Source organism: Enterobacter sp. PL_is514, assembly GCF_055816715.1.
The window spans coordinates 517,749-572,449 of record NZ_JBVPGN010000036.1 but is presented as its reverse complement, the minus strand read 5'-3'; the positions used below and the strand labels follow the sequence as shown (position 1 = coordinate 572,449).

Annotated in this window: 59 protein-coding genes, 1 pseudogene and 1 riboswitch (2 of these 61 cut by a window edge); of the genes and pseudogenes, 27 read left to right on the top strand and 33 right to left on the bottom strand. The window is 59.7% G+C overall.

Annotation, left to right across the window (positions count from 1 at the left end):
• Together putA and AC0TNG_RS23045 are read left to right on the top strand one after the other, a co-directional pair.
• Positions 1–72, top strand: the end of a protein-coding gene (gene putA, locus AC0TNG_RS23050) for a trifunctional transcriptional regulator/proline dehydrogenase/L-glutamate gamma-semialdehyde dehydrogenase (protein ID WP_473713137.1). It extends 3,891 nt beyond the left edge of the window; only the last 72 of its 3,963 coding nucleotides appear in the window; its start codon lies beyond the left edge, outside the window; its stop codon occupies positions 70–72.
• Positions 73–173: 101 nt separating this feature from the next.
• Positions 174–569, top strand: coding sequence for a lysozyme inhibitor LprI family protein (locus AC0TNG_RS23045; RefSeq protein ID WP_267216721.1), 396 nt, complete (start codon positions 174–176; stop codon positions 567–569).
• On the opposite strand, the gene rutR is transcribed toward AC0TNG_RS23045, so the two are convergent.
• A complete protein-coding gene (rutR, locus tag AC0TNG_RS23040; RefSeq protein WP_025912986.1) occupies positions 566–1,204 on the bottom strand; it encodes an HTH-type transcriptional regulator RutR in 639 nt (212 codons plus the stop codon). The two genes, AC0TNG_RS23045 and rutR, sit on opposite strands and share 4 nt — an antisense overlap.
• A gap of 245 nt (positions 1,205–1,449) precedes the next feature.
• On the opposite strand from rutR, the gene rutA reads away from it, so the two are divergent.
• Genes rutA through rutG form a run of 7 tightly spaced genes read left to right on the top strand, consistent with a single transcriptional unit; the run spans position 1,450 to position 6,884 of the window.
• Entirely contained in the window at positions 1,450–2,541 is a 1,092-nt protein-coding gene (gene rutA, locus AC0TNG_RS23035; protein ID WP_023617762.1) for a pyrimidine utilization protein A, read from the top strand.
• Positions 2,541–3,230, top strand: a complete 690-nt coding sequence (gene rutB, locus AC0TNG_RS23030) for a pyrimidine utilization protein B (RefSeq protein ID WP_048989847.1) — start codon at positions 2,541–2,543, stop codon at positions 3,228–3,230. The genes rutA and rutB overlap by 1 nt, the downstream gene beginning before the upstream one ends.
• A gap of 11 nt (positions 3,231–3,241) precedes the next feature.
• Complete coding sequence (gene rutC, locus AC0TNG_RS23025) at positions 3,242–3,628, top strand: pyrimidine utilization protein C (protein ID WP_008499822.1); 387 nt, start codon at positions 3,242–3,244, stop codon at positions 3,626–3,628.
• A 7-nt stretch (positions 3,629–3,635) separates the two neighbouring features.
• Positions 3,636–4,436, top strand: coding sequence for a pyrimidine utilization protein D (rutD, locus tag AC0TNG_RS23020; protein WP_473713136.1), 801 nt, complete (start codon positions 3,636–3,638; stop codon positions 4,434–4,436).
• A 9-nt stretch (positions 4,437–4,445) separates the two neighbouring features.
• Positions 4,446–5,036: a malonic semialdehyde reductase gene (locus tag AC0TNG_RS23015; protein ID WP_048989850.1), complete on the top strand. Its 591-nt coding sequence runs from the start codon at positions 4,446–4,448 to the stop codon at positions 5,034–5,036.
• Between the two features lie 9 nt (positions 5,037–5,045).
• The gene (gene rutF / locus AC0TNG_RS23010) at positions 5,046–5,540 is read left to right on the top strand and encodes an NADH-dependent FMN reductase RutF (protein ID WP_023327078.1); all 495 of its coding nucleotides are present in this window, start codon (positions 5,046–5,048) and stop codon (positions 5,538–5,540) included.
• A gap of 21 nt (positions 5,541–5,561) precedes the next feature.
• Positions 5,562–6,884, top strand: coding sequence for a pyrimidine utilization transport protein G (gene rutG / locus AC0TNG_RS23005; RefSeq protein WP_473713135.1), 1,323 nt, complete (start codon positions 5,562–5,564; stop codon positions 6,882–6,884).
• A gap of 73 nt (positions 6,885–6,957) precedes the next feature.
• Here the strand turns inward: rutG and AC0TNG_RS23000 are convergent, their stop codons facing one another.
• The 4 genes from AC0TNG_RS23000 to AC0TNG_RS22985 all read right to left on the bottom strand — a co-directional run bounded on the left by AC0TNG_RS23000 (position 6,958) and on the right by AC0TNG_RS22985 (position 9,025).
• Positions 6,958–7,479, bottom strand: coding sequence for a GNAT family N-acetyltransferase (locus AC0TNG_RS23000; RefSeq protein ID WP_024909632.1), 522 nt, complete (start codon positions 7,477–7,479; stop codon positions 6,958–6,960).
• Positions 7,480–7,485: 6 nt separating this feature from the next.
• A complete protein-coding gene (locus AC0TNG_RS22995; protein WP_008499829.1) occupies positions 7,486–7,755 on the bottom strand; it encodes a type II toxin-antitoxin system TacA family antitoxin in 270 nt (89 codons plus the stop codon).
• A gap of 61 nt (positions 7,756–7,816) precedes the next feature.
• Positions 7,817–8,734 (bottom strand): DMT family transporter, encoded by a 918-nt coding sequence (locus AC0TNG_RS22990; RefSeq protein WP_024909631.1) that lies wholly within the window; start codon positions 8,732–8,734, stop codon positions 7,817–7,819.
• A 117-nt stretch (positions 8,735–8,851) separates the two neighbouring features.
• Positions 8,852–9,025, bottom strand: coding sequence for a con-10 family general stress protein (locus AC0TNG_RS22985; RefSeq protein ID WP_024909630.1), 174 nt, complete (start codon positions 9,023–9,025; stop codon positions 8,852–8,854).
• 391 nt (positions 9,026–9,416) lie between these two features.
• On the opposite strand from AC0TNG_RS22985, the gene wrbA reads away from it, so the two are divergent.
• Together wrbA and AC0TNG_RS22975 are read left to right on the top strand one after the other, a co-directional pair.
• A complete protein-coding gene (gene wrbA / locus AC0TNG_RS22980) occupies positions 9,417–10,013 on the top strand; it encodes an NAD(P)H:quinone oxidoreductase (RefSeq protein WP_024909629.1) in 597 nt (198 codons plus the stop codon).
• 20 nt (positions 10,014–10,033) lie between these two features.
• Positions 10,034–10,261 (top strand): YccJ family protein, encoded by a 228-nt coding sequence (locus tag AC0TNG_RS22975; protein ID WP_008499832.1) that lies wholly within the window; start codon positions 10,034–10,036, stop codon positions 10,259–10,261.
• 35 nt (positions 10,262–10,296) lie between these two features.
• Here AC0TNG_RS22975 and agp read toward each other — a convergent pair whose 3' ends face one another.
• Entirely contained in the window at positions 10,297–11,538 is a 1,242-nt protein-coding gene (gene agp / locus AC0TNG_RS22970; protein ID WP_473713134.1) for a bifunctional glucose-1-phosphatase/inositol phosphatase, read from the bottom strand.
• Between the two features lie 152 nt (positions 11,539–11,690).
• Here agp and AC0TNG_RS22965 point away from each other — a divergent pair, with 152 nt between their 5' ends.
• Together AC0TNG_RS22965 and AC0TNG_RS22960 are read left to right on the top strand one after the other, a co-directional pair.
• Entirely contained in the window at positions 11,691–12,134 is a 444-nt protein-coding gene (locus AC0TNG_RS22965; RefSeq protein ID WP_047650821.1) for a winged helix-turn-helix transcriptional regulator, read from the top strand.
• 124 nt (positions 12,135–12,258) lie between these two features.
• Positions 12,259–13,053 (top strand): SDR family NAD(P)-dependent oxidoreductase, encoded by a 795-nt coding sequence (locus AC0TNG_RS22960; protein ID WP_473713133.1) that lies wholly within the window; start codon positions 12,259–12,261, stop codon positions 13,051–13,053.
• Position 13,054: 1 nt separating this feature from the next.
• Here AC0TNG_RS22960 and AC0TNG_RS22955 read toward each other — a convergent pair whose 3' ends face one another.
• A complete protein-coding gene (locus tag AC0TNG_RS22955; RefSeq protein WP_024909625.1) occupies positions 13,055–13,414 on the bottom strand; it encodes a winged helix-turn-helix transcriptional regulator in 360 nt (119 codons plus the stop codon).
• A gap of 100 nt (positions 13,415–13,514) precedes the next feature.
• On the opposite strand from AC0TNG_RS22955, the gene AC0TNG_RS22950 reads away from it, so the two are divergent.
• Entirely contained in the window at positions 13,515–14,264 is a 750-nt protein-coding gene (locus AC0TNG_RS22950; RefSeq protein ID WP_264439121.1) for an SDR family oxidoreductase, read from the top strand.
• 1 nt (position 14,265) lies between these two features.
• Here AC0TNG_RS22950 and AC0TNG_RS22945 read toward each other — a convergent pair whose 3' ends face one another.
• Entirely contained in the window at positions 14,266–14,769 is a 504-nt protein-coding gene (locus AC0TNG_RS22945) for a DedA family protein (RefSeq protein ID WP_048989864.1), read from the bottom strand.
• Between the two features lie 160 nt (positions 14,770–14,929).
• A riboswitch (M-box (ykoK) riboswitch) is annotated at positions 14,930–15,099 on the top strand.
• A gap of 60 nt (positions 15,100–15,159) precedes the next feature.
• Here AC0TNG_RS22945 and AC0TNG_RS22940 point away from each other — a divergent pair.
• Positions 15,160–16,161: a magnesium transporter gene (locus AC0TNG_RS22940; RefSeq protein ID WP_029741838.1), complete on the top strand. Its 1,002-nt coding sequence runs from the start codon at positions 15,160–15,162 to the stop codon at positions 16,159–16,161.
• Between the two features lie 46 nt (positions 16,162–16,207).
• On the opposite strand, the gene AC0TNG_RS22935 is transcribed toward AC0TNG_RS22940, so the two are convergent.
• Positions 16,208–17,284: a LacI family DNA-binding transcriptional regulator gene (locus AC0TNG_RS22935; RefSeq protein ID WP_473713132.1), complete on the bottom strand. Its 1,077-nt coding sequence runs from the start codon at positions 17,282–17,284 to the stop codon at positions 16,208–16,210.
• Between the two features lie 269 nt (positions 17,285–17,553).
• Here AC0TNG_RS22935 and AC0TNG_RS22930 point away from each other — a divergent pair, with 269 nt between their 5' ends.
• Positions 17,554–18,819 (top strand): maltoporin, encoded by a 1,266-nt coding sequence (locus tag AC0TNG_RS22930; RefSeq protein ID WP_061715573.1) that lies wholly within the window; start codon positions 17,554–17,556, stop codon positions 18,817–18,819.
• A gap of 104 nt (positions 18,820–18,923) precedes the next feature.
• Here the strand turns inward: AC0TNG_RS22930 and AC0TNG_RS22925 are convergent, their stop codons facing one another.
• The 6 genes from AC0TNG_RS22925 to AC0TNG_RS22900 form a co-directional block, all read right to left on the bottom strand.
• Positions 18,924–19,166, bottom strand: coding sequence for a PTS sugar transporter subunit IIB (locus AC0TNG_RS22925; RefSeq protein ID WP_073961589.1), 243 nt, complete (start codon positions 19,164–19,166; stop codon positions 18,924–18,926).
• A gap of 138 nt (positions 19,167–19,304) precedes the next feature.
• The gene (locus tag AC0TNG_RS22920; RefSeq protein ID WP_061715574.1) at positions 19,305–21,362 is read right to left on the bottom strand and encodes a beta-galactosidase; all 2,058 of its coding nucleotides are present in this window, start codon (positions 21,360–21,362) and stop codon (positions 19,305–19,307) included.
• A gap of 29 nt (positions 21,363–21,391) precedes the next feature.
• The gene (locus AC0TNG_RS22915; protein ID WP_024909617.1) at positions 21,392–22,594 is read right to left on the bottom strand and encodes a glycoside hydrolase family 53 protein; all 1,203 of its coding nucleotides are present in this window, start codon (positions 22,592–22,594) and stop codon (positions 21,392–21,394) included.
• Positions 22,595–22,596: 2 nt separating this feature from the next.
• Entirely contained in the window at positions 22,597–23,448 is an 852-nt protein-coding gene (locus AC0TNG_RS22910) for a sugar ABC transporter permease (RefSeq protein WP_042715482.1), read from the bottom strand.
• An 11-nt stretch (positions 23,449–23,459) separates the two neighbouring features.
• Positions 23,460–24,764 carry a carbohydrate ABC transporter permease gene (locus AC0TNG_RS22905; protein ID WP_061715575.1) on the bottom strand — a complete coding sequence of 435 codons (1,305 nt, stop codon included), beginning with the start codon at positions 24,762–24,764 and terminating at the stop codon, positions 23,460–23,462.
• Between the two features lie 57 nt (positions 24,765–24,821).
• Complete coding sequence (locus tag AC0TNG_RS22900; protein WP_024909614.1) at positions 24,822–26,036, bottom strand: extracellular solute-binding protein; 1,215 nt, start codon at positions 26,034–26,036, stop codon at positions 24,822–24,824.
• A gap of 321 nt (positions 26,037–26,357) precedes the next feature.
• On the opposite strand from AC0TNG_RS22900, the gene AC0TNG_RS22895 reads away from it, so the two are divergent.
• Positions 26,358–27,473 carry an ABC transporter ATP-binding protein gene (locus tag AC0TNG_RS22895; protein WP_024909613.1) on the top strand — a complete coding sequence of 372 codons (1,116 nt, stop codon included), beginning with the start codon at positions 26,358–26,360 and terminating at the stop codon, positions 27,471–27,473.
• On the opposite strand, the gene hpxK is transcribed toward AC0TNG_RS22895, so the two are convergent.
• The 7 genes from hpxK to hpxU form a co-directional block, all read right to left on the bottom strand.
• Positions 27,470–28,708: an allantoate amidohydrolase gene (gene hpxK, locus AC0TNG_RS22890; protein WP_473713131.1), complete on the bottom strand. Its 1,239-nt coding sequence runs from the start codon at positions 28,706–28,708 to the stop codon at positions 27,470–27,472. The genes AC0TNG_RS22895 and hpxK overlap by 4 nt on opposite strands.
• A complete protein-coding gene (locus tag AC0TNG_RS22885) occupies positions 28,705–29,946 on the bottom strand; it encodes a pyridoxal-phosphate-dependent aminotransferase family protein (RefSeq protein ID WP_267216729.1) in 1,242 nt (413 codons plus the stop codon). The genes hpxK and AC0TNG_RS22885 overlap by 4 nt, the downstream gene beginning before the upstream one ends.
• Positions 29,947–29,959: 13 nt before the next feature.
• Positions 29,960–30,697, bottom strand: coding sequence for an amino acid ABC transporter ATP-binding protein (locus AC0TNG_RS22880; protein WP_023327069.1), 738 nt, complete (start codon positions 30,695–30,697; stop codon positions 29,960–29,962).
• Complete coding sequence (locus AC0TNG_RS22875; protein ID WP_213328423.1) at positions 30,678–31,334, bottom strand: amino acid ABC transporter permease; 657 nt, start codon at positions 31,332–31,334, stop codon at positions 30,678–30,680. The genes AC0TNG_RS22880 and AC0TNG_RS22875 overlap by 20 nt, the downstream gene beginning before the upstream one ends.
• The gene (locus AC0TNG_RS22870) at positions 31,334–31,999 is read right to left on the bottom strand and encodes an amino acid ABC transporter permease (RefSeq protein ID WP_061715578.1); all 666 of its coding nucleotides are present in this window, start codon (positions 31,997–31,999) and stop codon (positions 31,334–31,336) included. Before AC0TNG_RS22870 ends, AC0TNG_RS22875 begins: the two co-directional genes overlap by 1 nt.
• A gap of 4 nt (positions 32,000–32,003) precedes the next feature.
• Positions 32,004–32,786 carry a transporter substrate-binding domain-containing protein gene (locus AC0TNG_RS22865; RefSeq protein ID WP_417927200.1) on the bottom strand — a complete coding sequence of 261 codons (783 nt, stop codon included), beginning with the start codon at positions 32,784–32,786 and terminating at the stop codon, positions 32,004–32,006.
• A gap of 191 nt (positions 32,787–32,977) precedes the next feature.
• The gene (gene hpxU, locus AC0TNG_RS22860) at positions 32,978–33,817 is read right to left on the bottom strand and encodes a MurR/RpiR family transcriptional regulator HpxU (protein ID WP_417927199.1); all 840 of its coding nucleotides are present in this window, start codon (positions 33,815–33,817) and stop codon (positions 32,978–32,980) included.
• A gap of 142 nt (positions 33,818–33,959) precedes the next feature.
• On the opposite strand from hpxU, the gene hpxW reads away from it, so the two are divergent.
• The 4 genes from hpxW to hpxZ are packed head-to-tail and all read left to right on the top strand — an operon-like array spanning position 33,960 to position 37,519.
• Positions 33,960–35,543 carry an oxamate amidohydrolase gene (hpxW, locus tag AC0TNG_RS22855; RefSeq protein WP_417927198.1) on the top strand — a complete coding sequence of 528 codons (1,584 nt, stop codon included), beginning with the start codon at positions 33,960–33,962 and terminating at the stop codon, positions 35,541–35,543.
• Positions 35,544–35,553: 10 nt separating this feature from the next.
• Positions 35,554–35,742 (top strand): oxalurate catabolism protein HpxX, encoded by a 189-nt coding sequence (gene hpxX / locus AC0TNG_RS22850; protein WP_024909607.1) that lies wholly within the window; start codon positions 35,554–35,556, stop codon positions 35,740–35,742.
• Positions 35,739–37,136, top strand: a complete 1,398-nt coding sequence (locus tag AC0TNG_RS22845; protein WP_417927197.1) for an AtzE family amidohydrolase — start codon at positions 35,739–35,741, stop codon at positions 37,134–37,136. Before hpxX ends, AC0TNG_RS22845 begins: the two co-directional genes overlap by 4 nt.
• Complete coding sequence (gene hpxZ, locus AC0TNG_RS22840) at positions 37,133–37,519, top strand: oxalurate catabolism protein HpxZ (protein WP_023311059.1); 387 nt, start codon at positions 37,133–37,135, stop codon at positions 37,517–37,519. Before AC0TNG_RS22845 ends, hpxZ begins: the two co-directional genes overlap by 4 nt.
• Positions 37,520–37,634: 115 nt before the next feature.
• Here the strand turns inward: hpxZ and puuE are convergent, their stop codons facing one another.
• The 3 genes and pseudogenes from puuE to AC0TNG_RS22825 all read right to left on the bottom strand — a co-directional run bounded on the left by puuE (position 37,635) and on the right by AC0TNG_RS22825 (position 40,039).
• Complete coding sequence (puuE, locus tag AC0TNG_RS22835) at positions 37,635–38,567, bottom strand: allantoinase PuuE (protein ID WP_417927196.1); 933 nt, start codon at positions 38,565–38,567, stop codon at positions 37,635–37,637.
• Positions 38,455–39,323 (bottom strand): annotated as a pseudogene (locus tag AC0TNG_RS22830) (aspartate/glutamate racemase family protein); the annotation flags it as partial. The gene puuE and the pseudogene AC0TNG_RS22830, both read right to left, overlap by 113 nt.
• Positions 39,323–40,039 (bottom strand): GntR family transcriptional regulator, encoded by a 717-nt coding sequence (locus tag AC0TNG_RS22825; RefSeq protein ID WP_417927195.1) that lies wholly within the window; start codon positions 40,037–40,039, stop codon positions 39,323–39,325. The gene AC0TNG_RS22825 and the pseudogene AC0TNG_RS22830, both read right to left, overlap by 1 nt.
• Before the next feature lie 144 nt (positions 40,040–40,183).
• Here AC0TNG_RS22825 and AC0TNG_RS22820 point away from each other — a divergent pair, with 144 nt between their 5' ends.
• Positions 40,184–41,680, top strand: a complete 1,497-nt coding sequence (locus AC0TNG_RS22820; RefSeq protein WP_008499855.1) for an NCS1 family nucleobase:cation symporter-1 — start codon at positions 40,184–40,186, stop codon at positions 41,678–41,680.
• Between the two features lie 99 nt (positions 41,681–41,779).
• On the top strand, positions 41,780–43,099 hold the full coding sequence (gene guaD, locus AC0TNG_RS22815) for a guanine deaminase (RefSeq protein ID WP_417927194.1): 1,320 nt from the start codon (positions 41,780–41,782) through the stop codon (positions 43,097–43,099).
• Here guaD and uraH read toward each other — a convergent pair.
• Positions 43,079–43,402, bottom strand: a complete 324-nt coding sequence (gene uraH, locus AC0TNG_RS22810; protein ID WP_048989885.1) for a hydroxyisourate hydrolase — start codon at positions 43,400–43,402, stop codon at positions 43,079–43,081. The genes guaD and uraH overlap by 21 nt on opposite strands.
• Positions 43,399–43,893, bottom strand: coding sequence for a 2-oxo-4-hydroxy-4-carboxy-5-ureidoimidazoline decarboxylase (gene uraD, locus AC0TNG_RS22805; protein ID WP_473702354.1), 495 nt, complete (start codon positions 43,891–43,893; stop codon positions 43,399–43,401). The genes uraH and uraD overlap by 4 nt, the downstream gene beginning before the upstream one ends.
• Before the next feature lie 239 nt (positions 43,894–44,132).
• Here uraD and hpxO point away from each other — a divergent pair, with 239 nt between their 5' ends.
• The 3 genes from hpxO to AC0TNG_RS22790 are packed head-to-tail and all read left to right on the top strand — an operon-like array spanning position 44,133 to position 47,286.
• Positions 44,133–45,287 (top strand): FAD-dependent urate hydroxylase HpxO, encoded by a 1,155-nt coding sequence (gene hpxO / locus AC0TNG_RS22800; RefSeq protein WP_420278030.1) that lies wholly within the window; start codon positions 44,133–44,135, stop codon positions 45,285–45,287.
• 14 nt (positions 45,288–45,301) lie between these two features.
• Positions 45,302–46,339, top strand: coding sequence for a molybdenum cofactor-independent xanthine hydroxylase subunit HpxD (gene hpxD / locus AC0TNG_RS22795; RefSeq protein WP_473713130.1), 1,038 nt, complete (start codon positions 45,302–45,304; stop codon positions 46,337–46,339).
• Positions 46,340–46,350: 11 nt separating this feature from the next.
• Positions 46,351–47,286 carry a PDR/VanB family oxidoreductase gene (locus AC0TNG_RS22790; protein WP_473713129.1) on the top strand — a complete coding sequence of 312 codons (936 nt, stop codon included), beginning with the start codon at positions 46,351–46,353 and terminating at the stop codon, positions 47,284–47,286.
• Between the two features lie 140 nt (positions 47,287–47,426).
• Here the strand turns inward: AC0TNG_RS22790 and AC0TNG_RS22785 are convergent, their stop codons facing one another.
• The 3 genes from AC0TNG_RS22785 to AC0TNG_RS22775 are packed head-to-tail and all read right to left on the bottom strand — an operon-like array spanning position 47,427 to position 51,746.
• A complete protein-coding gene (locus tag AC0TNG_RS22785; RefSeq protein ID WP_024908237.1) occupies positions 47,427–48,617 on the bottom strand; it encodes a glycoside hydrolase family 88 protein in 1,191 nt (396 codons plus the stop codon).
• 13 nt (positions 48,618–48,630) lie between these two features.
• Entirely contained in the window at positions 48,631–49,911 is a 1,281-nt protein-coding gene (locus tag AC0TNG_RS22780) for an oligosaccharide MFS transporter (RefSeq protein WP_417927190.1), read from the bottom strand.
• Positions 49,908–51,746, bottom strand: coding sequence for a DUF2264 domain-containing protein (locus tag AC0TNG_RS22775; protein WP_417927189.1), 1,839 nt, complete (start codon positions 51,744–51,746; stop codon positions 49,908–49,910). Before AC0TNG_RS22775 ends, AC0TNG_RS22780 begins: the two co-directional genes overlap by 4 nt.
• A gap of 228 nt (positions 51,747–51,974) precedes the next feature.
• On the opposite strand from AC0TNG_RS22775, the gene AC0TNG_RS22770 reads away from it, so the two are divergent.
• Positions 51,975–52,832: a helix-turn-helix domain-containing protein gene (locus tag AC0TNG_RS22770; RefSeq protein WP_473713128.1), complete on the top strand. Its 858-nt coding sequence runs from the start codon at positions 51,975–51,977 to the stop codon at positions 52,830–52,832.
• Positions 52,833–52,904: 72 nt separating this feature from the next.
• Here the strand turns inward: AC0TNG_RS22770 and cobT are convergent, their stop codons facing one another.
• The 3 genes in view from cobT to cobS are tightly spaced (at most 11 nt apart) and all read right to left on the bottom strand, a layout consistent with a single transcriptional unit that may run on beyond the window.
• Positions 52,905–53,960 (bottom strand): nicotinate-nucleotide--dimethylbenzimidazole phosphoribosyltransferase, encoded by a 1,056-nt coding sequence (cobT, locus tag AC0TNG_RS22765; RefSeq protein ID WP_090417441.1) that lies wholly within the window; start codon positions 53,958–53,960, stop codon positions 52,905–52,907.
• 11 nt (positions 53,961–53,971) lie between these two features.
• Positions 53,972–54,580: an alpha-ribazole phosphatase gene (cobC, locus tag AC0TNG_RS22760; protein WP_061715597.1), complete on the bottom strand. Its 609-nt coding sequence runs from the start codon at positions 54,578–54,580 to the stop codon at positions 53,972–53,974.
• 3 nt (positions 54,581–54,583) lie between these two features.
• Positions 54,584–54,701, bottom strand: partial view of an adenosylcobinamide-GDP ribazoletransferase gene (gene cobS / locus AC0TNG_RS22755; protein WP_473713127.1) — the final stretch only. 641 nt of this gene lie beyond the right edge of the window; only the last 118 of its 759 coding nucleotides appear in the window; its start codon lies off the right edge, out of view; the stop codon is at positions 54,584–54,586.

The following is a 54,701-nucleotide window of genomic DNA, read 5'->3' as shown; positions in this document are numbered from 1 at the left end:
TATGTAGAACGCTCTCTCAGCGTCAATACCGCGGCGGCAGGCGGTAACGCCAGCCTGATGACCATCGGTTAATCGTGTAAACTTTCCCCGGTGACGCTACGCTTACCGGGGCTACAAAACAACCGTAGGCCGGATAAGCGCAGCGCATCCGGCTTTTTTACACGGAGGGGATGATGAAAAGAGTATTTCTCGCAGGCGCAGCGCTGCTGCTGAGCGCCAGCGCGCTGGCCGACGAGTGCGACAAAGCGACCACCCAGCTTGAGCTGAATACCTGTAGCGCGCAGCAGTACCAGGCTGCCGATAAAAAGCTCAACCAGACCTATCAGGCCGCCATCAAGCGTGCGGCTGCCCCCCAGCGCGATCTGCTGAAAAAAGCGCAGCAGGCGTGGATTGCCCTGCGCGACGCGGACTGTGCGTTTATCGGTTCGGGGACGGAAGGCGGGAGCGTCCAGCCAATGATTGTTAACCAGTGCCTGGCGGAAAAAACCGTGGAGCGCGAAGCGTTTCTGGCCTCGCTGATGCAGTGCGAAGAGGGCGACTTAAGCTGCCCTCTCCCACCGGGGAACTAACGCAGGCGGATCCCTTCGATAATCATCCGCTGCACGTTTTCCAGGGTGCTGTGGAAAAACGCTTCGTCCTGGAGCGTTTTTCCAGTCACCGCCTCGACCTGGGCCGCAAAGTCAGCGTAATGCTGGGTGGAGGCCCAAATCATAAAGATCAGATGATGCGGATCGACCGGAGCCAGTTTTCCGCTGGCCACCCATCCGGCGATAATGGCCGACTTATCGTCCACCAGCTGTTTTAAATCTCCGGTTAATTCCGCCTGCAACAGCGGCGCCCCCTGCAGCATCTCAAGACAAAACAGCCGTGAAGCCTGCGGGTAATCGCGTGACACCTCCAGCTTCAGGCGAATGTACTCCCTGATCGCCACCAGCGGGGCCAGCTCTTCGCGGAACGCTTTCAGCGGCGCCAGCCAGATATCGAGGATCTGCTGCATCACCGCGACATAGAGCGCCTCTTTCGACGGGTAGTAGTAGAGCAGATTGGTTTTGGATACCCCGGACTGCTCCGCCACCTGCTCCAGGCGCGTGCCGTGAATACCAAACTGCGAAAAGGTCTCCAGCGCCGCGCTGAGGATCGCCTGTTTCTTAGCGCTCACCGCCTGCGAACGTTTACCTGGTGTTTTCACTGCGCCTTGTGTCATTCCCGCTCTCCTTATTCTGCGTTGCCCTCAGCATAGCAAAACCCCCGTCTCGCCACGACATCCTGCACTCCGATCGCGCATGAATGCCTGTTTTCTGTGCAATGTTTTTGACCAGTTAGTCCACATTTAATCGAATCAAACCACCAACTTCTGATTAACACATTAATAACAAAGCCATTTTCAAAACTGGCACTGCCTTTGCAAAAACACCGTTACACCTGCGACGTAATGAAGAGAGGTTCGTGATGAAAATTGGCGTATTTGTACCCATCGGCAACAACGGCTGGCTTATCTCGACCACTGCACCGCAATACATGCCGACCTTTGAGCTGAATAAAGCCATCGTGCAGAAAGCGGAGCACTACCATTTCGACTTTGCGCTTTCGATGATCAAGCTGCGCGGCTTCGGCGGCAAAACCGAATTCTGGGACCACAACCTGGAGTCCTTCACCCTGATGGCCGGGCTGGCCGCGGTCACCTCGCGGATCCAGATCTACGCCACCGCTGCCACCCTCACCCTGCCCCCGGCGATCGTGGCGCGCATGGCCTCCACCATCGACTCCATCTCCGGCGGGCGCTTTGGCGTCAACCTGGTCACGGGCTGGCAAAAACCGGAGTACGAGCAGATGGGGCTCTGGCCGGGGGACGATTACTTCTCGCGTCGCTACGACTACCTGACCGAGTACGTGCAGGTCCTGCGCGATCTGTGGGGTACCGGCAAAAGCGATTTCAAGGGTGACTTCTTCACCATGAACGACTGCCGCGTCAGCCCGCAGCCGTCGGTGCCGATGAAGGTGATTTGCGCAGGGCAGAGCGACGCGGGAATGGAATTCTCGGCGAAATACGCCGACTTTAACTTCTGCTTCGGTAAAGGTGTGAACACGCCTGCCGCCTTCGCCCCGACCGCCGCGCGCATGAAAGAAGCCGCCGACAAAACCGGGCGCGACGTGGGCTCCTACGTGCTGTTTATGGTGATTGCCGACGAAACCGACGACGCGGCGCGCGCGAAATGGGAGCGCTATAAGGACGGCGCCGACGAGGAAGCCCTGAGCTGGCTCACCGAGCAGAGCCAGAAGGATACCCGCTCCGGCGCGGACACCAACGTTCGTCAGATGGCCGACCCGACCTCCGCCGTCAATATCAACATGGGCACCCTGGTCGGCTCGTACGCCAGCGTTGCCAGAATGCTCGATGAAGTGGCGGCCGTTCCCGGGGCGGAAGGCGTCCTGCTGACCTTCGATGACTTCCTCACCGGCGTGGAAACCTTCGGCGAGCGCATCCAGCCGCTGATGCAGTGCCGAGCCCACATCCCTGCCGTCACGAAGGAGGTGGCGTAATGACAACCCTTAACGCACGTCCGGAAGCCATCACCTTTGCGCCGCAGCAGAGCGCGCTGATCGTGGTGGATATGCAAAACGCCTACGCCAGCCAGGGCGGTTATCTGGATCTGGCGGGGTTCGACGTCTCCGCCACCCGGCCGGTGATTGAGAACATTAAAACCGCCGTCGCCGCCGCGCGCGCCGCGGGGATGCTCATTATCTGGTTCCAGAACGGCTGGGACGACCAGTACGTTGAGGCCGGCGGCCCCGGCTCGCCCAACTTCCACAAGTCGAACGCCCTGAAAACCATGCGTAAACGGCCCGAGCTGCAGGGCAAACTGCTGGCGAAGGGCGGCTGGGATTATCAGCTGGTGGATGAGCTGGTCCCGCAGGCGGGTGATATCGTCCTGCCGAAACCGCGCTACAGCGGCTTTTTCAACACGCCGCTCGACAGTCTGCTGCGCAGCCGGGGCATTCGCCACCTGGTCTTCACCGGCATTGCCACCAACGTCTGCGTGGAGTCGACCCTGCGCGACGGCTTTTTCCTCGAGTATTTCGGCGTGGTGCTGGAAGACGCGACCCATCAGGCCGGGCCGGAATTTGCCCAGAAGGCGGCCCTGTTCAATATCGAAACCTTTTTTGGCTGGGTCAGCAGCGTCGCCGAGTTTTGCGATGCCCTGAATCCCCCGCTCGCCCGTATCGCCTGAGGAGACACACGATGCCGAAATCCGTAATCATCCCGCCGGGCACCAGCACGCCCATCGCCCCGTTTGTCCCCGGCACCCTTGCCGACGGCGTGGTGTATGTCTCCGGCACGCTGCCGTTTGATAAAGACAACAACGTGGTGTTTATCAACGACCCAAAGGCGCAAACCCGCCACGTGCTGGAGACGATCAAAACCGTGATCGAAACGGCGGGTGGCACGATGGAGGATGTGACCTTCAACAGCATCTTTATCACCGACTGGAAAAACTACGCCGCGATTAATGAAATCTACGCGGAGTTCTTCCCCGGCGATAAGCCGGCCCGGTTCTGCATTCAGTGCGGGCTGGTGAAGCCGGACGCGCTGGTTGAAATCGCCACCGTTGCGCACATCGCGAAGTGAGGCAGCCATGAAACTCTCCGTCTCACCGCCCCCGTATGAGGGGGCGCCCGTGGTGGTCCTTATAGCCGGTCTCGGCGGCAGCGGCAGCTACTGGCTGCCCCAGCTGGCCGCGCTGGAACCGGAGTATCAGGTGGTGTGCTATGACCAGCGCGGAACGGGCAATAACCCCGACGCCCTGCCGGAAGGCTACAGCCTGGCACAGATGGCGGACGAACTGGCCCAGGCGCTGTCTGAGGCCGGGATCGCGCGCTACAGCATCGTCGGCCACGCGCTGGGGGCGCTGGTCGGCCTGCAGCTGGCCCTCGACAGGCCCGACGCCCTCACCGCGCTGGTGTGCGTCAACGGCTGGCTGACCCTCAACGCCCACACCAGTCGCTGCTTTCAGATCCGCGAGCGCCTGCTGCATTACGGTGGCCCGCAGGCGTGGGTTGAGGCGCAGCCGCTGTTTCTCTACCCGGCAGACTGGATGGCCGCTCGCGCCCCCCGTCTCGAGGCCGAAGAGGCACTGGCGCTGGCCCACTTTCAGGGAAAAACCAACCTGCTGCACCGGCTTAGCGCCCTGAAAAAGGCCGACTTTAGCCGCCACGCCGCACGCATCCGCTGCCCGGTACAGATCATCTGTTCCGCCGACGACATGCTGGTGCCCTCTGTCTGCTCGTCTGAGCTGCAGGCAGCGATCCCGCACAGCCACAGCGCGGTGATGCGCCAGGGCGGACATGCCTGCAACGTCACCGAGCCGGACACCTTTAACACCCTGCTGCTGAACGGGCTGGCCAGCCTGCTGCACAGTCATGAACACGCTTTATAAGGAGCTGTAATGAGCGAAGCCATTAATCCCACCGCGCTGGAAACGCTGTTCACCGGCGCCCGCACCCATAACGGCTGGCAGGATATTGCCGTCAGCGACGAGACGCTGCGCGAAATCTACGACCTGATGAAATGGGGGCCAACCTCCGCCAACTGCTCCCCGGCGCGCATTGTGTTTGTGCGAAGCGCGGAGGGAAAAGAGAAGCTGCGCCCGGCGCTCTCCAGCGGCAACCTGGAGAAAACGCTCACCGCCCCGGTCACGGCGATTGTGGCCTGGGACAGTGAATTCTACGAGCGCCTGCCTGAACTGTTCCCGCACGGCGATGCCAGAAGCTGGTTTACCGCAAGCCCCGCGCTGGCGGAAGAGACGGCTTTTCGCAACAGCTCGCTGCAGGCCGGCTACCTGATTTTCGCCTGTCGCGCGCTGGGGCTGGACACCGGCCCGATGTCGGGCTTTGACCGACAAAAGGTCGACGAGGCCTTTTTCACCGGCACGACGCTTAAAAGCAATCTGCTGATCAACATTGGCTACGGCGACCCGGGCAAACTTTACGGCCGCCTGCCGCGCCTGACCTTCGACGATGCCTGCGGGCTGGCGTAAGGAGCGATGATGACGACACCGGATAAACAAACCTTTCGCGACGCCATGGCCTGCGTCGGCGCGGCGGTGAATATCATCACCACCGACGGTCCCGCGGGGATGGCAGGCTTCACCGCCAGCGCGGTGTGCAGCGTCACGGATTCCCCGCCCACCCTGCTGGTGTGCCTGAACCGCGGCGCGTCCGTCTGGCCGACGTTCAGCGAAAACCGCACGCTGTGCGTGAATACCCTGAGCGCCGGGCAGGAGCCGCTCTCAAACCTGTTTGGCGGCAAAACGCCGATGGAAGAACGCTTCGCCGCCGCCCGCTGGCAGACGGGCGACACCGGCTGCCCGCGCCTGGAGGATGCGCTGGCCTCGTTTGACTGCCGCATCAGCCAGGTGGTGAGCGTCGGTACCCATGACATTCTGTTTTGCGACATTGTTTCGATTATTCGCCACCCCGCGCCGCAAGGGCTGGTGTGGTTTGACCGCGGCTACCACGCGCTTATGCGCCCCGCCTGTTAACCCGCTCTAAGGAGACAGACCATGTTCGGATTTCCCCACTGGCAGTTGAAATCGACCTCCACAGAAGCAGGCGTGGTCGCGCCGGATGAACGCCTCCCGCTCGGGCAGACGATCGTGATGGGCGTCCAGCACGCGGTTGCGATGTTTGGCGCTACGGTGCTGATGCCGATGCTGATGGGGCTCGATCCCAACCTCTCTATTCTGATGTCGGGTATCGGCACCCTGCTGTTCTTTTTTGTCACCGGCGGGCGCGTGCCCAGCTATCTGGGATCCAGCGCCGCCTTTGTCGGCGTGGTTATTGCCACCACCGGGTTTAACGGCCAGGGGATCAACCCCAACCTGAGCGTGGCCCTCGGCGGCATCATCGCCTGCGGTCTGGTGTATACCCTGATTGGTCTGGTGGTGATGAAGATCGGCACGCGCTGGATCGAGCGCATGATGCCCCCGGTCGTAACGGGCGCCGTGGTGATGGCGATTGGCCTGAACCTCGCCCCGATTGCGGTCAGGAGCGTCTCCGCCTCACCGTTTGAAAGCTGGATGGCGGTGATCACCGTGCTGTGTATCGGCCTGGTGGCGGTGTTCACGCGAGGCATGATCCAGCGGCTGCTGATTCTGGTCGGGCTGATTGTTGCCTGTCTGGTGTATGCCCTGCTGGCGAACGTTTTTGGTCTCGGCAAGCCGGTTGATTTTACCCTGCTGCATCAGGCCGCCTGGTTCGGCCTGCCGAAAGTGACCTCGCCCACCTTTAACGCTCAGGCGATGATGCTTATCGCCCCGGTGGCGGTGATCCTGGTGGCAGAGAACTTAGGTCACCTGAAGGCGGTCGCGGGAATGACCGGGCGCAGCATGGATCCATACATGGGCCGCGCGTTCGTCGGCGACGGGCTGGCAACCATGCTCTCCGGTTCCGTGGGCGGCAGCGGCGTCACCACCTATGCCGAAAACATCGGGGTAATGGCGGTGACCAAAGTCTACTCGACGCTGGTCTTCGTGGCGGCGGCGGTGATGGCGATGCTGCTCGGCTTCTCACCGAAGTTCGGCGCGCTGATCCACACCATTCCGTCACCGGTTATCGGCGGGGCCTCAATCGTGGTGTTTGGGCTGATCGCCGTGGCCGGGGCGCGCATCTGGGTGCAGCATCGGGTCGATCTCAGCCAGAACGGCAACCTGATTATGGTGGCCGTTACGCTGGTGCTGGGCGCGGGCGATTTTGCCCTGACGCTGGGCGGGTTTACGATCGGCGGGATTGGTACGGCGACCTTCGGCGCGATCCTGCTTAACGCCCTGCTGAGCCGCCGGATGGCTGCTGCGCCGCAGGGCGAGGTGGTGCGTCAGGATTCGTGAAATCTCAATGTCGGGTGACGGCTATGCCTTACCCGACCTTTACGTTCCGTAAGAACACCCTAATGTCAGGAAATCACGCCTGCTCAAACAGTCGTTCGATAGATTTTGTAGGAAAGAAAAGAGAATGGCTGTTTTCACCCGTCAGCGGAATAAAACCCTGCTTCAGATAAAATCGTTTTGCCCGGTCATTGAGTGCATCAACAAATATTCCGTGTACGCCCACCGCCTGCGATGCCAGATAGACAACCCGCATGGCATGCGTGACGAGCGTCGTTCCCCACTCCTGTCCCTGCAGGTCTTTATGTATCGCCAGACGTCCCAGCGTTACGCTCGGTACGTTGCTATAAGGGATCCGACGCTGCTGAGTCTTAGAAGGCAGCATCGCTTTTTCAAAACAGCTCCCAGACAACGTGTAATAGCCCAGGACTCGCGGACGATCGCGCTCTTTAAGCAGATAGCCTCGTAAAATACGCCCATTGTGCTGACGCACCAGATGTTCTGTGAGGAAGACATTTAGCGAGGGTTCACCACAATCGAAATCCCTGAAATCATAATCTTTTCCCTCTGAAAACATTTCGACCGTGAGATTGTCCACGACGCTTCACTCCATGTTTCGAAGACGTTTTGCCGCTCGCTTCAGGCGTTCATTTGGCTCTGGCGGATTGTCGATGGCATCCATCACCGCATTCCATGATGCTTCGTTTAAGACGAGACGCCGATGCTGTTCGATGACCTCCGCAGCGCGCTCTGACGCACTGTTCACCATAAACTGGGTGATCGTTTGGTTCGTCATCGCCGCCGCTTCTTCAATCATTGTTTTGTCTTCGTCCGTTAAGCGAAGATCGATACGCTGTTTTTTAAGTGCTGGCATGATTTACTTCATCGTGTACGGTAATTATCCGTACACATCGTAGATAAACCCGTCTATTTTTTCAATCTAAACCTTCTTCAGCTGTCATATCGCTCACCTGGCTCCGACGTTTTCTGAGCTTCAACTCGCTCACCAACACCCCGGCGACAATAAATGCCGCCCCCACCAGGGCCAGCAGCGGCAGACGTTCCCCGGCCAGTCGCCCGAAAATGCCCGCCCAGACCGGTTCACCGGTATAAATCACCGTCGCGCGGGTTGGCGATACGCTGCGCTGCGCCCAGTTCATGGTGACCTGGATAATGGCGCTGAAGATACCCAGCCCCAGTGCGACCACCACCAGACCGGTGGACATCGGCGGTATGGACTCGCCTGCCGGAACCATCGTCGCAAACGCCACCAGCGAGGCCGTGGCGAGCTGCACCACCGTCACCCGCTTGACGTCCACCTTGCCCGCCCAGGCGCTGATCAGGATAATTTCCGCCGCAATCGCAACCGCCCCGACGAGGGTGATGATCTCGCCCGGCCCCAGCGCCAGGAGGTTGTTTTCCGGCCCGGCCAGCAAAATCAGACCGATAAACGCCAGCACGATGCCAATACAGGACATCAGACCGGGCAGCCGCCCCAGGCACAGCCACTGCAATAGCGGCACCAGCGGCACATACATCGCGGTGATAAACGCGGATTTGCTGCTGGAGATGGTCTGCAATCCCCACGTCTGCAGGCTGTAGCCCATCGCTATCGCGACACCAATGGCCACGCCGGCCTTCAGCTCTTTGAGCGTCAGACCCCGCAGCGTGTTAAGCGAAATCAGCCCTACGGCAAGCGCCGCCGTCGCAAAGCGCAGGCCAACGAAGAAGAACGGATCGCTGAGGGTCACCGCGTACTGAACGGCCAGAAACGTCCCGCCCCAGAACATGGTGATGAGAATGAGGATGGCTTCCTGCGGTTTTACGGAGAATTTAAAGCGTGAAACAGACATGCGGCACCAGCAAGTGAGAACAATTCTGTAGTGTGCGTTGCCTTTGGTTACAGTTCAATGTTGCAGAAATAAAAAAACCGCCGGGAGATCCCGGCGGCAGGGGTTCAACCCGGCGTGTTACTTACTGCTGCTGCCGTGGCTGTTTTTACCCCCTTTCTTGCCAGCTTCAGATGCGCGTTGCGGGTCATTCTTGAAGTTACCCCCGCTATGCTGGCCACCTTTACGGCCTGCTTCTGATGCTCTTTCACGGTCTTCTGCGAAATTACCTGAACCACCACGATGGTTTGCCATCTCTAACCTCCAGAATGTGAAACATTAGACATCATATTGCATTCAGTAAAAGAGGATTCTTTCACCTCGCAACACAAGGGCAGAGCCTTTATCTGTGCCGCGTGAAACTAAGCTTAGTGGAATGCCGCTATCCGGCAAGCCGCAGGTAATATTCTGCAACATGAACTCAGCCTTTCGGGTGAGATGACGCGACGGGGATGCATAAACCTTTCTTATCATTTTAAAAATCCGCACCGGGAAAGTTGTATCATTTTGCTACAAAGTCATTTTTCTACGCATGTTGTTATAAATCAAATAAATGGCGTTCATTTTTGCAGTCTGGCTGTGATGGCATATCTTTAAAAGAACGCAGCGATCCGCTGTCAGAAAAACCAACGAGGAGTGATGCAAAATGGCGAAAGTTCTGGTGCTCTATTATTCCATGTATGGACACATTGAAACCATGGCTCACGCGGTAGCAGAAGGTGCAAACAGGGTTGATGGCGTTGAGGTTGTGGTCAAACGCGTACCGGAAACCATGCAGGCGGAAGCCTTCCTGAAAGCCGGGGGTAAAACACAAAACGCCCCGGTCGCCACCCCGCAGGAGCTGGCGGATTATGATGCCATTATCTTCGGCACCCCGACCCGCTTCGGCAATATGTCGGGCCAGATGCGCACCTTCCTCGATCAAACCGGCGGACTTTGGGCATCCGGGGCGCTTTACGGCAAACTCGCGAGTGTATTCAGCTCTACCGGGACCGGCGGCGGCCAGGAGCAGACGATTACCTCAACCTGGACTACCCTTGCTCATCACGGGATGGTGATTGTGCCGATTGGCTACGGCGCACAGGAGCTGTTTGACGTTTCCCAGGTGCGCGGCGGTACGCCGTACGGCGCAACCACCATTGCCGGTGGGGATGGCTCACGTCAGCCAAGCAATGAAGAACTGTCTATCGCCCGCTATCAGGGTGAATATGTCGCGGGTCTGGCCAAAAAACTGAACGGCTAACACCCAACAGGAGGACAAGCATGCCAACTCAAGAATCCAAAGCTCACCACGTGGGCGAATGGGCAAGTTTACGCAACACCTCTCCGGAGATTGCCGAAGCTATCTTTGAAGTCGCGAAGTACGATGAAAAGCTGGCCGAGCAAATTTGGGAGGAAGGTAACGATGAGGTGCTGGTGCGCGCCTTCGAAAAAACGGACAAAGACTCGCTCTTCTGGGGCGAGCAAACCATCGAACGTAAAAACGTCTAAGCGTTTCCCCCCGCCATCACGCGGGGGGTTCTCCTTTACTTCGCCGCGTTATTCATCACCGCATTGAATTTATCGACAGGACAGAAGCCGTTCGCATCCACCGGGCAGCCCTTCAGCTCCAGCGTCACGCGCTGCGCCGGAGACTGCAGCGACAGCACGCTGGCGTTACGCAGCTGCTCTGAGCTCTGGTAGACATACTCAATTTTCATCAGCTCCTGGTTGGCATTTTGGTCGTGCCAGCGCTGGAAGACAATTTTGCCGCCAATCGGGGTGCGCTCCTGCTGGTCGTGCAGCTGATAGGGTTTGAAATCCAGGGCGGTGAGCAGGGAAGCAATGTTCGAATCATGCCCCACCAGCAGGGTGATTTTCGGCGCTTTCGCCTGGTCGGTGACCAGGGTTTTATCGATATATTTCACCAGCGGCTTCGCCACGTTTTGTGCCACCTCGGTGGAGGTAAACAGCGAATCCTGATAGCCGTTCTTCAGCTTCGACAGCACGCGCCACTGTTGGTCGGTCTTGATTTCGCCCCAGGCCACCTGGTCGGCCGGGAAGCCTTCGTAATACTGCAGCGTGAACGCATCCACCAGCGAGTTGCCCACCTTCAGCGGCCCGGATACGCCAGGCTCTTTTTCATAGTCGGCGCTGAAGGTATCTTTCGCATCCGCCAGCGAGCAGACTTTTTTCTCCTTACACGACGGCGAATCGGCGTAGTTTGTCATCTGCTCCAGCAGCTTGTAGCTGTCTGCGAGCTGCATTTTCTGCCGCTCGGCCTCCATCGCCTTCAGCGCTTTTTCGCGGAATTCAGGTGAGTTGTCGGTAATCACCGGATTGAAGGTCGGATCCATGGTGCCCATTTTTTCCTGATGGTGCACAGGAACGTCGCAGCCCGGGAACGCGCCGGTAATGAAGAACTGTGCGGTCGCGACGGTACGCTGCAGGCTGTTGGCATAAGCGTAAACGCTATCCGCCGCTGGACATTCTCCCGTCTTCACCATCCCCTGCTGCGCCAGCCACTCGCGCATGTAGTGGCCCATATACACTTCCAGCACGCCGCCTTTAGTGGTGAGCTGGCCGCCCGGCACCTCCCACTCCGGCCACTGCTTCGGCGTGGACTGCTCCAGCACGCTGCCGTTGTTGGCGAGCGGCGCGCGCAGGTTATGGCGACTCATGATTAAAACTTGCTCCAGCTGATACCCTTCCGGCGTCTCTTGCGCCTGCACGCCAAACGTTGCTGAAATGGAACCGGCGACTGCCAGCGCGAGTAGTGCTTTTCTCATCCCTAATTCCTCACTCGTTTTAAAATGTCGCGTTCAGTGTGACAGGTTCGTCACAATTTTCCGGGAAGCATTTCTCAAACTGATGATTAACGTGCTTACGGTGTGTGCCAATTAGTTTTATAATAAAACCATACCCTACCGGAGAATTGATCGTGAAACGTACCCGCCTTGAAGAGAGCACCTGCCCCGTCGCCCGTTCGCTGGATATCATCGGCGACTGGTGGTCGCTGCTGATTGTTCGCGACGCGCTGCGCGGGATTAAACGCTTCGGCGAGTTTCAGAAAAGCCTCGGTATCGCGAAAAACATGCTGACCACGCGGCTGAAGCTGCTGGTTGATGAAGGCATCCTCCGGCTTCAACCCGCATCCGACGGCAGCGCCTGGCAGGAATACGTCCTGACCGAAAAGGGGCGCGCCCTGCAAACCGTGCTGGTTGCCCTGTCCCAGTGGGGGAATGAATTTTTGTTTGCTGAAAACGAATGCGGCACCGTGCTGGTCGATGCCGAACAGCGCAAACCCCTGCGCAAACTGGCGCTTATCGCCGACGACGGACGCGAACTGACGCCTGAAGAGATCGTGGCTAAACTCCCCTCCTGACCGTCCCAACGGCAAAAGCACAAAATGATCGCTAATATGGTTGCATTATAAAACCAAATAGCAGAAAGTTAATTCAGTTTCATCTTGAAACCAAATAACCCACTTTGCTTTGAGGTAACACACGATGACTACGCAAATCACCACCGCCCTGATCACGGGCGCCTCTTCCGGGATTGGCGCCGTTTATGCCGATCGTCTTGCCGCGCGCGGTGCCAACCTTGTGCTGGTCGCTCGCCGCGAAGATCGCCTGAAAACCCTCGCCGCCGACCTGCGCGCACGCTATGGCGTGGCCGTCGATATTCTGGTGGCCGATCTTACCGATGAAGCCGGGATCCGCGCCGTGGAAGAGGAACTGCGCAGCAATACCGCCATTGATACGCTCATCAACAACGCGGGCACCGCGCAAATGGCACCGTTCCTCGCGGGCGAGATAGCGCAGCATCAGGCCATTAACACCCTGAACACCACGGCGCTGATGCGTCTGACCTACGCCATCCTACCCCGTCTGGCGCAGAACAATCGCGGCACGCTGATCAATATCGCGTCCGTGCTGGCCCTGCACGTCCGGGCGGGCAGCGCCCTCTACAGCGCCACCAAGGCGTGGGTACTGAGCTTTACCCGTGGGTTACAGGAAGAATTTGCCGACAGCAGCGTGCGCATTCAGGCCGTGCTGCCCGCCGCCACGGCGACGGAAATCTGGAGCCATTCAGGCGTCACGGTGGACGATCTGCCGGAAGGTTCGGTAATGACCACCGACGATATGGTGGATGCGTCGCTGGCGGGTCTGGATCAGGGTGAACCGATCACCATCCCGCCGATGCATGATGCAGGCCTGTGGGAGCGCTACGAAGCGGCGCGCCTTGAGCTGTTTAGCAGCGCACGCACCAGCATCCCGGCACCGCGCTACGTAAAACAGTAGCCTAACGCTGAAGCTGGTCGCCGTACTCGCTCATCCAGGCGGCCAGCGGCGAGAGTGCGTCCTGCAGGGTTAACCCCAGCCCGGTGATCTGATACTCCACGCGCGGCGGGATCTCCGGGTAGACCGTCCGCGTCACCAGCCCGCGCTGTTCAAACAGGCGCAGCTGCTTCGTCAGCTCTTTCTGGGTGATGGGTGCAGCGGCACGCAGCAGGTCGCCAAAGCGTACGGGCGTGTTGAAGACAATCAGGCGATAGAGAATGGGGATCGCCCATTTGCCGGAAATCAGATTCACAAACTGCGTCATCGGGCAGGTATACGCCTCAGATTTTTTTTCACAGCACTCCTCCAGCATTTCTGCCATATCACACCTCTTGCCTCTTTAGTATCCATTTGGTACCTGGTTTCCTTTCGATACTAACGTTTCTATAGTGCTTTCTCCAGAGACATTTCAGGAGAAGAACATGGGTCGTTTAACCGATAAGTATACGTTGATTACTGGCGGCACCAGCGGCATCGGTCTTGCCACCGCGCAGGCGTTTATCGCCGAAGGGGCGCGCGTCGCCGTGACCGGACGCAACCCGGACACCCTCGCCGAAGCAGAGCGCATTCTGGGCGATAAGGCCTGGGTGATCCCAACCGATGCGGGCGATATCGCGTCGCAGAAAGCGCTGGCGGAAACCCTCGCCGCCCGCTGGCCGCGCCTCGACGCGGTGTTTCTCAACGCCGGCGACGTAACGCACGCGCCGCTGGAAGCCTGGCAGGAGGATGCGTGGGATCGCCTGATGGGCATCAACCTGAAGGGACCGTTCTTTTTAATTCAGGCGCTGCTGCCGCTGCTGAATAACCCGTCGTCGGTGATCCTCTGCGGCTCCGTGAGCGCGCGCATCGGCCTGCCCACCAGCAGCGTGTATGCCGCGAGCAAGGCCGCCCTGCTGTCGCTGGCGCGCACGCTGTCGGCGGAGCTGCTGCCGCGCGGGATCCGCGTCAACGGCCTGAGCCCCGGCCCGGTGGAAACCCCAGCCTTTACCAAAACGGGCTTAAGCGACGAGGCGCTTAACGCGATGATGGCGGACATCATCAAGCTGGTGCCGCTCGGCAGAATGGGCTCGACGACGGAGCTGGCAAAAGCCGCGCTCTATCTGGCGTCCGACGAGTCGAGCTACACGGTAGGAACGGAGCTGCTGGTGGACGGCGGCATGGGGAGCCTGTAACTCAAAAGGCGCTGATGCCGGTGACGATGCCGACATACAGCGCCGCCCATACGCAGGCGGAAATCAGGCTGACGGCGTAGACCTTTGCTGCATTCAGCCTGAGCATCCCCGCCGCCAGCGGGACGATGTAACGCAACACCGCCAGAAATCGCGACGTAAAGAGCACGATGACACCGTTCTTTTGCAGCTGATGCTGTACCCGCAAGAACTTGTCGGCATGCTTTGAGGTAAAACGTGTGACCAGCCGGGTGTGCCCCATCAGCTGGCCGATATGGTAGTTCAGCACCGAGCCCGCCGTTGCCCCCAACACCACGGCCAGCCACGCCAGCGCAGGATGCATGCTCGCCTGGCTGACGGTCATGCCCGCCAGCAGCATCACCGAGGCGGGCGGCAGCACGGAGGAGATCAGCACCGTCGACTTGCTCAGCGCCATCATAAATAACAGCGCGAACAGATGTGCCGGATACAGCGCAAAATGATTCAGCAGATTATCAAACCACGCCATTTGCTTCTCCTCCGTTGATTATATAATCCTCCATTAGAAATGAATGACCTTAAATAAACCATCAACGCTTTATTAAATAAGATTCTCCTAAACCGTTCTTAAACATTATTTAATTTCCCGAGCTGCAATATCAAATAAGCGTATTATTTCCCTCGTTTTACAACGATCTCGTTATGGCGAGGCTCCTGTACAAATACACGTTATCGCTCTGGTAGGTTCGAGAGAATCGACACAGGGTAAAACAGGCACTGTCGAATCAAGGCTTTGTCAGTATAACTTCCCTCACGGGATACGGTGTACAGTGCTGAACCCAGGACGTGGGGATCTCCTCTTCGACATGCCCTGTCTTGCTCGCCCCTGAGAGATTTTATTATTCAAAGGGAATTCACTATGTCTTACGCTATTCACAACCAAAACCTGGCATTCAATGACAGCGCGATCGCGCAATATATGAATACCGATTTTATTGTCCTCGATATTTCATTATGCGTGGCGCTGGCGCGCGAGCAATTCTTCGAAAAATTAAAAGACGACGATATTCCGTCTCATATTTTTATTGAAGACAATGGCCGCCTGGCGGGCATGATTGCCGTGCGTAAATTGCTGCAGACCGCCGATACGGTACAGCCGGTGAAATCGCTGATGATTTCGCAGTTTTTGCAGGTCAAACCGGAGGATGAACGTGCCGACGTTGCCGGGCTGCTGGCGCACGGCGGCGCGGACGTGGTGCCCGTGGTCACCCACGGCAAGCTCGTCGGCTGTCTGACCGAGCGCGAAATCGCCCATCTGCTGGAAGATGACGTCACCGAGGATGCTCAGCTTCAGGGGGCGACGCTACCGCTGGAGAAGCCCTATCTGGACACCAGCCCGTATAGCCTGTGGAAAAAGCGCTCCGTCTGGCTGCTGCTGCTGTTTGTCGCGGAGGCCTACACCAGCTCGGTGATCCAGCATTTTGAAGAGGCGCTGGAGTCCGCCATCGCGCTGGCGTTCTTTATTCCGCTCCTGATCGGCACGGGCGGCAACAGCGGGACGCAGATCACCTCCACCCTGGTGCGCGCCATGGCGCTGGGGGAAGTGCGTCTGCGCGACGTTGGCCGCGTGCTGCGTAAAGAGATGACCACCTCGCTGATGATTGCCGCCACGCTCGGTATTGCCGGGTGCATTCGCGCCTGGATGATGGGGATTGGGCTGGAAATCACGCTTATCGTCAGCCTGACGCTGGTGTGCATTACGCTGTGGAGTGCGATTGTGTCGTCCGTCATTCCAATGGTGCTCAAGCGCTGCGGCATTGACCCGGCGGTCGTCTCCGCGCCGTTTATCGCGACGCTTATCGACGGTACCGGGCTGATTATCTACTTCAAAATTGCCCAGTACACGCTGGGGCTGGAGTAAGCTTGCGAGCACCTCATTCACGCACGTGATTGAGGTGCTCACTTCGCTACGCATCGCCGAGCTGATGCGCGATCTTACGCAGCTGCTGGGCAAGCGCCTGCAGGTTTTTCCCTTTCTCCCCTTTCGGCCCGGTGGACTGACGCACCACCAGACGGGCAGGTAAAATTGAGGACATGCGCTGGGCATTCTCTTCACCGCTGTCGAGAATGCGGCGCACCGCCTCTTTACCCTGCAGATCTAAATCCAGCGATACCGTCGTCAGCGCCGGGTAGAAGAATGAGCTTTCATAGGTGTCATCGTAGCCAATCACCGACTTCTCGCCCGGAATTGAAATCTGCTGCTGATGGAACGCGCTCAGCACGCCGAGCGCCATCTGGTCGTTCGCCACCAGCACGGCGGTAAACTGCGCCGTTTCCCGCAGCATTTGCAACGCTCCCGAATAACCGCTTTGCGCATCCCAGTTGCCGCGAATGACCGATGCTGGCTCCAGACCGTAGCCCTTCAGGGTCTCGATCCAGCTTTTCAGCCTCAGCTGCGCCGACACGGAAGACGCCGGCCCCGCCAGCAGGGCAATGTCGCGATGCCCCAGCTCGTAAAGATATTTGACGCTGGCGCGGGTGCCGTCCGCCGGATTAAACGAAACGTTAAACACGGAACTGTACGGGTCAACGTCGAGGAACAGGCAGACAATGTCGTCGTTGTCGGCGGCGATTTTCTGCGCCGCTTCAGCCTCCAGCGGCACGTTGATGATCACTTTGCTCACCAGCTGGGATTTCAGCTCGTTGATGGAGTCCTGGATGCTGTGGTTGACGTTCTCATCAATCATTGAGATCAGTACCTGGTAGCCTTCCACATTGGCATAGCGTTTCACCGCCGCCGCAACCTGCGAAGGCGCGTGCAGCGCCAGCGAAATGGTCACCAGCCCAACGGTCTGGCTCTGCTTGCCCACCAGCTGCTGAGCCAGTCGGTTGGGTACATACCGCAATAACTCTATGGATTTCTCCACCTTGATGCGCGTGGCGTCGGATACATTGGCAGATTTATTCAGTACCCTGGACACGGTCTGATAGGAGACGCCCGCATGGCGTGCCACGTCCTCTAACGTTGCGCTTTTCGACTTCATGGTCCGGTTCCTTATGTTGTTATGCGCTGATTGTAACAGGGGTGCTGAAAAAAAACGCTTACCACCCTCTCGCTGTGGGCATAACACCATCAAAAAGTATGACGCTCACAATGCCATAATTTGTGTCCGATCTCATTACTCGTAACAAAATTGTCTATTTTATTTGCAGTTAATCACACATTTCGGATCGTGCAATTGCCAGTTAACGGGTTTAGGCATTTTATGACAGCGGATTTGTGAACGTATTACAAAACAATAAGAGGGTTACAATGAACACGACGATCCGCTCTGTATCTGTTGCGTTGGCTGCCGCGCTGGCATCGCCTTCGCTGTTTGCAGCGTCTTCAGTACCGATTGATTTTCATGGATATCTTCGCTCCGGCGTGGGCGTCTCACGGGATGGTGGGATGGAGGAGTGGCAAAAAAACAAAATTGGCCGTCTCGGGAACGAGGCCGACACCTACGGCGAGCTGGAGCTGGGCTCCGAGGTATACAAAAAGAACGACGTCAGTTTCTATCTCGACAGCATGGTGAGCATGGTCTCAGACGGCTCCAACGACAATGAAACCACCTTAGATGACGATGCCCAGTTCGGCCTGCGCCAGCTTAACCTGCAGATCAAGGGGCTGATCCCCGGGGATCCCAATGCGGTGATTTGGGGCGGTAAGCGCTACTACCAGCGCCATGACCTGCACATCATTGATACCAAATACTGGAATATTTCCGGCTCCGGTGCGGGTATCGAGAACTACACGCTTGGCCCGGGCGCAGTCTCCGTTGCGTGGATCCGCGGCGATGCCAACGACGTGGACTACCGCGTGGATGGCGACAGCGACGTTAACATCAACTACATCGACCTTCGCTATGCGGGCTGGAAGCCGTGGGCGGGCGCGTGGACGGAAGTGGGTATTGATTACGCCATGCCAAACCCGACCAACAAGCAGAAAGAGTACGGCGGACTGTACGAGGCCGATAACGGCGTAATGGTCACCGGTGAGATCAGCCAGGATATGTTTGGCGGCTATAACAAGCTGGTGCTGCAGTACGCCAATAAAGGTCTGGCCCAGAACATGGTGTCACAGGGTGGGGGCTGGTACGACATGTGGAACTACGTGAACGACGCCACCGGCTACCGCGTGATTAACACCGGCTTAATTCCGATTACCGACAAGTTCTCCTTTAACCACGTTCTGACATGGGGCTCGGCAGACGACACCACGCAGTACACGGACAAATCACGCCTGGTATCGCTGGTGGGGCGCGCGCAGTATCAGTTCACCGAGTACGTGCGTCTGATTGGCGAAGTGGGCGGATTCTACCAGGAAGATACTTATACCGACGGCACTAAGTACAAGCAGAGCGGCGAGAAGTACACCCTCGCGCTGGGGCTGGCAGACGGACCTGATTTTATGTCGCGTCCTGAGCTGCGCGTCTTTGCCTCTTACCTGAATGACTCCGAAAAAGGGCAATCCTTCGAAGATGGCACCGCGAATAATACCTGGAACTTCGGTGTGCAGGTCGAGGCCTGGTGGTAAGTCGTAATTTATAATTTGCGTTAATCGTTATCGTATCTCCAGCAACCTGCAGTCTATTTTACTGCTTTGGGATAGCCATTACTTTGGCTATCCCTTTTTTATATTTACTGATTAAAATGTTCGTCTAATAATTTCCGTAATGTATCAGACTGCCTGCCGAATATAGCGTGCACCTGCTGGCCGATAATAATCACCCCCAGCGCCCCCTCATTCTGTATCGCCTGGGAATCGACCTTATTTAAATCTTTTACCGTCACGCGCAGGCGGGTAATACAGGCTTCGACGTGCTCGATATTATCGTCGCCGCCAAATGCCGGAATTAAACGCTGAGTAATTTGACTGTCCATAATACGCCTCTCTGTATGCAGATAAAAAAATGCCTGCTCGGGGAGCAGGCGTTTTGTGCCTTGTTGCCGGGTGGCGCTGCGCTTACCCGGCCTACGGGTTTTGTAGGCCCGTGCAAGCGCAGCGCCGCCGGGCGGTTCTTACGCTTTACGCCTGAGCACCCGACAGTCCCAGGGAAGCAGCACGATATCGCCCGCAGCGGCGGCATCGGTCATGCAGTCGGTATACCCCTGCGGCAGCGTGATGAGCTGCTGCTGGGCCGTGTAGTTCTGCACAAACACCCAGGCGGTTTCGCCATCCGTGCGCGCCGTCGCGACCACGCCCGGCGGGAAATCCCCCTCGACCGCGCGCGGCAGCGCCAGCTCGTCGATAATCCCGGCAAAGAAATCGCGCTGGAACGGCAGATCGTTACGCGACGCCACGTGCCACGCCTTGCCTTTGCCAAAGCGGTTGACCGTCACCGCAGGGCGACCGGCGTAGAAATCATCCCGGTAGGTCGCCAGCGCCTGCGCGGATTCAGTATGGATCAGCTCGCACAGATGCCTGACCTGATACGGCCCCTGCAGGCCCGCCGCATTGCCCACCAGCCCCTGAACCAGGTTTCGCTCCCCCTCGCCCAGGCAGTCAATCTCTTCCGCCCAGATGCCGAGGAGCTTGCGCAGCGGGCCCGGGAAACCGCCGAGGTGGCAGAGATCGGTCTCATCCACTACCCCGCTCCAGTAGGTCGTCACCAGATGCCCGCCCGCGGCCACAAAGGCTTCCGCCCGCTCGGCGAAACCTTCGCGCACCATGTAGAGCATGGGGGCAATCACCAGCGCGTAGCGGCTCAGATCGCCGTCAGCGTCGATGACGTCGACCGCGATGCCCTTTTCCCAGAACGGACGATAGTGTTCGTTGACGGTTTTTTCGTACTCCAGCCCCATGTTGCGCGGGCCTTCGGCATCGTCCAGCGCCCAGCGGTTTTGCTGGTCAAAGATAATGGCCACGCGCGCGTCGGTGCGGCACCCCACCACCTCAGGCAGACGGGCCAGCATCTCCCCCAGACGCGTCACTTCGCGCCCGACGCGGGTATCAAGATGCCCCACGTGATCGATAATCGCACCGTGGAATTTCTCCACCGACCCGCGGCTCTTACGCCACTGGAAGTACTGCACCGAATCCGCCCCGTGCGCCACCGCCTGAACAGAGGAGAGAATATGCATCCCCGGCTTTTTCAGCTTGCTGGTCGGCTGCCAGTTGGTGGTGCTCGGCGTGGACTCCATCAGCACAAAGGGTTTACCGCCCTTCAGGCTGCGCATCATGTCGTGGTACATGGCGGTATAGCAGGCCAGCTGCGTTTCGTCTTTCTCCTTGTGCCACATCGGGTAGCTGTCCCAGGAGATGAAGTCGATCGCTTTCGCCAGCTGCCAGTAGTCATAATCGTAGAAATACTCCATAAAGTTGGTCGTTACCGGCAGGTCGGCATTGGCGGCCTTCAGCGGCGCCACTTCATGCTGGCAAAAATCGGTGACCTGCGCGGTATTGAAGCGGCGCCAGTCGAGATTCAGGCCGTGAATCGACACTTCCCCCTGCGGCGCGGGGGACTCAATTTGCGACCAGTCGGTGTAGGTATGGCTCCAGAAGGTGCTCCACCACGCATGGTTCAGCGCGTCGAGGGTTTTGTAGCGCGCCTTTAGCCAGTCGCGGAAGCGTTCCTGGCACAGGCTACAGTGGCATTCGCCGCCGTACTCATTGGAGATATGCCAGCCCAGCACCGCCGGATGATGCGAATAACGCGCCGCCAGCAGGCTGTTAATTTTCATCGTCTTTTCGCGGTAAACCGGAGACGACATGCAGTGGTTGTGACGCCCGCCGTGCAGCGCGGGGACGCGGTTGCGTCCGACGCGCAGCACTTCAGGATATTTTTGCGACATCCATGCCGGACGCGCGCCGCTCGGCGTAGCGAGAAATATATGAATGCCCGCCGCATAGAGTTTTTCAATAATGCTGTCCAGCCAGGCAAAATCATATTCCCCTTCCTGAGGCTCCAGTTTCGCCCAGCTAAATATCCCCACCGACATGACATTACATTTCGCCTGCTGCATCATGGCGATATCTTTTTCAATAATACCGGGGTAATTCTCCCATTGCTCCGGGTTATAGTCGGCGCCATGCAATAACGCCGCGACCTTTGGACTTAAAGGCGCAAATTTATTCATATTTAAAACGTCCTGAATGAAGATAAAAACTAGTTAAATACCGTGATTGACGGCAGCACTTTGCCCTGGCAATCAAATAACGCCTGATTCTCACGGGCATTACCCTCTTTCCACTCGTCATGGATATATTTCATGCCGGTTTTGGTGGCCCACGTGGTGCCCGGAACGGCAATCCAGGTCGGTTCCCAGTAAAAGATGCCCTTGCCGCGACGGTCAGGCACATCAATCACGGACTGCATTAAATCGTGAATATAGTCGTACTGACCCTGAACGGTGCCGGGATAGCCGCCGTCCTTTTCCTCTTTAGCCTGGAAGCTGTTCTCGGCGTTATCGCAGTTCTCCAGCGTATAGCCATAGGCCGCTTCCACCACAATCACGTCTTTGTTATAGCGCCTGCTGATGTCATCCATGTTGGTCTTCAGCGCGCTAATCGGGCCGTTCCAGTAGGTGTACATCGACAGGCCGATGATATCGAACGGCACGCCGCGCTTCGTGATTTCATCAAACCACCAGCGGAAGGTGTCATTTTTGGTGCCTTCAGCCAGATGCAGCATGATTTTCACCTGCTCGCCGTCGGTCAGGTTCTCCTTCAGTCCACCAATCGCGGCGTTGAGCAGCCCGGCCAGGCGGTCGAATTCGCCGCCGCCCTGCCCCCAGCTTTTCCCTTCCGGCCACAGCATGCCGCCGTTAATTTCGTTTCCTATCTGCACCATGTCCGGCAATACGCCCTCTTTCTTAAAGCGGGCAATCGTGTCGCGGGTGTAGTCATGAATTGCCGTTTTCAGCTGCGGGTAGCCCATCTTCTCCCAGGCTTTTGGCTTAAACTGTTTGCCCGGATCGGTCCAGAAGTCGCTGTAGTGGAAATCGAGCAGCAGCTTGAGGCCCTGCGCCTTTACGCGCTTCGCCAGCGCGAGGGTGTTTTCGAGATTATTACTGCCGCCGCCGTAGGTGTTGCCGTCGGCATCCTGCGGGTCAACCCACAGGCGCAGGCGCACGGTGTTCACCCCGTTAGCCTTCAGGATCGCAATCGCGTCCTGCTGCTGGCCGCTGTTGTTATAAAATTTGGCGCCGTGCTGTTCCGCTTCCAGCAGCGTCGAAATATCCGCGCCCTTGATAAAGTCCGCGGGCATGGCGTTAAAAGGACGCGTTTTCACCCCGTCCGCCGCAAACGCGCTCGCGGCAAGGCCGCAGGAGAGGCAAACGGCAAGTAAAGCAGGTTTGAGTCTTTTCATGATTATCCTTTGGTACTCCCGGAGGTCAGGCCGGAGACGAAGTATTTTTGTAATGCCAGATAGAGGATCGCTACCGGCACCGCAATCAACACCGCGCCTGCCGCGTAGGTGGTGTAGCTGGCACCCATTTTTTGCGCCACCAGGTTATAGAGCCCGATGGGTAAGGTGTATTTGTCCGGGGTGCGCAGAATCGTGCTGGAGAGGATGAAATCCCCCAGCGGCCCGGTGAAGGAGAACAGCGCCACCACCGCCACAATCGGCTTCGAAAGCGGCATGATAATTTCGATGAAAATCCGGAAATTACTGGCCCCGTCCATGCGCGCGGATTCATCCAGATCTTTCGGGATGGCGTCGAGGTAACCTTTCATCAGGTAGGTATTCATCGGGATCATGCCGCCCACGTAGATCAGCACCAGCGCCAGATGGCTGTTGATGAGGCCCAAAAGCTGCGACAGCACGAAAATGGCAATCAGCGCCGAGAACTGGGGGATCATCTGCAGGAGCAGGAACAGCATCAGCCCGTTCTGGCGTCCCTTAAAGCGAAAGCGCGAAAAGGCATAGGCGGTAAAGCTGACGCTGATGAGGGTCAGTACCATGGTCAGGAAGCTGATTTTCATCGAGTTCCAGTACCAGGTCATGTAGTTCACCTGGCCGTTAAACAGGTCGGCATAGTGCTGCACCGAAAAGTTCTCAGGAATAATTGAGGAGCTGAGCAGGCTATTACCCGCGTTAAACGACGCGCCGACCGTCCACACCAGCGGGTAGATGATAATCGTCGACACCAGCACGATAACCAGCCAGGAGAGCGAGAGGCGTACCCACTTCTCACGTTTAATACTTTGTGATTGAGCCATTGTTACGTCCCTTACGCCATGTCGTCGTTTTTGAAAGATTTGGTGGCGCGGAACTGCCACAGCGCCAGACCGACGACAAAGATCGACAGCAGGATAGTGATGGTCGCCGCAATCGCGTACTGCGACGACGACATGGTGAGCTTGTAGATCCACGACACCAGGATATCTGTCCCACCCGCATTGGACCCCACCACCGCTGGTCCGCCGTTATTGAACAGGTAGATGATGTTGAAGTTATTGAAGTTGAAGGTGTATTGGGTAATCAGTATTGGCGCAATGGAATAAAGCACCAGCGGCAGCGTGATGGTGCGCAGCTTGGTCGCACTGCTGGCCCCGTCCATGGTGGCGGCTTCGTACAGATCGTCAGGGATCGCCTGCAGCACGCCGGTGGTCATAGCAAAAACAAACGGGAAGCCGAGCCAGGTCTGCATCAGGATCAGCGCCGTTTTGGTCCAGAACGGATCGGTCATCCAGGCTTTCGGCGCAATGCCGAAGAAGGCCAGAATGGCGTTGTTTATCACACCGAAAGAGTCATTGAACATTCCGGCAAACACCAGAATGGTGACAAAACCCGGCACCGCCCACGGCAGAATGAAAATGGTGCGGATAAGCGGCTTAAAGCGCAGGTCTTTCTGGTTCACCAGGATAGCCAGCAGCACGCCCACGGTACATTGCAGCGTGGTGGCGAGCAGCGTCCAAACCACCGTCCACTGCAGGACGTCGAAGAAGGTTGAGCGCCAGATGGAGAGCGTGAAAATATTGACGAAGTTCTTAAACCCAACCCAATCCACCAGCTTAGCCGGCGGCGTGTGGTAAAGATTGTAGTTAGTAAAGGCGATGGCAAAACCGAACAGGATCGGGAAAACCACCACAAACACCAGCAGAATAAAGCCCGGCGTGATCATCAGATACGGAAAGCCGTCGCTTAGCAGCATCTGATACTGCTTACGCACGCTGTTTAGCCCCAGCCCTTCATCACGTTTTCGACCGTTAACCCAGGCATCGCGCATCGACAGGTAATACACCATCACGCCAAAGGCGGCGATCAGTACGCTAATGATCCCTTCTGCCAGCAGGAAGATGGAGTTATCCCGCGGCACTTCCTCCCCCAGCGTCACCAGCCCCCAAAGCCCTTCGCGCAGGAAATCGGCAAAAACGCCGATAAAACTGGCCAGCAGCACCAGGAAGATAACGCCCTTCAGCCACTGGCGGTGATAGAACTGGCCGAAGCCGGGGATGACCGCCAGCAGCAGGCCGGTCCAGGCGTGACGCCCGGCCCCGTGCGGTCTGGCAAAATTTTCCGGGATGATACTCACAGACAACTCCTTTCAATAAAACGGGAGAGTGGCCTCCCGTTCTGCGACGTCAGAAAATTACTGGTTGCTGGCCTGCATGGCTTCGATTTGCATCTGGACCTGTTTCTCTGCGCCGTCCAGCGCGGCTTTGGGATCCTGTTTGCCGGTCAGGCTCAGCTCCAGCGCGGCGTTGGCCGGCCCCCAGACTTCGCCCATTTCAGGGATACCCGGCATGGCGGTGGCTCGCGCGGCCTGCACCGCAACGGCGCTCGCCTTCTCGTCGTTCTTGATTACCGGATCGTCGATCATTGCGGTCAGCGGCGGGATCTCCCGCGTGGCCACGTAGCGGGTTTTCACGTACTGCGGCTTGTTGATGAATTCGATAAATTTCTGCGCCAGCGCTTTGTCCTTGCTCCAGGTGGAAACGACGTAGCCTTTCACGCCGAGGAAGGAGCTCATTGGCTTGCCGTCCGGCAGCGTGGGCAGCGGCGCCACGCCGTAGTTGATGCCTGCCGCTTCATAAGGCTGGAACGCCCACGGGCCGTTGATGACGGCTGCCGCTTTCTTTTCGGTAAACAGGGAGTCGATTGCGTTCAGGCCGTTGTCGCCGACTATCCCGGCAGGGAAAATCTCGTCAGCGTAGAATTTTTTCAGGTACGTCACGGCTTCTACCGCGCCCGGCTTGTTCAGGCCGACGTCGCTGGCGTTATAGCCGCCTTTATCGTTTTGACCGAAGATGTAGCCTCCCATCGGGGAGATCGCGCCCCAGCTGTAGTAAATCTGATCGAACTTGGCGAGCAGACCGTACTGGTTTTTTGCGCGCTGCTGTTTAGAAAAGTCATACCAGTCCTGCAGCGAGTTGAGCGGCTTGTCGATGAGATCTTTGTTGTAGATCAGCACCAGCGTCTCAACCGCTTTCGGCACGCCGTAGAGGGCGTTATCCATTTTGAAGGCGTTAATCGAGGCCGGGGTGTACTGTTCGGTCTGCTTATTGTCCAGATTCAGGGGGGTCAATAACCCTTGTACGACGGCGCCGCCCAGCTGATCGTTAGGAATGACCAGCACGTCCGGGCCAATGCCTGCCGGGCCGTCCAGGCGCAGTTTTTCCAGCTGCTGTGCGTAAGGGGTTTCCTGCACGTTGACCTTAACGTCGTACTGTTTTTCAAAGTCCGCGACCGCATCTTTAATACCGGACGACTTCTTGATGTCTTCCCAGACGTTAAGCTGCGCGGTAGCGTGAGCCTGAACCGCGAGCGTAGAGAGGATCAGAGCAGCGAGTATGTTCTTTTTCATTATCAACCTCATGTGAAGGTATAACAATTTTATGGTTGTTATTGCATCTGATGCCCTACAAACCCCGCTATACATCCTGTTAAAACTGGCGCTGTACGTATGACATCAAATGCCTTTGGTTGGCTATACGCTACCCTTCACATCATGATAACTCTACATAAAACTGCAAGTTGTGTGATCGTCATAACATTAATGGAATATCTGTATAGGGCGCATGAATGCTGGAAGTTATAGTCAAGGCAGACAAATTGCACCGTCCGGCCACGTTGAACGTGATTGTTATACGTAAAACATACCCGGCGGTTTACCTGGGGAACACTGATGTCGAACATACAATTGAGGAATGTCACCAAGCGCTTTGGCGACACCGTCACGCTCCACAACGTTAATCTTGATATAGAGGACGGTGAGTTTGCCGTATTCGTCGGGCCTTCCGGCTGTGGCAAATCCACGATGCTGCGCATGATTGCCGGGCTGGAGGAGATAAGCGAGGGTGAAGTGCTGATCGGTAACGAGGTGATGAACGACATCGCCCCTTCCCACCGGGGGGTGGCGATGGTCTTTCAGTCCTACGCGCTCTATCCGCACATGACGGTGGCCGAAAACATGGGCTACGGGCTGAAGGTGAATAAAGTGCCGAAAGATCAGATCCGCCATCAGGTCGAGATGGTCGCCAAAACGCTGCAGCTTTCTCACCTGCTGGACCGCAAGCCCAAACAGCTCTCCGGCGGCCAGCGCCAGCGCGTCGCGATTGGCCGCGCTATCGTGCGTAACCCGCGCGTCTTTATGTTCGATGAGCCGCTTTCCAACCTGGATGCCGAACTGCGCGTGGAGATGCGCCTGCACCTCGCTCGCCTACACCAGGAGCTGAAAACCACCATGGTGTATGTCACCCACGACCAGATTGAGGCCATGACGCTGGCCGATAAAATTGTGGTGATGAACTATGGCAAAGTGGAGCAGATGGGCGCGCCAATGGATCTCTACTACAAGCCGGTGAACAGGTTCGTGGCCGGTTTTATCGGTTCGCCGAAGATGAACTTCATGCCGGCCACGGTTGAAGCCTGGCAGCCGGGCGCGTTGACGGTGAGACTATCGCAGCAGAAGTCACTGACGCTCGCCGTGACCACCACGCCGCTGCAGCCGGGCAGTCAGGTCACGCTGGGCATCCGTCCGGAACATTTAACCACTGACCTTCGCCTGGGCACGCCGCTGGAGTTTCACTGCGAAGTGGTTGAACGACTCGGGAACAACACCTATCTCTTTGGCCAGTGCTACGGCCACGACAACGTCAAAATCTTGCTGCCGGGCGACGTTAAGTTCGCCCCGTGGCAGAAGATAGACGTGGCCTTCGACGATCGCCACTGCATGGTCTTTGACGAGCAGGATGTCCGGGTGAGCGCGGATATCGAAGATGCGGTGCGTTCGGTGGCTTAACGCGCGCCACCGTCAGCCAGCTTTCTCACCGCCCGCCCAAACGCCTCAATCGCCAGGGCAACATCGTCAGCCATCACCGATTCTGCCGGATGGTGGCTGACCCCGCCCCTGCAGCGCACAAACAGCATCCCCACCGGCCAGCGTTCCGCCAGCGCGATGGTGTCATGCCCGGCGCCGCTGGGCAGGGATAACGAGCACCCCTGCACCGATTCAACGGCCTGCCCCAGCAGATCCTGCAAACGCGCATCGCACGGCGTGGCGGCGATACGGTAAAACTCCTCGGCGCTGAAGCTCAACCCGCGACGCGCGGCAATCGCCTGCGCCTGCGCCAGCAGTTCAGCGAGCAGCGCGTCAAGCGGGGCATCCTGCGGGCCGCGAATATCCAGCGAGAGCGCAACCTCGCCCGGAATCACGTTGACCGCGCCGGGCAGGCAGCGCAGCTCACCGACCGTCGCCACCCGGTTGCCGCCCTGCTGTCGGGTGGTGTTTTCGATCAGCACCATCCATTCGGCGGCGGCGGCCAGGGCATCCTTACGGTGACTCATCGGCACGGTACCCGCGTGTCCGGCCTCGCCGGTGAAGCGGCAGTTGAGGCGGCGCGCGCCGTTAATGGCTTCCACCACGCCCAGCGCCAGCCCTTCCTGCTCCAGACACGGCCCCTGTTCGATGTGCAGTTCCAGACAGGCGCTGAAATCGTCCTGATGACGTGCCGCGAGCGCCACGCGGGCAGGATCGAGCCCCGCCTGCACCATCGCCTGCGCCACGCTGATGCCATGAGCATCGCACGTCTCCAGCCAGCCCTGCGGCCAGGTGCCGGTGATGCCCCGGCTGCCTAACAGGGTGATCCCAAAACGGGTTCCCTCTTCGTCGCCAAAGCCGACAATTTCTATGGCCTGCGCCAGATGCACACCCTGCTGGTGCAGTCTGTCCACCACTTCGATGGCGGTGAGCACCCCGAGCATGCCGTCGTAGCGCCCGGCGTTGCGCACGGTATCCAGATGCGAGCCAAGCAGTACCGCCTGGGCCCCCTCCTGCGCGCCTTCGTAGCGTCCACAGATATTGCCCACGCTGTCCTGCCAGACGGTCATGCCCGCCTGGCGCATCCACTCCCCGACCAGCTGGTTGGCCTGCAGATGCTGCGTGGAGAGATACACCCGTGTCAGCGCATCCGGGGTTTCGCTGATGGCGGCCAGCGCGTCGGCGCGCGCCATCACCCGTTCTGCCGCCGGGCTCATTGCGGCGTCTCGCGGCGATAGTGGTCCCACGCGGCCTGCATGGCGGCCCCCTGCGTGGTGGTAAATTTGAGGTAGTTCAGCACCGACTCCAGCGCGCTCAGGGTGGTCATCACGCAGTCCTTGCGCGCGTTATAACCCATGGTGCCAATGCGCCACACTTTGCCGTGCAGCGGGCCAAACGAGGTGCCGATTTCAATCCCGAAATCCTCCAGCATCAGCTTACGCACCTGGTCGCCGTTGATCCCCTGCGGAATGACCACGCCCAGCACGTTGTTCATCTTGTGCTTCAGGTCGCCGAAGGTCTCCAGCCCCATCGCCTGAATGCCCTTCAGCAGCGCATCGCCGTGCAGCTTATGGCGCGCGATGCCGTTATCCAGCCCTTCCTGCAGGATCAGCCGCGCGCATTCGCGGGCACCAAACAGCGCGGTCGTGGCTTCGGTGTGGTGGTTCAGGCGTTCCGGCCCCCAGTAGTCCATCACCATGCCGAGATCGAAGTAGTTGGAGTAGATCATCTCCTCATCGCCGTCGCGGTGGGCGTCGGTGCGAATGCCCTCCTCCACGCACTTGCGGCGGCGGATCGCCTCTTCCATCCGCGCGCTCAGCGTGATCGGCGACGTGCCCGACGGGCCGCCGAGGCATTTCTGCATCCCGGCCGAGACGGCGTCCAGCCCCCAGGCGTCGGTCTCCAGCGCGTTACCGCCGAGCGACGCGGTGGCGTCGGTATAAAACAGTACGTCGTAGCGGCGGCAGATCGCGCCCAGCTCCGCGAGCGGCTGCAGCATGGTGGTGGAGGTGTCGCCCTGCACGGTCAGCAGCAGGCGCGGACGAATACGCTTAACCGCATCCTCGACCTGGTCCGGGGTAAACACCTCGCCCCACGGCACCTCGATGGTATGCACCTCCGCGCGGCAGCGGCGGGCAATTTCGCACAGCAAGTGGCCAAAGCGGCCAAAGACCGGCACCAGCACCTTATCTCCCGGGCGAATGGCGGAGACCAGAATGGCCTCAATTCCCGCACGGGAGGTGCCGTCCACCAGCATCGTCCAGCGGTTTTCGGTGCGGAACACCCCGCGGTAGAGCGCCATCACCTCGTTCATGTAGTGGGTCATGGCCGGATCGTACTGGCCGATCAGCTGGCTCGACATGGCGCGCAGCACGCGCGGGTCGGCGTTGATCGGGCCCGGCCCCATCAGCAGGCGCTGGGGCGGATTGATTTGCGGAAATTGTGCGATATCCATTGTTCAGTCCTTATCAGTTGAGGCCGCGCACGGAGGAGATGAACTGCTTCAGTTCCGTGGTTTGCGGGTTGGCGAACAGCGTTTTGCTGTCGCCCTGCTCCCAGACTTTCCCCTGGTGCATAAACACCACGCGGTCGCCCACTTCGCGGGCAAAATTCATTTCATGGGTAACCAGTATGAGCGTCATCCCCTCGGCCGCCAGCTGCTCCAGCACTTTGAGCACTTCGCCCACCAGCTCCGGATCCAGCGCGGAGGTGATCTCGTCGCAGAGTAACACTTTCGGCGACATCGCCAGCGCGCGGGCAATCGCCACGCGCTGCTGCTGGCCGCCGGAGAGGCTCGACGGGTAGTAATCCAGACGATCGCCGAGGCCAACCTTCTCCAGCATCTGCTGCGCCAGCGCCCGGCATTCGGCGGCGCTTTTTTTCAGCACCCGACGCGGGGCGAGCATCACGTTCTCCAGCGCCGTCATGTGAGGGAACAGGTTGAAGCTCTGGAACACCATCCCGACCGAGCGGCTGATTTCACGCGCCTGGGAATCCCGGTCGGTAATGGTCATGCCGCCCAGCTTGATGCTGCCGTCCTGATACCCTTCCAGGCCGTTGATGCAGCGCAGCAGCGTGCTTTTGCCCGATCCGCTGCGCCCGATGATGGAGATCACCTGGCCCATGTCGATATCCAGATCGACGCCCTTGAGCACGTGGTTATCGCCGTAGTACTTCTGCACCTGATTAATGGTGATGAGAGGCATTGAATTTCGTCTCCAGATAGCGGCTGTAGCGCGACAGCGGATAGCACAGAATAAAGTAGCCGAGCGCCACCAGCGCAAAGACCTTAAACGGCTGATAGGTTACGTTGGTCAGCATAGTCCCGGCCTTGGTCAGCTCGATAAAGCCGATAATCGACGCCAGCGCGGTGCCCTTGATCACCTGCACGGCAAAGCCGACCGTCGGCGCAATGCCGATGCGCAGCGCCTGCGGGGCGACCACGCGAAACAGGGTCTGGCCGAAGGTCAGCCCCAGACAGCGCGACGCTTCCCACTGCCCTTTCGGCAGGGCGCGAATACTGCCAAACCAGATGTCGAGCAGAAACGCGCTGGTGTAGAACGTCAGCGCCAGCGACGCGGCGGTCCACGGCGAGACGTCGATGCCGAACAGCGCCACGCCGAAGAAGGCCAGGAACAGCTGCATCAGCAGCGGCGTGCCCTGAAACAGCTCAATATAGCCGCGGATAATGCGCTTCACCGTGCGCCCGCCCGTCAGGCGCAGCAGCAGGAGCGGCAGCGTCACCGCCGCCCCGCCGACAAACGCCACCAGCGACAGCAGTACCGTCCAGCGCCCGGCCAGCAGCAGATTGCGAATAATGTCCCAGTCGGTAAAGGTGGTCATCATGCCTGCACCCCCAGCCATTTGCGTCCCGCCGCCATCATCAGCTGGCGCAGGGTAATCGACAGCGCTAAGTAAATCCCGGTGGTCACCAGATAAACCTCAAAGCTTAAAAACGTTCTGGACTGGATCAGGTTGGCGGCGAAGGTCAGCTCTTCATAGGAGACCTGCGATACCACCGACGAGCCGAGCATCACGATGATGCACTGGCTCACCAGCGCCGGGTAAATGCGCTGCAGCGCGGGCGGCAGCACCACGCGAATAAAGGTCTGCAGGCGGGTCAGCCCCAGCACGCGACCGGCCTCCCATTGCCCTTTCGGCGTGACCTGAATGCCCGCGCGAATAATCTCGGTGCTGTAGGCGCCCAGGTTCACCACCATGGCCAGCAGCGCCGCTTCCCCCGCCGTCATCTTCAGCCCCAGATTCGGCAGGCCGAAGACGATGAAAAACAGCTGCACCACAAACGGCGTGTTGCGGATGATTTCCACGTACGCGCCCCAGATCCGGCTGAACCAGGTCGTGCGTCCGCTGCGGATCGCCGCCCCGACAATCCCCGTTGCCAGCCCGCCGACGGTGGCCATCACCGTCAGTTGAACGGTGACCCACAGCCCGGCCAGCAGCTCCGGCCAGTGCGGCCAGAGGGCTGAAAAATCAAGTTGCTCAGTCATCGGCTCAGGCGCCAAGGTTTGCCGGCAGCGGAGCCTTCAGCCATTGCTCAGACAGGCCGTTCAGCGTGCCGTCCTTGATGCCCTGCTCAATCAGCGCATCCACTTTTGCCTTCAGGGCCGGTTCGTTCTTCTTCAGGCCAATAAAGCACGGCGAGTCTTTCAGCATAAAGCTCGGCACCGGGGCTTTCGCCGCGTTCTGGCGCGAAATGGCCGCCACCACGAGGTTGCCGGTTGCCACGTACTGCACCTGTCCGGAGAGGTAGGCGGAGAGCGTGGTGTTGTTGTCTTCGTAGCGCTTCACGTCCGCGTCTTTCGGCGCCAGGCCGGTCAGCACCATGTCCTCCACCGCCCCGCGCGTCACGCCGATGGTTTTTCCGCTGAGCGCGGCGGCGTCCTTTAGCTCGGCCCCTTTCGGGCCAAACACGCCGAGGAAGAACGGCGCGTAGGCGCGGCTGAAGTCGATTACCTTCTCGCGCTCCGGGTTTTTACCGAGGCTGGAAATGACCAGGTCCACCTTGTCGGTTTGCAGGTACGGCACGCGGTTGGCGCTGGTCACCGGCACCAGCTGCAGCTTGAGCTTCATCTGGCTGGCCAGGTAGCGCGCCATGTCGATGTCATAGCCCTGCGGCTGCAGATCGGTCCCCACCGAGCCAAACGGCGGGAAGTCCTGCGGCACGGCAATGCGAATGGTGCCGCGCTTCTCGATATCCTGAAGCTGGTCAGCCTTTGCCGGCAGCTGTGTGAAGAGGCATGCGGCCCCGGCCAGTGCAATCAACAATTTTTTCATGGTGCTTCCCCGTAACGTTAACATGAAACAAAAGATTCTTTGAATGTGATTTTGCAACTAATGTGCCAGATAAGGCGAAGCGGGGAATTTTCTCTTAAAGCCTGATAAAACGTGGACGGGGCGAAAATACTCTCTATTTTCGCCCCGTTCAATTGCACCATTTCAATGCAAAGCACCAGCCTGATGCCCCATTATCGCTGTTCGAGTTCGTCCAGCTGCTGGTAGAGGGAGGCAATCTCGTGAATGCGCGGACGGCCTTTATCGAGAATTTCATGCAGGAAGGCGTTCGCCAGCAGGTTGATCAGGCTGTTGACCGAGGAGTAGCTGTCATAGGCCGAGACGCTGTCCAGCGGGGCGCAGAGCTGCCAGCTCGCCAGCGGGAACAGGCTGTGCGCCTGCGGCTCGCACATCAGCAGCACCGGAATACCGCTACTCTGAAGCTGCTGCATCAGCGGGCGGATAATGCGCGGGCGGCGGCGGAAGGCCATCATGACCACCAGATCGTCCGGCGTTAAATCCACCAGCTCCTCGCCCAGGCTCTGCCCCGGCTGCGGCAGGACCAGCACCTGACCGCGCGCCTGCAGCAGCTGCTGGCGCAGGTGCAGCGCCGCCGGATAGGCGTTACGCATGCCGATAATGACGATGCGCCGCGCCTTAACCATGCAGGCCATGGCGTCGGCAAACTGCTGCGCGTCGAGGGCATTGACCCACTGGGTCAGGTTCGCCATCTCCTGCTTATAGTGGCGGGCCAGCAGCGTATTGCCCTGCACCGCATCGCGGTTATCGGTGAGCGGCATCCCGCTCTGGCGCAGGGTGCGCAGCTCGTCGCGCATGTCTTTATATTTCTCATAGCCCAGACGCTTAAACAGACGGCTGACCGTGGCTTTCGACACCCCGCTCAGCTGCGCCAGCTCGGCGCTGTTGTAGCTAATGAGATCGTCAAAATGGTCGAAAATAAAATCCGCCACCCGCTGCTCCTGCGGCGACAGCGTCGGGTACTGTGCTTTCAGACGTTCATCCAGTTGTTCCATAGCGCCTCTGTAACTTTTGTTTCATCACATTTTGCCTTTCATTCTACCTTTCATTATATGTGCCAGTTTACTGAAACTTTTCTTTCAGAACTGGAACAGCTTTTGCAGCACCTTGTAACCTTCAGGGTTACGAGGACTCCTCATGCAAAGTAATGTCTCCACACACGGTATGGCGGTTGCGCCCCACCACCTCGCCAGCCAGAGCGCGCTGGCCGTGCTGCGCGAAGGCGGCAGCGCGATAGAGGCAATGGTCGCGGCGGCTGCCACCATCGCCGTGGTTTACCCACATATGAACGGGCTGGGCGGCGATGGCTTCTGGCTTATTGTGCCCCCGGAAGGCGAACCTGTCGCCATCGATGCCAGCGGCGCGGCGGGATCGCGCGCGACGCTGGCCGCCTACGACGGGCTCACGCAGATCCCCCATCGCGGCCCCCGTGCGGCGCTAACCGTCGCTGGCACGGTGAGCGGCTGGGACGAGGCGCTGAAGGTCTCGCGCGAGATGACCGACAGGGCGCTGCCGCTGGCTCGCCTGCTGGCCGACGCCATTGACTATGCGCAGAACGGCACGCCGGTCACGGCCTCTCAGGCCCACGCCACGGCCAGTAAATTCGACGAGCTGAAGGACGTTCCCGGCTTCGCGGAAACCTGGCTGGTGGACGGCAAGCCGCCGCAGGTCGGGAGCCGTTTTTATCAGCCCGCCATGGCCACGACCCTGACGCGCCTGGCGGAAGACGGTCTGGACAGCTTTTATCGTGGCCCGCTGGCGGAAGTCCTGGCGCACGGCATGGAGACGCTGGATCTCCCCGTGACGCTGGCCGATCTCAACGCTCACGCCGCCCGACGCACCGTGCCGCTGAAGCTGCAGCATCAGCAGGGAGAGATCTTTAACCACGCCCCGCCGACGCAGGGGCTGGTCTCGCTGGCGATACTCGGCATTACCGACCGCCTGAACATGGCGGAAGCCGACGACGCCGAAACCCTTCACCGTATCGTTGAAGCCACCAAGCTGGCCTTTGGCCTGAGGGATGCCCACATCACCGACCCGCGCGCGCTGAAAACCGATATTCAGGGTCTGCTGGCTCCCGCCGCCCTGCAGGCGCTTGCCGACAGGGTTGACGACGGCCGCGCCGCGCCGTGGGGAGCCGGCAAAGGCCCCGGCGATACGGTGTGGATGGGGGTAATGGATAAAAGCGGGCTCGCCGTGTCGTTTATCCAGAGTATCTATCACGAGTTCGGCAGCGGCGTGGTGCTGCCCGATACAGGCATCGTCTGGCAGAACCGGGGCGCATCGTTCAGCCTCGATCCGGCTCATCTTCTGGCCCTCGCGCCGGGCAAACAGCCGTTCCACACCCTGAACCCGGCGGCGGCGCGTCTGAAGGACGGTCGCGTGATGGTCTACGGATCGATGGGCGGCGACGGGCAGCCGCAAACCCAGGCCGCGCTCTTTACCCGCTACGTTGTTCAGGGCGTCCCCCTGCAGGAGAGCATCACCCGCCCGCGCTGGCTGCTGGGACGTACCTGGGGACAAACCTCGGATACCTTAAAGCTTGAAGGGCGTTTTTCACCCGAGACGGTCGCGCGCCTGCAGGCCCTCGGTCACGAGGTGGAGCTTTTTCCTGACTTTAGTGAAGCCATGGGCCACGCGGGCGCCATTGTTCGCCACCCCAACGGGCTGTTCGAAGGGGCATTTGACCCGCGCAGCAACGGCGCGACAGCCGGATTCTGAGGAGAAAAAAATGACGACACACCAACCCGACTGGCAGGCCTATCTGGCGCAAATGGAAACCGTGCTCGGCGTTGAGCTGGACGACGCCCGCCGCGCCGAGCTGCAGCTGCAGTTCAGCCGCATTGCCAGCATGGCCGCTCCGCTGATGGCGCTGCCGCTCGACGACCGTCTGGAGATCGCAGGAGTGTATAAAGCATGAGGCTACACGAGATGAGTATCGGCGCGATCCAGCATGCGCTGAACGCGGGAGAGCTGAGCGCTCGTGAGATTGCCCGCCAGACGCTGGAGGCGATTGCGCGCGTGAACCCACAGATCAATGCCTGGACCGCCGTGACGGAAGCACGCATGCTCGCCGAAGCCAACAATATAGATACCCTGCGACGGGAAAAGCGTCCCCTGCCGCCGCTGGCGGGCGTGCCTTATGCGGTGAAAAACCTGTTCGACGTTGCCGGCCATACCACCCTCGCCGGGGCCGAGCTGTTCAGCCAGCGTCCTGCCGCCGCCGCTGACAGCTTCGCGGTGCGCCAGCTGCGCAGCGCGGGCGGGCTGCTGACCGGGATGGTCAATATGGACGCCTACGCCTACGGCTTTACCACCGAAAACAGCCACTACGGCACGACGCGTAACCCGCACGACCTGGCGCGGATTGCGGGCGGTTCGTCCGGCGGCTCAGCCGCCGCCGTGGCCGCCGGGCTGGTGCACTTCTCGCTCGGCACCGACACCAACGGCTCAATTCGCGTTCCGGCCTCCCTGTGCGGCATCTATGGCCTGAAGCCCACCTTTGGCCGCCTGTCGCGATCCGGCAGCCATCCGTTCGTCGCAAGCCTGGATCATATCGGCCCCTTTGCCCGCCGCGTGTGCGACCTGGCGTCCGTGTACGACGCGCTGCAGGGGCGGGACAGCAGCGACGGTTCTCAGGCAGAGAGCTCCCGCGAGCAGACGCGCCCCCTGCTCGATCGCGGGCTTGACGGCCTGCGCTGCGCGGTGCTCGGCGGCTACTTCACCACCTGGTGCGACACGGACGCCAGAGACGCCGTGGCGCGGGTGGCGAAGGCGCTCGATGTGCAGGAGGAGCTGCAGTTCCCGGACGCCGAGCTGGCGCGCTCTGCGGCGTTTATCATCAGCGCCTCGGAAGGGGGAAACCAGTACCTGCCCGCGCTTCGCCGCGAGCCCGAGCGCTTTGAGCCGCACTCCCGCGAACGCCTGCTGGCCGGGGCGATGATCCCCTCCGCCTGGTATATTCAGGCCCAGCGGTTCCGCGCGCACGCCCGGCAGGCGTTTAAAACCCTGTTCGCGCAGGCCGACGTGCTGATCGCCCCGGCCACTCCGCGCAGCGCCACGCTGGCGGGCGAGCAGACCATGGAGATTAACGGTCAGCCACTTCCCATTCGCGCCAGCATGGGGATGCTGACTCAGCCGATATCATTTTTGGGCCTGCCCGTGACCACCGTTCCGCTGCGTACCGCGCAGGGTGCGCCTATCGGCCTGCAGCTGATTGCCGCGCCGTTTAACGAGCAGGCCTGCCTGCGCGTCGCGCGGGTTCTGGAGGAGAGCGGCATCACCGATGCCCGTCCGGCGGAGATAGCAGCATGATGAATCACGATGATATTAACCTCCCGTGGGTGGTTGCCGAGGTGACGGCCGCGTTTTACCGCTATGAGGACGCGCTGGTGAGCAACAACGTTGCGGTGCTGGACGAGCTGTTCTGGCACGACAAAAACACGGTGCGGCTGGGGGCGGGTGAAAACCTGTACGGGATTGATGAAATCCGCGCCTTTCGCGCGGCTCGCCCCGCCGCCGGGCTGCAGCGGACGCTGCGCCACACCGTCATCACCACCTTCGGAGAGGATTATGCCGTGTGCAGCACCGAGTTTACGCGGGAGGGCACAGAACGTATTGGCCGCCAGCAGCAGACGTGGGTACGGTTTGCCTATGGGTGGCGGATCGTGGCGGCGCAGGTGAGTTTGATGGTGTAACGCTGAAAAACCTGCCCGGTGGCGCTGCGCTTACCGGGCCTACGATGTCCCGTATGCCCTGTGGGCCCTGTAGGCCGGGTAAGGCGCAGCCGCCACCCGGCAAAACACGGCTCAATTACTTCTGAAACGGATGCACCTCCCGCCAGTGGTCTGCAATCTGCTGGCGGGTACAGACCCACACCCGCTCGTGCTGCTGCACATAATCCAGGAACCGCTGCAGCGCGCGAAAACGCCCCGGTCGCCCCAGCAGGCGGCAGTGCATGCCGATGGACATCATCTTCGGCGCGCTTTCCCCCTCTTCGTACAGCACGTCAAAACTGTCCTTCAGATAAGTATAAAACTGCTCGGCGGTGTTAAACCCCTGCGCGGTGGCGAAGCGCATGTCGTTCGCATCCAGCGTATAGGGCACAATCAGGTGCGGTTTGCGGGCGCCGTCGCCGCAGGCCACTTCCGTCCAGAAGGGCAAATCGTCGCCGTAGTAGTCGCTGTCGTAGTCGAAGCCGCCGTGCTCCACCACCAGCTGGCGGGTGTTGGGGCTGTCGCGCCCGGTGTACCAGCCCGTTGGCGGCTTGCCAAACAGGTCGGTCAGAACATGCACCGCCTTGTGCAGGTGTTCGCGCTCCTGGCTGATGTCCATATTCTGGTAGTGGATCCAGCGCCAGCCGTGGCTGACCACGTCGTAATCCGCGGCTTTGATTGCCTCGACTATCTCCGGATGACGCGCCAGCGCCATCGCCACGCCGAAGACCGTCAGCGGCAGGCCGCGTTTCTCAAATTCATTGTGGATCCGCCAGAACCCGGCGCGGCTGCCGTATTCGTAGAGGGAGTCCATCGACATGTGTCTGTCCGGGTAGCTGGCCGCGCCGATGATGTCCGACAGGAACTGCTCGGAACCGGCATCGCCGTGCAGAACGTGGTTTTCCGCCCCTTCTTCGTAATTGAGCACAAACTGCACGGCGATGCGCGCCTGATTCGGCCACCGCGCGTGCGGCGGGTTGCCCGCGTAGCCGCGCAGATCCCGCGGATAATCCTGTTCGAAAAGCCCCATTGCCACCCCCAAAAATTAAAATGAATTCAATGCCTGAAAATGCCCGCTTAACGCTTTGTTCTCCGGGAACGCCAGATCCCCGTGCTTGCTGGTCGACAGCCCCAGCGCCACCAGCGATTCCACCATCTTCACCGCCGCGCTGACGCCGTCGATCACCGGCACGCGCAGCTCACGGGTCAGCTCCTGCGCCAGCATCGCCATGCCGCCGCAGCCCAGCACGATGGCGCCACAGCCATCCTCTTTCAGCGCCTGTATACAGCGCGCGCGCACTTTCTCCTGCGCCAGACCGCTGCCGTCTTCCAGCGCCAGCACCGGAAGGTCGATGGCGTGCAGCGCCGCACAATGGTCCTGAAAGCCATACTGGTGCAGCAGATGACGGGCAATGATCAGCGTGCGCGGAAGCGTGGTGACCACCGAAAAGCGCGTCGCGACCAGCGTCGCCATATGCATGGCGGCTTCGGCGATGCCGATTACCGGCCCCTGCGCCAGCTCGCGCGCCGCCAGCAGGCCCGGATCGCCAAAGCAGGCGATCACGTGACCGTCCACGCCCTGCTCCCTGCCTTTTTTGATCTGCTCCAGGACACCAACGGCGGCGATGGCCTCATCAAAGTGGCCTTCTATCGACGGCACGCCCGCGCTCGGGCAGACCGCGAGGATCTCCGTTCCCGGTGCCGCCACCGCACGGGCTGCCGCGCCGATGGTTTCCGTCATCGCGAGGCTGGTGTTGGGGTTGATCACTTGTATACAGACAGACATTACGACTCCTTGTGGCCGGCAAACAGCCGGGCAAAATCAGGCAGGCACTCGCCCGCCCGCTCGAAGCAGAGGCTGGCGACGATATGTTCAAAATGGTGCATTAAGGCATCGCTGAGCGGCTCAAGCGCCTTCTGGCGCAGCAGATCCACCAGCTGCTCGTGATCGTTGCAGCGGCAGCCCTGACGCCACGGCGCTCCCCAGGTGGCAATCACCAGCGAAGAACGCTGGCTCAGGCTGGTCACCATCTCAGTGAGCACCTGGTTGCCGGAGATGGCCTGCAGCTGAATGTGGAAATTGGCGGAGTGGCGAATCGCCGCCGGGCCGTCATAGGCCTCGTGCGCCTGCTGCTCCTGGCGAATAATGGCCTCCAGCGCGACAAGATGCGGCGGCTGGCAGTGCGCCAGCACGTCCGGCAGGTTGGCGACCTCCAGCAGGGCGCGGGTGCGGAAGATGTGCCTCGCCTCTTCCACCGTCGGGCTGGCAACGTGTGCACCACGCTTGGGCGTCAGGGTGACCATTTGCACAGCGGCGAGTCGTTGAAGCACCTTGCGGATGCCCGTGCGGCTCACGCCAAAGACCTCGGCCAGCGCCTCTTCCGGCAGTTTGCTCCCCGGCAGCAGCTGGTGTTCGACAATTGCGGTCATCAGCGCCTGAAAGATCGATTCGTCTTTGTCATGCAGGTCTGGCGCGGTCTGCAGGGCGTTTATGTTGTTCATCTACCACTCCGAATTTTACTTTCCGTTATCGAATCGTATACATAAAAATAAAATATTGCATACAAGATTTATTATTTTGGCCTGGATCCTGCAACACCGTTTGCACTCCCACTCAACGGGTTTTCATTCACAGGAGCAGGTTTCATGCCAAACAGTCAAAACGCGCAGCAGGGTACGGCCGCTGATTCCGGTGCGGTTTACAGCCCACGTCTTTGCAATGAGGATCTGGCACCGACGCGTGACCAGAACTGGAGCTGGTACAACATCTTTTCGTTCTGGATGTCGGACGTTCACAGCATGGGGGGTTATGTTGTCGCCGCGAGCTTCTTTACGCTCGGGCTGGCAAGCTGGCAGGTGCTGCTCTGCCTGCTGGTGGGGATTTGCATCGTGCAGCTGTGCGCCAACCTGGTGGCCAAACCGAGCCAGATGGCGGGCGTACCCTATGCGGTGATCAGCCGTCAGGCGTTTGGCGTCTTCGGGGCCAATATTCCAGCGGTGATCCGCGGGCTTATCGCCTTTGCGTGGTACGGCATTCAGACCTATCTCGCCGCCAACGCGCTGATGCTGGTGGCGCTGAAGTTCTGGCCGTCGCTCTCTTCGCTCACTACCGGCGCGTTCCTGGGCCTGTCGCATCTGGGCTGGATCTGCTTTGCCATTATGTGGGTCCTGCAGGCGATGGTCTTCTGGCACGGCATGAGCGCCATCAAGCGCTTTATTGATATCGCCGGCCCGGCGGTCTATGTGGTGATGCTGGCCCTCGCCGGCTGGATTGTATACAAGACCGGCTTTGACGGGATCTCCTTCACCCTTGCCAGCAAATCCCTGAGCGCGGGCGAGCAGACCTGGCAGATGATCACCGCGACCGCGCTGGTGGTCTCCTACTTCTCCGGCCCGCTGCTCAACTTTGGCGACTTCTCCCGCTACGGCAAAAGCATGGGCGAGATCCGCCGCGGCAACCGCTGGGGCCTGCCGTTTAACTTCCTGCTGTTCTCCATCGTCACCGTGGTGATTGTGTCCGGCACCCAGTCGCTGTTTGGCCGCATGATCACCGACCCGATTGAGACCGTCAGCCGCGTGGGCAACGATCTGGCCGTGGCGATTGGCCTGCTGACGATGATCACCGCCACCATCGGGATCAACATCGTGGCGAACTTCGTCTCCCCGGCGTTTGATTTCTCGAACTGCTCGCCGCAGAAGATCAGCTTCCGCACCGGGGGCATGATTGCCGCCGTCGGCTCGATCCTGCTCACCCCGTGGAACCTGTTCAACTCGCCGGAACTTATCCACTACACCCTGGACGTGCTCGGGGCGTTTATCGGCCCGCTGTTCGGCATTCTGATTGCCGACTTCTACCTGATTAAACGCGGCAAGGTGTCGGTCGACGATCTGTTCGACGACACGCCAAAGGGCAAATACTGGTACCGCAACGGCTTTAACCCGAAAGCCATTGGGGCGCTGATCCCGTCCGTTGCCGTGGGCCTGGTCATTAGCTTTATTCCGGCCCTGCATGAGGTGGCGAACTTCAGCTGGTTTATTGGCGTCTTCCTCGGCGGCGTGACCTACCGCTGGCTGGCGCGGGAAGAGCGCGAAACGGCAGGCGCGACGTCGTTCGGTTCCCGCGTGGCGACGCAAAAAGAGTAACCCCTCCCTCCGGCCGCAGCGTATCTGCGGCCCGTTCATTCTGGCACCGTTCTTGCTGAGCCTTCTTACCCCCGCTACGCAAACACGAAGGCAGGAACCATGATGGAATACCAGACTGCGATACGCGGTGCTTTTTTTGATATTGCCCGGGTCTGCGACAGCGCAGACGCCATTGCCCAACACGCGCGCTACCTTGAGGACGGCCTGCTGTTTATCCAGAACGGAAAAATTCTGGCACAGATGCCGTGGCATGAGGGCGAGCAGTATCTTGACCCGCACAAAGGCTATACCGACCTGCGCGGCAGGCTGCTGCTGCCCGGTTTTGTTGACACCCACGTCCACTATCCGCAAACGGAGATGATCGGCGCCTTTGGCGAACAGCTGCTGGAGTGGCTGACCACCTACACCTTCCCGGTGGAGAGCCAGTTTTCCGATGAGGCCTACGCGAAAGAGATCGCCGAATTTTTCATACAGCAGCTGGTGAGCAACGGCACCACCACCGCGCTGGTGTTTTGCACGCTGCATCCGGAATCGGTCGAGGCGCTGTTTACCGAGGCCCTGCGCCTGAACATGCGCCTTATCGCCGGAAAGGTGATGATGGACAGACACACGCCGGACTACCTGAGCGAAGACGCGAAGCAGAGCTACCGACAGACGCGGGCGCTGATCCAGCGCTGGCATCACCGTGGACGCCTGGGCTACGCCATTACGCCGCGCTTTGCCCCGACCTCATCCCCCGAGCTGCTTGCGGCGGTCAGCCTGCTCAGAGAGGAGTTTCCGGACACCTGGATGCAGACCCACCTGAGCGAAAACCCCAACGAAGTGGCCTGGGTAAGCGACCTCTGGCCGGAGCACGAGCGCTATCTGGACGTGTATCACCACTACGGCCTGACCGGCGAGCGCAGCGTGTTTGCCCACGCGATTCACCTTCACCACAGCGAGTGGCAGTGCCTGCATGACACCGGTTCGGCGGTGGCGTTTTGCCCCACCTCGAACCTGTTTCTCGGCAGCGGGCTGTTTCGCCTGCCCGCCTGCTGGCAGCACAGGGTGCGGATGGGCATCGGCACCGACGTCGGTGCAGGCACCACCTTCAGCATGCTGCGCACCCTGGGGGAAGCCTACAAGGTGGGCCAGCTTCAGAGCTACCGCCTGCGCGCCAGCGAGGCGTTTTATCACGCCACGCTGGGCGGCGCGCACGCCCTCCGGCTGGACGATAAGATTGGCAACTTCGCGCCCGGCAAAGAGGCGGATTTCGTGGTTATCGATCCTGACGTAACGCCGCTGCAGCGCCTGCGCAATCGCCGCTGTCAGAATATCTACGAGCAGCTCTTTGTGCTGATGACCCTGGGCGACGAGCGCAACATCAGTGAGACCTGGGTCAACGGCGAGCGGGTGTGGTCAACTGCCCCGGTAGGTTGACCACCCGCCGGGCGCAATCACAAACGGCAGATGGAAATGCTCGTCTGCCGTTTCTCCCGTCACAAAATCAATTTGCGCACAGGGGTAGAGCGTGTCGCGACCGGTTTCGCGAAACCACGCGCCGATCTCCGCCACCAGTTGGTAACGGCCCGCGGGCAGAGAGGGAACGAACGCGGCGATGCGCCCCTGGGCGTTGGTCACCCCCGTGGCCAGCGTCTTCCCGCCCTGTTGCAGATGAACCGTTACGCCCTCTGCGGGTTTGCCCGTCGAAATATCAAGAATATGGGTGCTGAGTGTGCTCATTCGCTAATGACTCCTTCCAGCCGTAGCAGCGTAATTTCCCGCAGCTGTTCCAGCGCGGCACGGATTTCCTGCGCGTCGCTGTTTTCCAGCCTCGCGTGCAGGGCCTGTAATATCTCCTCGCCGCTGCGGCCCTTCGCGCGGATCAGAAAGACGCGCCCAAAGCGGGCCTCGTAGCGGGCATTGCCTTCACGCAGCGCCTGCGCAAGGGCGGCATCGCGATCGTTCACCGCTCCCTGCTCCTGCCGCGACAGCGCCGCCTGCGCGCCCGCGGGCTTTTCCCCGATGCGCGGATGGGCGCTCAATGCTTGCGTTAATGCCGCTTCGTCCCAGCGTTGCGCCAGGGCCTGCGCCGCAATGAACAAGGCTTCCCGGCTCGAATAAGGCCGTCCGTCAACCAATGCGTCGGCCCAGCCGGGTATCGCCACGCAGGGCTGAAGCAGCGTAAGAGCGTCTTTCTCAGGAAGCTGATTGAAGTCGTGCAGTGCGATCATAGGTTCTCCTTGATTATCCTCCTTCAGGTTATTGCACAAACCACGCCACTCTTGAGGCAGATGTGAAACAGTCGATTCCGGATGGCTGACCAGGAAATTTTTGATTCAAAAAAAGGCACGCTCACCGCGTTTGCGCACCTTAGCAGTGCAAACCTCTCACTCACAACGCCGTTTTCGCCACTCTGCAGCCTGGTACGCAAATTGCTGAATGTCTTTACACCCTGCAAAAGGAGAGAAGCATGAGAGCAATCGTTATTGGTGCGGGTATTGGCGGCCTGAGCGCCGCCGTCGCGCTGAAAAAAGCGGGCATCGACTGTACCGTATTTGAAGCCGTAAAGGAGATCAGGCCCGTCGGGGCGGCCATCTCCATCTGGCCTAACGGCGTGAAATGCATGCAGCACCTCGGCATGGGCGACATCATCGAGACCTACGGCGGACCGATGCGTTTTATGGCGTATAAGGATTACCGGCGCGGCGATACCCTGACCCGCTTTAGCCTTGCTCCGCTGGTTGAGCGTACCGGCGGGCGTCCCTGCCCCGTCTCGCGCGCTGAGCTTCAGCGCGAAATGCTGGACTTCTGGGGGCGCGACAAAGTGCAGTTCGGCAAGCGCGTCGAACGCGTCCATGAAGACGACTCGGGCGTGAGTGTGACCTTCACCGACGGCACCACGGCATCCGGCGATTTCCTGATTGCCGCCGACGGCAGCCACTCGGCGGTTCGCCCGTACGTGCTGGGGTATACCCCCGAGCGCCGCTACGCGGGCTACGTGAACTGGAACGGGCTGGTGAAGATTGACGAAGAGATCGCCCCGGCGCACCAGTGGACCACCTTCGTTGGCGAAGGCAAACGCGTGTCGCTGATGCCCGTCTCCGGCGGGCGCTTCTACTTCTTTTTTGACGTGCCGCTCCCTGCGGGCCTGGCGGAGGATCGCACCACCCTGCGCGCAGACCTCACGGGCTACTTCCGCGGCTGGGCGCCGCCGGTGCAGAGGCTTATCGCCGCGCTGGATCCTGACACCACCAATCGCATTGAGATCCACGACATCGAGCCGTTCGACAGCCTGGTGCGCGGCAACGTCGCGCTGCTCGGCGATGCCGCTCACAGCACCACGCCGGATATCGGCCAGGGCGGCTGCGCAGCGATGGAAGACGCCGTGGTGCTAGGGGAATGCCTGCGTGAAAACCACAGCATCACGCTGGCGCTGCGGCAGTACGAGGCGCTGCGCTGCGACCGGGTGCGCGACCTGGTGCTGAAGGCGCGTAAGCGCTGCGACGTCACCCACGGGAAAGACATGGCGTTGACGCAGGCCTGGTATCAGGAGCTTCGAGAGGAGACCGGAGAGCGCATCATCAACGGTCTGTGCGAGACCATTCAGGGCGGCCCGTTAGGCTGAACGTAAGAGGGATAATGATGAAAAGAGAACCGACTCCACCCGCCCACTGCACGTTTGAGCCAGAGGACTGGCTGCGCCTGGCGAAATGCTGGCATCCGGTCGCGCGCGCCTGCGACGTCGGTCCGGCGCCGGTCAAGGCGACGCTGCTGGATGAACAGCTGGTGATTTACCGGATTAACGACCAGGTCGTGGTCGCCCGTGACGTCTGCCCGCACCGCGGCGTGCCGCTGACGCTCGGCTTTCACGACGAGCACGGAATCGTCTGCCCCTACCACGGCCTCCGCTTTGGGGAGGACGGGCGCTGCAACCGCATTCCCTCCAGCCCCGACCAGCCCGTTCCGGCGAAGCTCAACCTGATTAACTACGCCGTGGAGGAGCGGTTCGGGCTTATCTGGACCTGCCTGGCCTTTGATCCGGAAAACCCCGTGCCGCTGCCCGCCATGCCGCACTGGGATGACGACGGATTTCAGCAGATTAACTGCCCGGCGTTTGAGGTGAATGGCTTTGCCGGGCGACAGGTGGAGGGGTTTCTGGACGTGGCGCACTTTGCGTGGATCCACACCGATACCTTTGCCGATCCCAATAATCAGCTTGTACCCACCTATCAGCCGCAGGAGACGCCGTTCGGCTTCGTGGCGGATTACTGGAGCTCCGTGAGCAACTATCCCGCCAGTTCCCCCGTACAGGCGCCAGAAGGCTTCCAGTGGTTACGCCATTTTGAAATGCATCTGCCGTTCACCGCCACCCTGACGATTCATTTTCCGGGAGAATCGAGACTGGTCATTATGAACGCCGCGTCGCCCGTGTCGTCGCGCGTGACCCGCATGTTCGCCCCTATCGCCCGCAATTTTGATCTGCATATTCCGGTGGAGGACGTGCATGCCTTCAATCTGCGCATCTTCGAAGAAGATCGTCTGATGGTGGAAACCCAGCGCCCGGAAAGCCTGCCGCTGGACCTGACCCTGGAAGCCCATATTCCCGCCGATAAAAGCTCAATTGCCTACCGTCGGGGACTGAAGAAGATGGGCTTTGGCGAATTTTTCCTGGTATGACGGAGGCCGATATGCTGAGCGTAATTGTTGACGGGCTGTGGCGCGAGGGCGACAAAAGCCTCGCCGTCAGGCTGGTGGCTGAAGACGGCGAAGCGCTGTCGCCGTGGCAGCCCGGCGCGCACATTGATGTCCACCTGCCCTGCGGCGTGATGCGCCAGTATTCCCTGACCGGGGCCTGTGAGGAAGAGAGCTATCTGATCTGCGTGGGGCGGGAACCCGCCTCCCGCGGCGGGTCGCGCTACGTTCACGAGACGCTGCGTCCCGGGCAGAAGCTGCTAATTTCAGCCCCACGCAATCTGTTTCCGCTGGTTCAGGCAGAACGAGTTTTATTGCTGGCGGCGGGGATTGGCATTACGCCGCTGTATGCGATGGCCCTGCAGCTGAAGGCCGCCGGCACGTCGTTTTCGCTGCACTATTACGTCAGGAAGCGCGAAAGCGCGGCGTTTGCGCGCGAACTTTCGCAGTGCGGTGAGTGCATCATTCATACTATCAGCCCGCGCACAGCGCTGGCAGAGCATCTCCCCATGCCTGAAGCGGGTTTGCGAGCCTGGGTCTGCGGACCTGCGGGGTTTATGGAAAAAGTGCGTGAAGTCGCCAAGGCGAAGGGATGGGATGACGCCCATCTTCACAGCGAGGCGTTTCAGCCCGCCGCCCCTGCCGCAGGCGGTGTCGCGGGCGAGATCTTTACGGTCAAGCTGGCCTCCACCGGGGAGCGCTGGCCGGTGCCTGCGGACAAAACCATTGCCCAGGTGCTGCAGGCAAACGGCGTGGACGTTCCGCTGTCCTGCGAAATGGGGATCTGCGGCGCCTGCCTGACGCCGGTGATTGACGGCGTGGTGGATCACCGGGATAGCGTGCAGTCGGAGGCGGAAAAAAGCGCAGCGGACCAGCAGGTGGCGCTGTGCTGTTCGCGGAGCCATTCGGGAGAGCTGGTGATCGGGCTGTAAACCGTCTGCACACGCTTTCTTGCCGGGTGGCGCTGCGCTTACCCGGCCTACAATCCGTAACAATATCAATATATTGCACTATTCATTGTAGGCCCGTGCAAGCGTAGCGCCGGCGGGCGAAACGCACAAGCGCTTAAGGATTACCAGTACGGGTGCCAAATCTGTCGCAGCCGCGCCAGCAGCTCAAGATAGAAATAGTCCCCCCAGCTACAGCACTGATCGACCCCCTTACCGCTGCCCATATGATAAACCGAGTGCTGCAGTAGCCCTTCAGTCGGATCGTCGTCATGAGCAAGGTAGTTATCGGTCAGCGACAGCGCGATACGCAGCGCCATCTCTTCATAATATGCACGGTTTGCGTCGAGCGTCGGCAGCGCCTTAACCAGCTCCAGCAGGCCACAGGCGGCAATCGCCGCCGCTGAACTGTCGCGCACGGCGTCGGTACCGAGCAGCGCCAGATCCCAGTGGCAAACATCATCTTCCGGCAGACGGTTGAGGAAGTAATGCGCCAGGCTGCGCGACAGCTCAACCATCTGCTTATCGCCGGTGTGCTGATAGCTGAGCAGGAAGCCGTAAATGCCCCATGCCTGGCCGCGCGACCAGCACGAGGTATCGCTGTAGCCCTGATGGGTGTTGCCAAAGCGCGGCTCGCCCGTTTGCACGTCCATATAGTAAGTGTGATAGGTCGAGGCATCTTCACGCACGATATAGGCCGCGGCCTGTCCTGCGTGCGCCGTCGCCGCCTGCGCATAGCGCGGATCCCCGGTCTGTTCGCTGGCCCAGTACAGCAGCGGCAGGTTCATATTGCAGTCGATGATCATTCTCCCCTGCTGCTCCGGGTCGTTTAAATCACCCCACGCCTGAATAATGTTGGCCGTCGGGTTAAAACGCTCCATCAGGTGCTCGGCAGCCAGCAGCGCCGACTGACGAGCGGCTTCGTTGCCGGTGAGCCGCCAGGCGCTGATGCAGGAGAGCGAATAGAGGAACCCGAGATCGTGCGTGGCGGTGTCGATGCGCTGCTCAATACGCCGGGCGAACGACGGTAAATAGCGCTCGGCAGCTTTGCGATAGTGCGCTTTGCCGGTCATCTCCCACGCCAGCCACAGCTGGCCAGGCCAGAAGCTGGTGGTCCACTCCACGTTATCGGTGCGCGGCCAGACCCCCTTCTCACAGGCCTCTCCGGGGAACTTATCGCCGAAGGCAACAATATTTTTGTCGAGCTTGCGCGTGACGCGGGTTAACGCCGCCTCCAGCTTCTGGCTCAGTGCCAGGCGATCGACCTGATGCAGTTCGATTGGCCGCAGCGCTTCGGTGATAACAGATTTGGTCATAACAACTCCTGAATTAATGTTTGGCCGGTTCAACCGGGGCGGTATCTAAAGCCGGAGCAAAGGATCGTGAGTCATCGCGCGTCGACTGGCAGCGCGACAGCGTAAAGGCGGAAATCAGCGTAAATACCAGGGCGCAGCAGCCCATCAGCAGATAGGTATGCTCAAAGCCAATCCTGTCGTACAGATAGCCGGCAGGTGGGGCGACCACAATCGAACCCACGTAAATCATCGCCTGGTAGCCCAGCAGGTACATCGTGGCGTTAACCCGACGATGGAAATGCTCCGCGATGTATTTGAAGACCGAGATGAGCAGCAGCGCGATCTCGACGCCATAAAACGGTTTGATGATGGAGATAACAATCGGGTCGCTGGTCAGCCCGGAGGCGATCAGCCGCGCTCCGACCACACAGCCGCAGAACAGCAGGCCGCGCTTGGCGCCGTAGTGATTCACCAGCCACGGGATAAACATCATCATCACGAATTCCATCCCCGACTGGACGGTACTCAGGTAGCCGTACCAGGCATTCCCCTGCTCTTTGGTGGAGAAGAACGACACGAAGTAGCGCGGGAACTGCTGTTCGGCGATAAACATCATCCACGCCACCCCGGCGACGTAGAGGCTGAACATCCAGAATTTGCGGTTTTTCAGGAGCATCAGCACGTCGGCGAAGACGATCTTATTTGCGGAAATAACGCTGTTATTGCGCAGCTGCTCGTCGCCGATTTTGAGGCTAATCAGCACCAGCAGCATCAGTACCGAGGTCCCGCTGCTAAGCAGAAAGTTGGCCAGCGGGGTGACGTTAAACAACAGCCCGGAGACCGACGCCGCCATCGCCCAGCCCAGTGAACCCCACATTCTGATGCGGCCAAACTCCAGCCCGTACAGGCGGCTAAAGCGGTCGGCGTAAGATTCAGACGCCGCCACGCCGGCGTACCAGCCCAGGCTCAGATACAGCGCGCCGATGATAATCCCCGCCATCGCATGGCTTTGCAGCAGCGGCTGGTACACCAGCGCGAAGAATGGCGCCATCAGCGCGGAAATGGCGCAGACAAAATAGAGCAGCCACTTGCTCATGCCGATTTTGTCCATGATGTAGCCGTACACCGGCTTCAGAACCACCGCGAAGACGCCGTTGATGGCGAACACGCTGCCGATGGTGACGCTATCGAGGCCCACTTTCTGGCTCAGCCACAGGGCGTACAGGCCAAAGCTGGATGACCACGTGAAGAAGTAAAGGAAAATAAAGGTACTCATTTTGTACTGCGCGGCGCGTACGGACGATGATGTGCTCATAGCGATGCCTCCGAAGCCAGAACGAGCGTCGTTTCTTGTCGTGCCGTCACGAAGCGTACCGCGTCATCGCTAATGAAGGCCTGCGGGCAATGTTGCGGTTCGAAGTCGGCGGCATTTCCCGCCCACACCGCGCTGATTAACATATGCGTGCCGGGGTCAAGCTCGCCGCGCAGCACCGGCACCGCCGCGCGCTCGGCGAACAGCAGATTACTGTTTGGCGGCGTCACCACCGTCTCGCCGCGGCGAGCGTGCGGATGTAAACAGAAAATGGAGGAGACATCCCGGGCACTGCGTAACCAGCAGGCACCGTTACTCTCGTGTACCTGCGGCTGCGGGCGGTTCGCCAGGCTAAAGCCACCCTCCGCGCAGTCCAGCGCGCGCCGGGTATTGATGCGATGGACGCGTAGCTGCCAGTCGCCCAGCGCCAGCAGCCAGCTCTCAATCTCCACGTCGCGCCACGGCAGCCAGCGGCTGTAAATGGTGCCGTCAGCGGTGACCACGTGCTGGCATTCGCGGCGGCCACGCCAGTAGTTATCCTTTTCGGCCAGCAGCAGCATCGAATCGGGCGAGGCATGGTTCAGGCCGTAGCGCCCGCGTTCGATGGTGAAGCCAAAGCGGGTGGAATAGGCAAATTTGCAGTATTTCGCTTCGGTGTTCACGAAGTTGTTCAGCTCCAGCTGGCCGGACGTCAGCATCCACAGGTGATCGTCCTGATGCACCACCACCTGATCCGCGTGGGCTATCGTGTGCTGCGCGGGCAGCGGCGGCAGCGGCAGCTCGGCCGCCTGCCAGAAAGCATCGCCCTCATCTAATGCCAGCACCAGCAGGGTCTTCAGGCCCCAGTACGGCGACCCCGGCGCGTTGTAGTCTTCCGCCATCGCCAGATTCGGGTAGCTGTAACCGACGCTCAGCACGCCGTCGCGGTCGAATATCGGCTGCTTTAGCCACCAGCGCAGATGACGCAGAACGATGCCCTTAATCGCGCCGGGCGAAAAGACCTCCAGCCCGGCGAAGGCCGCCGCACTCCAGAACGCCGCCTCGGCAAAGCGGTAGGTCAGGCTACGGCCAAACGGGATCGCCGCGCCGTCTTCGGCAAAGAAATGGATGAAGTCAGAGGAGAAACGCGCGGCCCGGTCACGCAGCGTTGCACAGCGCTGTGGATCGACCCCGGCCATGAGCTTCGCGTAAATCAGGCCATAGAAATGGAAGCCCATCGAGATGTAATAGTCGCGCGGCCGTCCCGGACCATCGGCGTACCAGCCATCGCCGAGGTAGTAGTGCTCCATGGCAGCAAAATGATCTTCCAGCGCCTGGGGGTTGGTCGGCATGCCGCAATAATGGAAGCCGACCTGCACCAGAATCGGGAAGAAGTGCCAGTTGTTATCGGGGATTTCCCGGGTCTCGCACTGCTTTAGCCAGCGCCATAAATTCTCTTTCTCCGTCTCGGTGAAGTGTGCCAGTACGGTTTCACCCGCCAGCGCCAGCAGCAGCCCGTAGGCCGCCATCTCGACGATTCGCTGATCGTAAGGCCCGACGTCGCCCCAGTAATCGGCATGCTGCGGATCGGTGCCGTTTTTTATCGCCTGTAAATAGAATGAGAAGTGCTGCGGCTCGCTGCCGCCAGCCAACAGCGGCGTCACGCCCCACAGCAGGCGGGAAAACGTTTCCATGTTCGCCACCTGCTGGCCGTAGTGAGCGGTAAAGTTCGCTAAATCAATGCGGCTGGCGTCTTTTTTAAACCAGGGCGACACCGCGTTCAGCATGTCGTTAACCAGCCGTAGCACCTCTTCCCGGCTTGTCAGTGGGTTATCCAGATGAATATTTTCAGGTTGCACAGGGTCCTCCCGCATTACACGAGGGTAGAGATAAGTTATTGTTATTAGGCTTTTTAAAGCCACGAGTGCGACGTCTGAATGAAGAGTAACTGCTTTTATTCCCGGCGCTGAGTGAGCAGAATCACAAAATTAAACCGCCATTTCATTTTTGCTGGATTTTGTCGAACGCGAGGGGGATAAATTACAAATGATGGCCTAAAAATTTAAATCTGTTGTCCTGGAGGTAATATGGGTGAAACGCAGCTGCTGGAACGAATTACGCTCGATCGGCAGGCCATTTCTTTTAACCGCATGTCCACCACCAGCGCGATTTACTACCACTGGCATCAATGCGTTGAATTGCTCTATATATCCAGCGGCTACGGCATCGTGGTGGTGGATAATCAGCACTACACCGCCCGTCCGGGGCGATTATTTATCTTCCCGCCCTTCCGTTTGCACAAAGTGCAGGTCGATCATAGCGATAAGAATCCCTATCACCGCACCACCATGCACATTGAGCAATCGGTGGTCGAAAGTGCGCTCGGCGCCTTCCCGCGCCATCAGGCCCGGTTCGCCGCGCTGGCCGCCAGCAATCTTCCGGCGCAAATCTACGATCTCAGCGAGCACGCAGCGTTTATCGAAAGGATCCTAGAACAGTTTCAGCGCCTGGAGGGCAACGAGCAGACCGAGGCCTGCGAGGTGGCCTTTCTGATGATGCAGCTCATGACGTTTCTGCCCGAGCAGCCGCAACCCTACCCGCCGCGCCAGCAGACCGTCGCCTCGCGGATTATGAGCTGGGTCGAAGCCCACTATGCCAGCAAGTTTTCGCTCGACCAGCTAGCGCACGACCTGGGGCTTTCGCGCAGCTATACCTCACGCATTTTTCGCCAGCAGACCGGCGGTAGCATCCACGAATATTTGCTGACCCGGCGGATAAAAAGCAGCTGCGAGCTGTTGCGGTACAGCGATGAGCCAATTGACGCTATTGCGCTGGCAGTCGGGTTTAGCGAGGTGACCTATTTCATTACCTGCTTTAAAAAGATGATGCGTCAGACGCCGCTGCAGTATCGACGTCGTATCCGCTGCACCAGAATGCCCTGTTAGGGGGGGGTTGACCGCTGGCCCAAAGCTGGACGCTTTCCGGCGTCCAGCCTGGCTGGGGTTTTTGCCTTTCCGTCATGCCGGAACGGGCAACTCAATGCCGCTTTGCGCCAGTTGCCCCATCTCGCAGTACATTGCGCAGGCCGCGCTGACGATAGACATTGCCAGCGCGGCACCGCTCCCTTCGCCAAGACGCATGTCAAGATGGATAAATGGCGCCAGCCCAAGGTGCTCCAGCGCGCGCCTGGCCCCCTTTTCGGCGGAAAAATGAGAGGGAATACAGTAGTTCTTCACTTCTGGCGCAATCTGACAGGCGGCGATGGCGGCGGCATACGAGAGAAAACCGTCTAACACCACGGGCAGTCCGCATGCGCCAGCGCCCAATATCACCCCGGTCATGCCCACCAGGTCATAGCCGCCGACTTTGGCCAGCACATCAACCGCATCGCGCGCATCCGGCTGGTTTATGCGTATCGCCTGCCGGACTATGGTTTCCTTATGCTGCACCCGGTCCTGCGGCAAATTGGCCCCAATCCCCACCACATCATGCGGATCGCTGTCGGTCAGCACGCTGATGATTGCCGAGGCCGGCGTCGTATTGGCAATACCCAGCTCGCCTACGCCAAAGACGGAGATCCCCCCCTGCGCGCGTTTTTTAACGAGGCTGGCACTCGCCAGCAGCAGGTGCTCGGCATCCTGACGGCTCATCGCCGGTCCCTGAGCGATATTCCCGCAGCCGCGCGAGAGTTTAAGGCTGAGCATATTGTCGATAGGCTCGCCGTCAATACCGATGTCAACGGGCAGTACCGACGTCTGGCTATTGCGGGCCAGCACGCACACTCCGGTCAACCCCTTTTGCATATTGACGGCCTGAAGCCAGGTCACCACTTTCGGCGTCACGGCCACGCCTTCATCAAACACGCCATGGTCGGCGCACATGACGATAATCTCTTTTTGCAGATTATCGAGCCTGTCGATGCCCCACATTCCCGAAAGCTGTATTGCCAGACTTTCCAGCCGACCCAGGCTGTTTGTCGGCTTTATTAAGCCATCAACATGCCTTGAGGCCGCCTGAATCTTCTGTTTATCAAGCGGTCTGATGGCCGCCGCCAGCGCCTTCACTGTCCCCATCCTCATCACCCTCACTCTTCTGTTTGCCAAACGCTTCTGCCATTAAATACCCGTAACACCCAATGCCCGCCCCGATTTTCAACGACCGTGTAGGCATCGTGACTGAACGGGAAATGCCACATCGCCGCCACGGGCATCCCTAACCAGGTTGCCAGCAGCAGGCTCAGCACGCCCTGATGCGCCACAATGAGCATGTCTTCGCGCTGCTGCAGCTGACTCATCTCATCCGCCGCCGCCCTGACGCGCGCGGCGAAATGCGGGAAGGCTTCGCCGCCGTCTGGCGTTGCGTTTTGCCAGTCATCCATCCAGTGCTGCCACGACGCGGGACTTTCTTTTTCGATGTCGCTGAAGTGACGCATTTCCCATTCGCCAAAATCCAGCTCGTTAAGCCGCGCATCGACGTGGACATCATGGGCTGTCGGCACGATAAGCCGCGCCGTTTGCTGCGAACGCTGCAGCGCGCTGACGCGCGCGTGCCCGAACGCGACCCCGGACAGGTACCCGGCAACCAGCTGGCTTTGGGCAATGCCCTGCGGTGAGAGCGCCAGATCGGTACTCCCGTAAAATACGCCGCTGATGTTAGCGGCTGTTTGACCGTGACGAACCAGAAAAAGACGCATACATCAGACCCACAGTAGCGACAGCAGGAAGACCATTTCACCGATCTCCTCCATCGCGCCCAGGGTATCCCCCGTCAGCCCGTTCAGTCGGCGGCTTAAAAAGGTCTTTACCGCGTTGACG

Coding starts and splice junctions, on each gene's coding strand:
- AC0TNG_RS22825 (WP_417927195.1), bottom strand. CDS start 40,039: ATGAACAACATAAACGCCCTGCAGACCGCGCCAGACCTGCATGACAAA.
- uraD (WP_473702354.1), bottom strand. CDS start 43,893: ATGATCGCACTGCACGACTTCAATCAGCTTCCTGAGAAAGACGCTCTT.
- hpxZ (WP_023311059.1), top strand. CDS start 37,133: ATGATGAATCACGATGATATTAACCTCCCGTGGGTGGTTGCCGAGGTG.
- AC0TNG_RS22780 (WP_417927190.1), bottom strand. CDS start 49,911: ATGAGCACATCATCGTCCGTACGCGCCGCGCAGTACAAAATGAGTACC.
- wrbA (WP_024909629.1), top strand. CDS start 9,417: ATGGCGAAAGTTCTGGTGCTCTATTATTCCATGTATGGACACATTGAA.
- rutG (WP_473713135.1), top strand. CDS start 5,562: ATGTTCGGATTTCCCCACTGGCAGTTGAAATCGACCTCCACAGAAGCA.
- AC0TNG_RS22985 (WP_024909630.1), bottom strand. CDS start 9,025: ATGGCAAACCATCGTGGTGGTTCAGGTAATTTCGCAGAAGACCGTGAA.
- AC0TNG_RS22790 (WP_473713129.1), top strand. CDS start 46,351: ATGCTGAGCGTAATTGTTGACGGGCTGTGGCGCGAGGGCGACAAAAGC.
- AC0TNG_RS22925 (WP_073961589.1), bottom strand. CDS start 19,166: ATGGACAGTCAAATTACTCAGCGTTTAATTCCGGCATTTGGCGGCGAC.
- rutA (WP_023617762.1), top strand. CDS start 1,450: ATGAAAATTGGCGTATTTGTACCCATCGGCAACAACGGCTGGCTTATC.
- hpxW (WP_417927198.1), top strand. CDS start 33,960: ATGCAAAGTAATGTCTCCACACACGGTATGGCGGTTGCGCCCCACCAC.
- rutC (WP_008499822.1), top strand. CDS start 3,242: ATGCCGAAATCCGTAATCATCCCGCCGGGCACCAGCACGCCCATCGCC.
- guaD (WP_417927194.1), top strand. CDS start 41,780: ATGATGGAATACCAGACTGCGATACGCGGTGCTTTTTTTGATATTGCC.
- AC0TNG_RS22910 (WP_042715482.1), bottom strand. CDS start 23,448: ATGGCTCAATCACAAAGTATTAAACGTGAGAAGTGGGTACGCCTCTCG.
- AC0TNG_RS22770 (WP_473713128.1), top strand. CDS start 51,975: ATGGGTGAAACGCAGCTGCTGGAACGAATTACGCTCGATCGGCAGGCC.
- AC0TNG_RS22915 (WP_024909617.1), bottom strand. CDS start 22,594: ATGAAAAGACTCAAACCTGCTTTACTTGCCGTTTGCCTCTCCTGCGGC.
- hpxX (WP_024909607.1), top strand. CDS start 35,554: ATGACGACACACCAACCCGACTGGCAGGCCTATCTGGCGCAAATGGAA.
- hpxO (WP_420278030.1), top strand. CDS start 44,133: ATGAGAGCAATCGTTATTGGTGCGGGTATTGGCGGCCTGAGCGCCGCC.
- AC0TNG_RS22885 (WP_267216729.1), bottom strand. CDS start 29,946: ATGGATATCGCACAATTTCCGCAAATCAATCCGCCCCAGCGCCTGCTG.
- AC0TNG_RS22995 (WP_008499829.1), bottom strand. CDS start 7,755: ATGCCAGCACTTAAAAAACAGCGTATCGATCTTCGCTTAACGGACGAA.
- hpxD (WP_473713130.1), top strand. CDS start 45,302: ATGATGAAAAGAGAACCGACTCCACCCGCCCACTGCACGTTTGAGCCA.
- AC0TNG_RS22950 (WP_264439121.1), top strand. CDS start 13,515: ATGGGTCGTTTAACCGATAAGTATACGTTGATTACTGGCGGCACCAGC.
- AC0TNG_RS22845 (WP_417927197.1), top strand. CDS start 35,739: ATGAGGCTACACGAGATGAGTATCGGCGCGATCCAGCATGCGCTGAAC.
- AC0TNG_RS22880 (WP_023327069.1), bottom strand. CDS start 30,697: ATGCCTCTCATCACCATTAATCAGGTGCAGAAGTACTACGGCGATAAC.
- AC0TNG_RS22990 (WP_024909631.1), bottom strand. CDS start 8,734: ATGTCTGTTTCACGCTTTAAATTCTCCGTAAAACCGCAGGAAGCCATC.
- AC0TNG_RS22870 (WP_061715578.1), bottom strand. CDS start 31,999: ATGACTGAGCAACTTGATTTTTCAGCCCTCTGGCCGCACTGGCCGGAG.
- rutD (WP_473713136.1), top strand. CDS start 3,636: ATGAAACTCTCCGTCTCACCGCCCCCGTATGAGGGGGCGCCCGTGGTG.
- AC0TNG_RS23045 (WP_267216721.1), top strand. CDS start 174: ATGAAAAGAGTATTTCTCGCAGGCGCAGCGCTGCTGCTGAGCGCCAGC.
- AC0TNG_RS22900 (WP_024909614.1), bottom strand. CDS start 26,036: ATGAAAAAGAACATACTCGCTGCTCTGATCCTCTCTACGCTCGCGGTT.
- AC0TNG_RS22945 (WP_048989864.1), bottom strand. CDS start 14,769: ATGGCGTGGTTTGATAATCTGCTGAATCATTTTGCGCTGTATCCGGCA.
- cobT (WP_090417441.1), bottom strand. CDS start 53,960: ATGGGGACAGTGAAGGCGCTGGCGGCGGCCATCAGACCGCTTGATAAA.
- AC0TNG_RS22820 (WP_008499855.1), top strand. CDS start 40,184: ATGCCAAACAGTCAAAACGCGCAGCAGGGTACGGCCGCTGATTCCGGT.
- hpxK (WP_473713131.1), bottom strand. CDS start 28,708: ATGAGCCCGGCGGCAGAACGGGTGATGGCGCGCGCCGACGCGCTGGCC.
- AC0TNG_RS22930 (WP_061715573.1), top strand. CDS start 17,554: ATGAACACGACGATCCGCTCTGTATCTGTTGCGTTGGCTGCCGCGCTG.
- rutF (WP_023327078.1), top strand. CDS start 5,046: ATGACGACACCGGATAAACAAACCTTTCGCGACGCCATGGCCTGCGTC.
- AC0TNG_RS22920 (WP_061715574.1), bottom strand. CDS start 21,362: ATGAATAAATTTGCGCCTTTAAGTCCAAAGGTCGCGGCGTTATTGCAT.
- AC0TNG_RS22785 (WP_024908237.1), bottom strand. CDS start 48,617: ATGACCAAATCTGTTATCACCGAAGCGCTGCGGCCAATCGAACTGCAT.
- rutB (WP_048989847.1), top strand. CDS start 2,541: ATGACAACCCTTAACGCACGTCCGGAAGCCATCACCTTTGCGCCGCAG.
- hpxU (WP_417927199.1), bottom strand. CDS start 33,817: ATGGAACAACTGGATGAACGTCTGAAAGCACAGTACCCGACGCTGTCG.
- AC0TNG_RS22975 (WP_008499832.1), top strand. CDS start 10,034: ATGCCAACTCAAGAATCCAAAGCTCACCACGTGGGCGAATGGGCAAGT.
- AC0TNG_RS22895 (WP_024909613.1), top strand. CDS start 26,358: ATGTCGAACATACAATTGAGGAATGTCACCAAGCGCTTTGGCGACACC.
- AC0TNG_RS22865 (WP_417927200.1), bottom strand. CDS start 32,786: ATGAAAAAATTGTTGATTGCACTGGCCGGGGCCGCATGCCTCTTCACA.
- AC0TNG_RS22960 (WP_473713133.1), top strand. CDS start 12,259: ATGACTACGCAAATCACCACCGCCCTGATCACGGGCGCCTCTTCCGGG.
- cobC (WP_061715597.1), bottom strand. CDS start 54,580: ATGCGTCTTTTTCTGGTTCGTCACGGTCAAACAGCCGCTAACATCAGC.
- uraH (WP_048989885.1), bottom strand. CDS start 43,402: ATGAGCACACTCAGCACCCATATTCTTGATATTTCGACGGGCAAACCC.
- rutR (WP_025912986.1), bottom strand. CDS start 1,204: ATGACACAAGGCGCAGTGAAAACACCAGGTAAACGTTCGCAGGCGGTG.
- AC0TNG_RS22875 (WP_213328423.1), bottom strand. CDS start 31,334: ATGACCACCTTTACCGACTGGGACATTATTCGCAATCTGCTGCTGGCC.
- puuE (WP_417927196.1), bottom strand. CDS start 38,567: ATGGGGCTTTTCGAACAGGATTATCCGCGGGATCTGCGCGGCTACGCG.
- AC0TNG_RS22935 (WP_473713132.1), bottom strand. CDS start 17,284: ATGAAGTCGAAAAGCGCAACGTTAGAGGACGTGGCACGCCATGCGGGC.
- AC0TNG_RS22955 (WP_024909625.1), bottom strand. CDS start 13,414: ATGGCAGAAATGCTGGAGGAGTGCTGTGAAAAAAAATCTGAGGCGTAT.
- agp (WP_473713134.1), bottom strand. CDS start 11,538: ATGAGAAAAGCACTACTCGCGCTGGCAGTCGCCGGTTCCATTTCAGCA.
- AC0TNG_RS23015 (WP_048989850.1), top strand. CDS start 4,446: ATGAGCGAAGCCATTAATCCCACCGCGCTGGAAACGCTGTTCACCGGC.
- AC0TNG_RS22940 (WP_029741838.1), top strand. CDS start 15,160: ATGTCTTACGCTATTCACAACCAAAACCTGGCATTCAATGACAGCGCG.